Consider the following 55,262-nt stretch of genomic DNA (forward strand, 5'->3'; position numbering starts at 1 on the left):
CAGGGAGCAGGGGGAAAAATAATATTAATTTGAAACAAGAATGCGACAGATTGTAGGGGCAATGCCTTGCCCTCCTATAATATATTGATGTGTCGCAAACATTATTTGAATTGGAAGTTTTTAAGACGGAGACAAAACGCTTCTTAATGTTTCCCGCCCTAAGCGATCGCTTAGTTGTGGCATTTGATAGCATGGTGATTAAAGACTACGCGCTTGGGGGCATGGCAGTGCCAGTGCCCCTACAATTAACGATTATCAAACGCTTGCCAGTCTTTTGTGTCTGAAGCGATCGCTTATTTGTGACATTTGATAGCATGGTGATTAAAGACTACGCCCTTGGGGGCATGGCAGTGCCAGTGCCCCTACAATTAACGATTATCAAATGCTTGCCAGTCTTTTGTGCCTGAAGCGATCGCTTACTTCTTAACCCTTATAAATCATACACTTCACTGCGATGGGCGATCGCTTCCACAAATACCTGCATCAGTTCATCGTCTATCGAATAGATTACCCTGTAATCTCCGATGCGATAACGATAGTACCCTGCATAATCTCCCTTGAGGGCTTTGATATTGGGGTGAGACTGGGGAGTTTGCTCTAGCTGCTGCAAACAGCGAGCAATTTTTTTGGCTAAGGTTTTGTCAGCATTGATATACACCTTTTGCGCATCGGGATTGAGAAGAACTTCATACATCAGAACGCAGGTTTCTCCAGTTTGTGTATTCAGTTTTTGGGGTGGCTTGATTTTGCTTGATTTGCTCTAGCAATCCCGGAATTGCTAAAAGTTCTTGGGTTGCGGCTTCGCTTTCAATATTTGCTAAATAAGACGCAAAATCAGTCAGTACTTGTAATCTTTCTGGCGATAATTGCTTGATGAATTCATTAAGTTGGCTCTGTAGTTCTGTCACAGATACCAAAACTGCTGACTCTCGATCCTCAATTGGGGAGTTATCTGTAGTATTCATTGTCTACGAGAGCAAATTCAAGGTTTAGTGTCTATTCTAAAATAACACCGTCTCAGGGCAAGCTAGTGGACTGACATAACTAAAATAGTGCATTAGATGTAGGTTGGGTTGAGGCTTTGCGAAACCCAACATGAATTTCAGAAACTCAACATAGATGCTGCGGAATTCAAAATTCAAAATTCAAAATTCAAAATTAAGACAGAATAAGGGTTTTGTCGATTTTGAATGGTCTGTTTATTTACGCCGTGCTGTACTAGCTTGATTTACATGGTGACAAAACGCTTCCCAGTTTTTCTCGTCCTAAGCGATCGCCTATTTTACCCTCAGCAAAAACCCTCACTCCATTAATATACACTGCTTGCACAATCTCGTCGGAACCACGTTTGACTATGCGCGGTTCGTTATCTAACAGGGGATCTAAGATTTCTACTTGGGGACTGATGGGTTGATTTAAGGCATGGGGATTGAGTAATAATATATCGGCTTTCGCACCTACTTTTAGCACTCCCGTATTTAGCCGAAACCAAGCTGCTGGTTCGCCGGTAACGCGAGAAATCGCCGCTTCTGGGGTGAGAAATTTGGTTGTCACTGCTTGCTTGAGTAAAGACAAAGCGCCATCATAGTAACCCAGGTTACGCACGTGAGCACCTGCATCAGTAAATCCTGGGAAGATATGGGGATGCTGCATCATGGCTAACCGTGGCTTTAAGCGGTCGTTTGCGCCTGTAGCTACCCAGCGCAAGTCTGTATCGTATTCTTGTAAAGCTTGTATAAATAAATCTATCGGTTCTTGCTTTTGGCGGCGGGCGATTTCGGCAAAATTTAAACCTTGCCAACTGGCATCAGGACAATTAACCACTTCCATTAATTCTAATTGCCGATGAAATGATTTAAGCTGTTTATTCAGCCATTCTTGGCGAAATTGAGCGCAAAAACTTGCCGAACGCCATAATTGTTGTCTTTCCTGGCGAGATTTACAACCGTTGAGCTGTGCGCCTGTAGGGAATTCTTCAAATAAGGGGGTAACAGGGCCATCTGAGTAAATGGTAAAGGGTTCAGTTAAGGTTTGCAAGCGCACGTTACCGTTAAGCAGGCGATTCCAAATAAATAAGATAGGGGCAAATATGCGCCAGAGTTGGCGATTATGCACAGCATCTAAAGCCGAAAGAATTGTCAGCCGCAGTGGTTTACCAAAGCCAGAACCCATGCGCAGAATATCTACAAAAGAATTTAGCTTGTGTAAATTGGGCGTGACTTGAAACACGCGATCGCGTTTTTTACACAAATTTGCTAACATTGCATATTCCCTAAATTTGGCATGTTGGGAAGGAATAGTATAACCTTGCCATTCTCCGCTCATGCGGTGCCAAGGAAACATATCAATAGAAACGCCAACAAAGCCCGCATCTAAAGCATCGGCGGTAATGCGCTGCATGAGTTTGAGTTCAAATTTGCTCGGCTGTACAGTTAAACTGCGTTCCAATCCCATGACGTAAGCGCGTAAAGCACTATGTCCCAATAATGGTGCTACATTGGGGCCTAGTGGTAACTGTTGTAAATGTTGTAAATATTCTCCTGGTGTTTGCCAAGCCAGAGATTTATTCAACCATTTGCTAATTAAGCGATGGGAAAGCGTCTCTACCCTTTGAAAAATATCTGCGAGAACTTGCGGTTCACCAATGGCAATTGACAAACTACAATTACCAATAACTACGCTAGTCACTCCATGACGCACCGATTCACTTAATCCTGGGGCAATTTCCAACTCTAAATCGTAGTGCGTATGAATATCAATAAATCCCGGCGTCACCCACAACCCAGAGGCATCAACTATTTCTTTTGCTGGGGTAGATATGGCGGGAGAGATAGCAAAAATCTTGCCATTTTTAATCCCCACATCCCCCCGCACAGGCGCAGAGCCTAAACCATCAAAAATTAACCCGTTTTGAATTAGTAAATCTAAATTCATTTGTCATTTGTCATTTGTCATTTGTCATTGGGAAAAAGTCAAATAAAATTCTTCATTTTGAATTTTGAATTTTGAATTTTGAATTTTTTTTAACTGGCTCCCATGCTCTGCGTGGGAGCGATGATTGTGAGGCTCCGCCTCAATTTATCAGAAGACGAGGCAGAGCCTCGCAATACGCATTTCCAGCCGGAGGCTGGAAACGAGATAGTAAAATTCTTAATTTTGAATTTTGAATTTTGAATTTTGAATTTTTTGTCCCCTACCCCCTCCCCCCCAAGGCGGCAACAATAAATAATAATCGCTCCGGTTCAATGGGTTTGGCGATGTGCATTTGAAATCCGGCGGCGAGGGCTTGGGCTTGTTCGGCTTCGGCTGCATAGGCGGTGAGGGCGGCGGCGGGAATTTGTCCGCCTGCTTCCGCATCCATTGCTCTGATTTGACGGATTAAATCATAACCGTCTTGTTCTGGTAAGCCAATGTCAGATAGCAACACATCATAACCAGTGGGGTTAGCCATTAAGGTAGATAAAGCAGCATTAGCTGAGGCTACGGCGGTGACTATGACTCCGTACTGCTCTAGGGTAAGGGAAAATAAATCGCGAATATCTGCTTCGTCATCGACGACTAAAACCCGCAAACCTGTTAATGAGGGGAGATTTTCTAAGGATTGTTCTGGCTGGTTGGGAAAAACTAACTGGTTAACTGTTGGCTCGAAATTTGCGCTTAACTGAGTTTGCAAAGGTAGTCTAACTGTAAAAGTTGCCCCTTGTCCTTCTCCGGGGCTTTCGGCTTCTACTGTACCGCCGTGAAGTTCAACTAAATGACGCACGATGGAAAGTCCTAGCCCTAAACCAGGGTTGGTGCGTCTTCTGGTACCGTCAGCTTGGCGGAAGCGCTCGAAAATATAAGGAAGAAATTCAGGTGTAATACCTTGCCCTGTATCGCTGACTTGAATTTGAGCGTGAACATCACTGTAATCTAAAATAATCTCAATTCTGCCCTCGGCTGGAGTAAATTTAATCGCGTTAGATAGTAAATTCCACATTACCTGTTGTAAGCGGGTAGAATCGCCGTTAATTCTTCTGTCTGTGCTATCTAGCCGAGTGACAATTTGAATATTTTTGGCTTCAGCAGAAATCCTGACAACTTCAATGGCGGCGTTAATTACAGGTACTAATTCCATGAATTCTGCATCCAGACGCAGCCTACCAGCGCTGATGCGAGAAATATCTAGCAAATCGCCAATTAACTGCGCCTGAGCGATGGCACTACGCTCAATTGCTGCTAGTCCTTGATTAATTATCTCCGGTGTGATATCTGGCCGTTGTAGCATTTGCGCCCACCCTAGTAAGGAGTTTAGGGGGTTGCGGAGTTCGTGAGACAAAATTGATAAAAATTCATCTTTGGCGCGGTTGGCGGTTTCGGCGGCGGTGCGAGCTGATTGTTCTTGAGTTAATAACTGAATGCGTTCAACTTCGAGTTGCTTTTGTTGGGTAATATCTTCAATAACTAAGAGAATTAATTGCATATTCTCAATTTGCGGCATTCTTCGCGCATTTAGCCGCATAATTTTGTGCCCAATAGACTCAAAGTTATGCTCGACTTCTAAATCTTGAAATGGGGCGTTGCTGGGGATAACATCTTGTAGGAGCGATCGCAATAACGGAATATTCCACTGACCATTACCCAGTTCAAATATTAAGCGCTGTTCGGTTTCTGGTGGTAGTACTTGAAAGGTTTCGTAAAAACTGCGATTGGCTTTGACTACCCGTAAATCTAAATCTAGCACCACAATCGATTCCCGCACGGTATCCACAATCGCCTCGGCGTAATCTCTGGAGGCGCGTAGCTGTTCGGCGCTGCGTTTTAGGGCGTCAATATCAACTAATACTACTACGGCACCGTCAATTTTATGATCGATTGTCCGGTAAGGTCGGATGCGCAAATCGTACCAATGTCCTTCAGTGTCTTGTACTTCCTGGGTTTTGAGGTTGAGGTTACCAATAACTTCTAAAATTTGCTCTTCTAAATCATCAATATTTAAATTGTGATTAATATCACTGATTGGTCGCCCAACATCCGTAGAAATTAGGTTAAAAATTTTCCCCGCCACTGGAGTAAAGCGGCGAATCCGCAAATCGCCACCCAACATGAGGATGGGAATATTAATATTGCTGAGTAAATTTTGTAAATCGTTGGTTACCTGGGTAGATTCGAGATTGCGCCGTTGCAATTCATCGTTGATGGTGTTTAATTCTTCGTTGGTGGCTTGAATTTCTTCTTTAGCGGTTTCTAATTCCTCATTGGTACTTTGCAATTCTTCATTGCTAGAAAGAATTTCTTCGTTAGCAGCTCTGAGGTTTTGATTAGTGGCTTGCTGTTCTTCAATAATTGATTGCAGATACTCTTTCGTGGTGGCTAACTCCTGCTTGAGGGCGTTAGTTTCCTGCTCTGCTGCTGCTTGTTTACCCCGGCGAGATTTTAAAGTGCGATCGCTCTCTGGTATTATATTAATTGTTGAGGCTGGCATATCTGCAAACATCACTAAAAAATAGGGTTCTTCCCCACCGCGAGCTTTAAACGGTACCACATCCACCTTTACCAGTCTCACTTGACCGTTTTCAAAAATTTGGATACCTTCTTTACATACTGGTACCTGTCGCTGTTTTGCTTGATGAACCGCCGTGCGTAGTTCTAACCGCAGTTCTTCTTTTGCCATCTTTAACAAATTAAAGCTAGGTCTGCCGGCTGGCGGTTGCAGATAAGCACTAGTTTGTCCGCGAAATTGGAGTATTTCTAAATCATTGTCAATAATCACACCAACTGGAGCATACTGACTTAAAATGATTTGGTCAGCAGTTCTCTGCATTTCCATCTCATTCCAAGTATTATCGCTCACTGTTAACTGGGGAGTAGTGACCTTGAGGGAATAGTTATTAGCAATTAAATCTATACCCAACCGCGCTGGAGCCATTTTCCGGCTATATATCTTGGACTTTCTCTCCAATAAAGTAAATAAATCCGAAAATTCCCCTACAGTCTCGGAAGTGCCTAACATTAAAAAGCCACTAGACTTGAGACCATAATGAAACACGGGTAGAACTTTCTTCTGCACCGCGCTGCCCAAATAAATTAGCACGTTGCGGCAGGTAATTAAATCTAAGTGAGAAAAAGGCGGATCAGCAATTAAGTTTTGTCTGGCGAAAATACATAACTCCCGCACTGGCTTGCTAATTTGGTAACCACCTTCTACTTGCACAAAAAAGCGCTGTAGGCGTTCGGCAGAAACTTCGGCTACTTGACTGGGTGTATAAATCCCAATCCGCGCAATTTCAATTACTGCCTCACTAATATCTGTAGCAAAAATTTGGATAGTTGTATTAATTACTTGATTTCCCAAAAACTCCAGCAAGCAAATAGCTATCGAGTAAGCTTCTTGACCGGTGGAACATCCCGCTACCCAAATCCGAATCGGTGAATCTGGGGTATGGTTTTGGGTAATAATGGGGAAGACTTTGGTTTTTAAAGCGTCAAAAGATTCGCGATCGCGGAAAAAACTCGTCACTGTAATCAGCATATCTTGATACAGTGCCAAAACCTCTGCCGGATTTTCCACCAAATAGCGGACGTAATCTTCCAATCTTTCCAGCTTATACAAAATCATCCGCCGCAAAATTCGCCGCTTGAGAGTAGTTTGTTTGTAGTGGTTAAAGTCTACCCCCGTAGCCGCCCGCAATAAACTAAAGATAGTTGAGATAGCATCGCTGTTAGTTGGGATTGGCTCAGATACTTCCGTTGTTGCGGCTGGTGGCTGGCGTTGAATATAAGGATGGCGGCTGAGTTTTGCTAGTTCCTCAGCAATTTCTCGCGGAGTCAAAATAAAATCCACATTACCCGAAGCTACAGCCGTGTTTGGCATACCAGTAACTTTTGCCGAGTCTTGACACTGCGCAAAGGTAATACCACCAGCTTCTTTAATAAATTCTAACCCCCTTGCCCCATCGCCATCGCTTCCCGACAGCACTATGCCAATGGCTTTATTTCCCCGCTCTTCTGCTAAAGAAATCAAGAAAGCATCCACCGACATAAACAAACCATAAGTTTTCTCCCTGGGAGTCAGTTGCAACACTCCCTGAGAAACAGTCATTTTCGCATTTGGCGGAATCACATATACGTGATTCGGTTCCACAACCATACCATTCTGTACTTCCCGCACAGGCATATTAGTTGAGCGAGACAAAATTTCACTCAACAAACTTTTTTGATGGGGACTCAAGTGCTGAACTAATACAAACGCCATCCCCGTATCATTTGGTAAATGGCTGAGTAATTCCGTAAAAGCATCTAACCCACCCGCCGAAGCGCCCATTCCCACTATAGGAAATAATGTATTGTCATGATTGTCTTGTTCTTCATTTGTAGATTGACGAGCCGAAGAATTAGATGGAGATTTTTTAGCAGAACGCCTAGAGGTCATGGTGTGGGTAATTAATACTGGGGGATGTTAAATATTCAGCAATTAAAACTACAGATATGCTTTGCACTTTATCAGATATTATGTCCAATTAACTAGCGAACTGAAGCTTTAAGTTTTTAGCAAGATTTGTGCATTAAATCACATAGAAACTTAATTTTGGTCAAGCTTGATGTTATTATTTTATCCTGATTTGCTAGACAAATTTATCTTGACTGTGGTATCGACATCCAGTTAACAAATATTAGTCTTCTTAGGGTGTGTTGTCGCGTAGCGCAACGCACCGATCAAGAATGTTTAAATATTTAAGTTTAATTAGGATAAGCGTTGCCCAGTCAGCGCTTCGGGGCATGGCAGTGCCAGTGCCCCTACAATCATAACTGGCAATCTGTTGTAAATTCTCATTGCAATTTAAAACAAGAATATAACAGTAAGAATATGGCAATGCCCATAGGTGTCAACTTAACGCACAACCCGGTTACCGCAAGGAACTGAAGTTCCTTGCTAATAGCTAAAGTCATCTCAAGATGACTAAAATATGCGGCAAAATCTTCAGTCTACTTCAGTAGACTTGGACTATTAGCCTTGGAATTCATTCCAAGGCGGATGACGCTTGTACAGAGGCTATTTTTACCTTAAGTTGACACCGATGGGCAATGCCATGCCCTCTAGAATAGATTGATATGCTGCAAACATTATTTAAATTGATATTAGTTAATCAATATAAACAAGGTGCGTTGCGCTGCGCGACAACACACCCTACATAAATATTTAAAAATAGGCTTTGTCATATAACTGCTGACTAATTATGAGCAAATGACATCTTTTAAAATCATGTGTTTGCGACTATCAAAACTAATCTTACCTTCTTGCTTTAATTTGCTCATAAAGCGGGTAATTGTCACTCTATTTGCACAACAAGCACTAGCAATATCTTCATGAGTTAAACGCACATTTAACCGCGTTCCTTCTGCCACAGGTTCGCCAATTTCTTGTTTGAGAAATTCTAAAAAGTAAGATAATCTTTCTTCTACTTGGCGCTTACCAGAAATTGCTAGTAAATATTCTGTTTGCTGCAATCGTTCATTAATTTTCGGTAAAAAGTTATGGCTAAGTGGCGGAGAAGCAGCAATTTCTGAGACATGAATCGATTGTAATTCTACTTCTGATAAAGCGATGGCTTGGTAAATTTTTAGAGAAGTCATGCTAGCACCAAATATCATCCCAGAGCCAACTAAACCAATGAGTACTTCTTCGCCTGTTTCACAGAAAGTACTAAGTTTTACCCAACCTCGACTAACTTGTAAAATCTGTAGCGGGTTGAGACTAATATTGTCTCCCTTATCATATTTATATAAGCGCTGATCTCTGATAACGCCGCTAACATTTTTCATTCCTGCTGATTCCCATTTCTGGCGTTCAGTTATATTCCTAATTAACCAGTTGAGAGAAATTACTTTACCCTGTGCATTGCGAATAGCTGAAACTGTTAACGCCGCATTAAAAATATCACCATGACGTTGTTGCAAGTTAATTAATAATTCTGTATTTCTATCAGATTCTTCTAAGCGGTTAATTTCCGTCCGCAATTGCTGACGTTCTTCGATGGGAACAAAATTAATAATTGGCTTACCAACTAAAAATTGTTGAGAAACATTGAGTAATTTAGCAGCCATTGGGTTAGCTTCACAGATGATACCTGAGGCGTTACTGACTAAATAACCATCTGGCGCTGTATCGAATAAATCTTGATAACGTTGGCGTTCGGTTTCTAAAAAATTTTGTGTTTGGATTAGTTCTTCATTTTGCTGATATAGTTCTTCAACCGCCAACTGCAATGTTTTTGAACTGTGATGAAGTTCCGCAAATGCTTGGGGTAGCATTTCCGATGGCATCCAAGGCAGAATAGTAGCAGTTTGATATAAATCTGCTAACCGCTTGTGCAAGACTTCTGTGCGTTGGAAGAACAGCTCTAGGTTCATTGGCTTCTCTCTTGTTGCAGTTGTTAACTAAGTTTGAACGCTAGGAAGAAAAAACATTTAATATCATAACAAAATCAAATTTTTATTAAAAATCTTTTATACTGGATCGTTTGTGCAAATTTATGCACAAACACTAACTAAATCTATAGCTCAATAATTGCTTTAGATTTGCGTGTAAGTTAGGCTCTTCAAAGAATTAATAATAACATAGTGTACCAAAAACACCACATTTATTTAATGAAGTGTCAAAATGTACGTTTGTAGCTAATAACTCATCAGATGTTGGGCATAGGGCATCGGTTATAGGGCTTGGGGGTATGGAGATTGATGTTTGTCAAAGTAGTATTTTCCAGTTAGTTGTTTTTAAAAGTTTCATAAATTCCTACTTCATATTTAAAAGAAATAGGGTAAAGAAGGTTTTGTGATTTCTTTATTTCTACATTAATAGATTACTAACACAGAATATCTAGCCTGAAGACATATATATTTATTAAGTTTTACTGTCATTAATGCTACATTTTACTCTGTAACAAAGCAATTTATTTTATATAGTAATTAAGTTAATTTTATGTTTATTTCTAGTGTAAATTATCTCATCAACCCATTGCTATACTTGGATTTAGACACTTTCAGTATTATTTATGTAGTTGATTTTAACTTAACAATAATCAAAAGTGCTTAAGCAATATTAATACCTATTTAGTGATTTATTTAACAAAAGAATAGCTCAGATGGTTATGGGAGAAAAATTTTTTACACCAGAGCATATAAGCGGATTTAGAATAATTGTAGTAAACCAAACTATATTACAAAACGTAAATAGACTTGCACTCATTAGGGACTTCCAATTTAAAAAATAACCAATGGCTATGTAGGCAGAGGGGCAGGGGGCAGGGAGCAGGGGGAGTAAACAAAAATCTCCTGAAATAAATTGGGTAATTTATCCTCTGGAAGTCCCTTACCAATGACTAATGACTAATGACTAATGACTATATTAAAGCCAAGCCACTCTTGTATGAATATGGGAGATAATCTTTAAAAGATACAGGGGTGAATTTCATTGCGACCACAATCAGAACTCACTGAAAATTCGTCGATGCAAGCGATCCGGCGAGTGCTGGGGAGCTTGAGCAACTACCGGTGGATTTCTGTAGGAGCTTTATTAAGTCTCTTACTTTTGACAGTTGCGAACGCCGTTACCCCCCAATTATTTCGCTGGGGAATCGATGGCGGAATTGTACCGCGCAATTTGCAAATTGTACTTTACAGTGCAGCTTGGATGGTAGTAGCAGCGATCGCACGGGGTTTGTTTAATTTTGGACAAAGCTACTGGGCGGAAGCCGCTTCCCAAGGTGTAGCCTATGATTTACGCAATAAGATTTTTAGCAAAATTCAAAACCTGAGTTTTAGCTATCACGATCGCTCGCAAACTTCCCAGCTATTAACTCGCGTTACCAGTGACATCGAGCAAATCCGCACCTTTATTGGTACTAGCTTAATTCAAGTCATCGGTGCAGTGGTGACATTAGTTAGTATTGCGGTTGTGCTGTTAATTATGAATTGGCAATTGGCATTAATTACTTTAACAGTAGTGCCAATTTCCGGCTGGTTAATGGCAAGATTTATCACCCGCAATCAAAAACTATTTGGACAAGTACAAGAACAATTAGGTAATTTAAATGCTATCTTGCAAGAGAATTTATTAGGAATTAGGGTAGTTAAAGCTTTCGTGCGGGAGTCGGCGGAAAAGTCGCGTTACACCGCACTCAATGATAGCCTGGTCAAAGCGAATATGAAGACCATTGACGCTATTCATAATACTTTCCCCTTTATTTTCTTGCTGAGTAACTTGGTAACTTTGGCTGTGTTTGCCTATGGAGGAGCGCAGGTAATTAATAATAATTTTTCCATTGGCGAACTCGTAGCTTTTAACTCTTATTTAGTATTAATTCTCCAACCAATTTTACTCATTGGTTTTGCCGCTCCAGCGATCGCATCGGCGGCGGCTTCAGCCCAACGAGTTTATGAAGTGGTAGACGCCGCAGTGGAAATTCGCGATCGCGCTGATGCTGTGGAATTTGATACCTGCAGTGGGAGAATCACCTTTGAAAATGTCTCCTTTCGTTATCCCGGAGCCGCTACCCCCGCCTTAAAAAGTGTATCTTTTGAAACCAAGCCCAGAGAATTAATCGCCATCTTAGGCATGACAGGTTCCGGTAAAAGCACCATCATGAACTTGATTCCCCGCTTTTATGACGTTACCGCAGGCTCAATTCGCATCGATGGGCGAGATGTGCGGGATTTTAGCTTAAAAAGTTTGCGATCGCATATTGGCATCGTCTTCCAAGAAACCACCTTATTCTCTGGTACCATCCGCGAGAATATCACCTATGCTAAACCCCACGCCAGCTTGGCAGAAGTGATTTCCGTCGCCAAAACTGCGCAGATTCATGATTTTATCACCAGCCTACCCGATAGCTACGAAACCATAGTCGGGGAAAGGGGTATAGGTTTATCGGGAGGACAAAAACAGCGAATTGCGATCGCTCGTACCTTACTCACCGATTACAGCATTCTCATCTTAGATGACAGTACCTCTGCAGTTGATGCTCAAACAGCCGCCCAAATCCAAGCCGAACTCGATAATTTCATGCGCCAAAAAGCCTGTGTCACCTTTGTCGTAGCCCAACGCATCAGTACAGTCAAAAATGCCGATCGCATATTTTTAATTGATAAAGGACGCTTAGTCGCCCAAGGAACCCATGAACAATTGATGCGCACCAGCCCGCTTTACGGCGTAATTTTGGAATCTCAAGTCAAGCAAAAGGAGAACAAATGAGAGGTATGGGCCCAGTTGTTGCATCTGAGCAACAAGCAACTAATCAAGTCTCCACTTTGCGCCGCTTTGTACAATATTTCCAACCTTACCGCAAAGAAATTCCTCTAGCCTTGACATTTGTCTTAATTGGTGCATCAACACAAGCGATCGGGCCTTTTTTACTCGGTTGGTCTGTTGATAACTTAATTGCCAAAGGTAATTTACAGGATTTACTGCTGTTATTACTCTTACTAGCGCTAATTTATAGTCTGGGTATTTTGGCAATTCGTGGTCAAATTATGCGCGTCGGTTGGATTATGCAGCGCTTGTTGGCACAATTGCGACAAGATATTTTTCTGAAAATTCAAAGTTTACCATTAAGCTTTTTTGACCGCAGCGAAGCCGGCGATTTAATGAGCCGTCTGCTGAATGATGTTAACACGGTAAATCAGGCATTTGGACAGACAATCGCTCAAATGCTAGGTAACATTTTCAGCTTGGTAGGTATTGTGATTGCGATGCTGGCAATTAATCTGCAACTGGGTTTATTAAGCAACCTCGTTGTCCCCGTGATGATTATCACTACCAGCTTGTTTGCGCGCTGGGCTAGAGATAAATTTCGGGTTACCAGAGAAACTATCGGCGAACTTTCCGCCAAGCTAGAAGAAGATATTGGTAGTGTGCGGGAAGCTCAAGCCTTTAATCGCGTACATCTTAACATTGCCGAATTCGATATCCTCAACGCCGCCAACCGCGACGCTAATGTGGAAGCTGTCGCTATTACTGCGGCATTTTTACCATCAATTGATTTTCTCAATACCTTAGCAACTGCTGGGGTTTTGGCTTATGGTGGTTATTTGGCTGTGACTGGCGGCGCAACTGTGGGTGTAGTCACATCATTTTTATTGTATGTGCAGCAATTCTTTCGCCCGATCCAAATCCTTAGCCAATTTTACACCCAAGCACAATCAGCCTTTGCTGGCTTAGAGCGAATTTTCTTTCTGCTAGATGAACCATCTCAACTGAAAGATGCCGCCAATGCGACGGAAATGCCAGAAATTCAAGGTGAGGTAACTTTTGTTGATGTTAAATTTGGCTATAACCCCAACCAAATGGTGCTGAAAGGTGTAAATTTACAAGCTAAACCAGGGCAAATGATTGCCTTAGTCGGCCCCACAGGCTCAGGCAAAACGACGATTATTAACTTAATTCTGCGGTTTTATGATGTCTCGGAAGGCGCAGTAGAAATTGATGGCATTGATGTGCGGAGTGTTACCCAAGCCAGTTTACGCCGACAAATTGGCATAGTGCTGCAAGATAATATTTTATTTAGCGGCACTGTGGCGGAAAATATCGCTTTTGGTTTGCCTCATGCTACCCAAGCGGAAATTGAAGCGGCGGCACAGATGGCGAATGTCCATGAATTTATTACCTCATTACCTCACGGTTACAGCACTCAACTAGGCGAAAGAGGCGCACCTCTCAGCCAAGGACAACGCCAACTGATTAGTATTGCCCGTGCGGTATTGATTAACCCGAAAATTTTGATTTTGGATGAAGCTACTAGTAGTATAGATACACGTACCGAAGCTTTAGTCCAAAATGCGATCGCCCGTTTATTAAAAGGTCGTACTAGTTTCGTAATTGCCCACCGTCTCAGTACTGTTACCCAAGCCGACCAAGTGCTAGTCATCCAGCAAGGACAAATCGTTGAACGGGGAACCCATACCGAACTGATTGCCGAGCAAGGTGTCTATGCCAACCTATACGCCCTGCAATTAGGTGCAGCCACAACATCAGTTTAGTTGGGCATTGGGCATTGGGCATTGGGCATTGGTAATTTCTTCCCTATACCTATCTGGCTGATACTTTACAGCAGTTTTCATATATTTAGACCACAGGCTGATATCTGTATTTCTTTGTTAGTTTGCAACGGCAGTTGCTACCCTTCGGGAACGCTTTCAGCGAACAAGTCGGGAAACCGCAAGGGCGCACTGCCTCGCCTTTGCGCCTACCCTTCGGGTTCCGCCTTTGGCGGTATGCGTGAGATATAAAATTGTGGTTCATGTACCTGAAAATAGCTGTAATACCAATTTGAAAAATGATTGCGACAGATGGAAATCTGAAACGCTTATCCAATAAATGTTTCACAATCCAAAATCTAAAATCTAAAATCCAAAATGGTATAAGGTGAAGCCTTTGCCCCATGCCCAATGCCCAATGCCCAATGCCCAATGCCCCCACTATAAATGCGATCAAGTTTCCAGGCTGGCGCGTGTGGTACGACGGGTTAAAGCATGAGGTGTATCTAGCTCTTGTGCTGGTTGGCTTAAAAGGCGCGATCGCATCTCCTCACTTAGTCCCTGAACATGGGTAAAATCTGCCCCAGCAATGCTTTCTAGTTGCTCAAATTCCACGCCAGTCAAGTCTGCTGCGCGTAAATCAGCACCGGCTAAATTGGCTCCATTTAACCGCGCATTACGTAAACATACTCCCGGTAACCAGGCTTTGCGCAAATCAGCCTGACTTAATCTTGCTCCTTGAAGATTCGCACGAGTTAGATCCGCTCCCCCTAAATAAGCACCCAACATACTTGCACCCTGTAAATCAGCATGACGCAAGTTAGCTGTATTTAATTGGGCACCATTCAAATAGGCATTAGGCCCAATAGCTCCCGAAGATTTGTAATTAAAGCCTTCAGGAAACAAGGTTTGGCTATCATATCTCGCGCCTAGCAGCTTGGTATCGGTCAAATTAGCTCCTCGTAAATCCGCACCACTGAGATCTACTCTGTACATACAAGCTGCCTGTAAATTAGCATCTGTTAAAATTGCATGACTGAGATCTGCTGCTCGTAAATCAGCGCCACTGAGATCTGCTGCACTCAAATCCGCTTTGCTCAGATTGGCGCGAATCAAAATAGCTTGATGTAAATTAGCTCTTTGCAGTTCTAAACCACTGAGGTTGAATTGATATAAATCTGCTTGCGTCAGAGCAATTCCCGCCTTGAGGACAGCCAAAACATCTAGAGGTGTCTTTTGAGTCTCTCTGCCGATCATGAATTGAAATTGTGAGATTATTGTAGGGGTATTGTACCGCGATATATCTACCCGAATTTTAGATTTTAAATTTTGGATTTTGAATTGAAGATTCACAATTTAAAAGGGTCTGATAGCAAACTAATTCATTTTCGCTCCGTCAGAAGCAAGCTACGCGGAACAATTCTCACATCCACAATTAAACCTCGTCCATTTTGAAACCAGGAGTAGTGCGGGCATCTTGCCCGCTACTACCACCAGGGAGCAAGATGCTCCCACTACTTTTAAAACTATGGTTCTCAAAATAGATGTGGTTTATTTATGTCTTTGCTTGGAGTTAATCTAAAATCCAAAATCCAAAATTGTTTGAGGATCAGCTATGCCTTTTGTACAACCAATGACCATGATGGAGTTTTTTCATAAGAGTGAAGGAGTTTGGTTTACTCAGCGTACGGTGCATCACTTTGATGCGGTGGCGGATCAGTCGGGAGAATCAAAGCTGTATGTGGGAGTAATTACAGTCCAAGATCCCAGAGTAAAAGCTATATGTGAAGCGCAAGGAATCGATCCAGCCAAGGCTAAGGGCGGCGCTAGCTTTATGTGGCAAGAACATGACGACGATCGCAAACCCGATCCGGAACGTGCGGCTGTTTTAATTGATGTACCAGATGATGAGACAGGGCGATCGGGAAAATTGCTGCGGAACCAAGGCTATGTGGAAAAAATTCCTGTAGTTAGCCGTTATTGGTTCGGACAAGACGGCATTTTAACCATCGATACCGAATATGAAACCAACCAGGGACAGGAACGTTGCTGGTTTATGACTGATGATTTTCGGGTACGTGTAAGCACGGTGCGAATGTTGAATGGCGTATATTTAATGACTTATTGCTCTGAGCGACGCTATTTAACTGAGACAAATTTAGCGCAAATGGTAGAACACAATTGATCTAGAGCAGCCCTATAAAGTCTATATCAGATAGTTCTTGGGCAGAATATCCTGTAGTTTTTGGGCGATCGCATCCTCTAGGTATTGCGCGATCGCTTCCGGCTAACGTTAAGGATCGTTACTTTGTTTAATATATTCGAGACGGCGAATCTGCGAATCCTCTATTCTCTGGGATTAAGGCAAATTAGTCTCTAACTTTTATGTATAAGTGCTTCCTTGAGCATCTGGAACAATCGCTTTTGCAACGGTTTACATTAGAGAGTCGTCCGATTCCCTCCGGACTAGAGTATCAGGTGAGCGATCGCGGCAGAAATCCCGCCACAATTCAAAGTTGGTGTTATCAATGCCCAGAATTACGCAAAATCCGCTATACATATATCGATGCAGGCGCAAGCGCTCAAATCTTTAATAGTGTGATTTATCCCAGTCATCACTACGATTTGCCCTTACTCGGCATTGACTTTCTGTCTTTCGGACAAGTGAAAAACCTGATTGTGATGGATTTCCAGCCTCTATTTCAAGATGAAGCCTACTTGAGGAAGTACATCTACCCATTGCAGACATTGCGCGATAAGTATCCAGACTTGGCGCAAAATCTGGAAATGAAATTTTATGACGCTAATCAGTACTTCTCAAAATATCTGTTATTTGCCAAAACCGATGCCGAAACAGTCAAAACGAGGGTATTTGCAGCCTTCAAAGACTATCTAAACTTGTATTGGAAGATGCTAGCCCAAGCCAAACCTCTGATCGATCAGTCAGATATTCAACGGATTGTCAAAGCACAAAAAGACTACGACCAATATAGTGCCGATCGCGATCCTGCATCTGGATTATTCAGCAGCTACTTTGGTCATCAATGGTCAGAACGATTTTTACATGAATTTTTATTTGAGGATGCTGTGCCATTAGCAGCTGTAGCAACCAAATAGAGATAGGATTTAAGCACAAAACCTCTCAAACTCTTATTCCTCTGTGGACTCTGCGCCCTCTGCGGTTTATTTTTCAGTTGTTATTGTGTAGGTTTTGAAAGATTTAAATCTACATCACCACAACAAAATCCGGTGATTGTTCATTTTGAATTTGGAGCGAAGCGAAGTTGACTCTCTATCAGCCATTTTTAGATTACGCGATCGCGCTTTTACAGAATCGTTTAAATTTGCAGTCTTATCCTATTCCTGCTGGCTTTGAGTCCAAACAAGCAACAGTAGGTAAAGGCAAACATCAAGAAGAAGTTTTAACAACTAGCTACGCCTATCAAACTAGCAAACTCCGGCAAATTCGAGCCGCCCACGTACAGGGAGGTAACTCACTTCAGGTGTTAAACTTCGTCATTTTTCCTCACCTGAATTATGATTTACCCTTCTTTGGTGCAGATTTAGTCACCTTACCCGGAGGACACTTAATCGCCCTCGATATGCAACCCCTATTTCGCGATGATTTAGGATATCAGGCCAAGTATACCCAACCTATCCTGCCAATTTTCCAGACGCATCAGCAGCATCTCCCTTGGGGCGGGGACTTCCCCGAAGAAGCCCAGCCCTTTTTCTCACCCGCCTTTCTCTGGACGCGCCCCCAGCAAACCGAGGTAGTAGAAACCCATGTATTTGCAGCTTTTAAAGCCTATCTCCAAGCCTACCTAGATTTTGTTGACCAAGCACAACCCGTCACCGACTCCAAATATTTAGCCGAAATTGAACAAGCCCAACTTCGTTATCTCCGCTACCGCGCCGAAAAAGATCCAGCAAGAGGAATGTTCACCCGTTTTTACGGTACTGAGTGGACAGAAGAATATATTCACGGCTTCCTCTTCGATTTGGAAAGAAAACTCGCATTATCAGGAGCTAGGGGCTAAGAAGCAGAGGGGCAGGGAGCAGGGGGACAAGGAAGATAAATGAAAATTGTAGAGACGCGATTAATCGCGTCTCTGCCCAATGCCCATGCCCAATGCCCCATGCCCATTTTCCTATGCTTTAGTCACTGAAATCTGAGAAAATTTAACATGGGCATTTTAAAACTACTTTTAGCAAATAAAACAGATATGTCTGACACTACAGAACTCACAGCAAACGCTCAAACTGACTCCGAAGAATTGACTCTAGCGATCGCAGAATTAGAACAATATCGGGAACGTCTGGTTAACGATACCTTGTCAATGGCACAAAAGGCTAAAGTGATGAAGGCACAAGCCCTTGCTAGCCTGCAACCTCAACTTACCCAGATAGACGCTACTCTAGAGTCGCTACGTCAGCAGCAATCTGCTTTGACATCTGGTAATTAGAGGCTTTCAAAATAACGGTGATAGGGAATTTGTGATGAGTCAATCGCTCAATATTGACACTCCAGGGGTGAACGATTCCATCCTGCGAGTACAAGCTGAAAATGATGCTTTGGTTCAAAGAGTAAATGAGCAGATTTCACTAGAAATCTTCGATGCTACAGATGAAACAGTTCTCAAGCAACTCGTAGAGGGTTTAGGAGATCCGCGAGGATTAGTGCGACTGCGGTTTGCGGAAACTTTGGGTGAAATTGGTGAAGCTGCAACACCATTTCTCATAGAAGCGCTGAAAAATCATTCTAATGTAGTGGTGCGACGGGCTGCTGCTAAAACACTCACCATCATTGCCGATCCTCGTGCTGTACCAGACTTGCTTCAGGCTTTTCTGAATGATGAAGATACGGTAGTCAGAAGTTCAGCCGCAGGGGCGTTAGCTAGGACAGGAGAAGCTTCTGTACCAGCGTTGCTTGACATTTTAGCATCAGATGAACATCCCCAAGATATTAAAGGTCATGCTGCATGGGCTTTGGCGTTTATTGGCTCAGAAGCAGCAGATTATCTATATAAAGCATTAAATGCTGCCTCTTTAGATGTAAGATGTGCCGTGATTGGTGCTTTGGGTCATGTAGCCCAAGAACAGTCAGATGAAAAGTCTTGCAACTTGCTGGTTTCTGCTTTGACAGATCCAGAAGCGCTAATTCGCACAGAAGCCGCCGCCGCCTTGGGACAAGTGAATTATCCTCCCTCTGTACCGCATTTAATTCTGGCACTTCACGATTCTGATTTGGATGTGAGAAAAGCCGCAATTAATTCTCTGGGTAAAATTGGCGATCGCGCAGCTAATGAACCATTACAGGCGCTACTCAATGATGAACAGGAAGTAGTGCGGATTTTAGCGAAATTAGCGATCGCCCAAATTGAACGCCAGTCACAAGAAGATGATTGGTAAAGATTCTGGTCAGCGGCTACTAGCAAACTTTGCAATACCACAAGCAGTTAGGCACAGTATGCTGCACCAGGATTTTAGTTGGCTATACCTCAGGTTTCTAGCTTTCTCTAGAATGGTACATCCTCTCCATTAAAGTAGATTATTGGGCAGATATCAATTTGTATTGAAATCAGTTTGATATACCCATCAGAAAATCAGCCGTCAACGAGATGAATCTGGCGATCGCTCTTATTTATCCACAAACTGTTTACCACATTCCTTACAGAGATAGCACTGCTTCCCCCGTCGATAGCCATTTTTAGACAACTGCGACGATTCACACAATACCTTTGCCAAAATAAGAGGGTAAAAAAATTTTGGCAAAAATGGCTACTTGACCCATACATAAGCGTTCGGCTTACAAGGGAGGTTGTCAGCCCAAACCCTTGATACTGCGACAATACGCCAAAAAAATCCTTGTGGGAAACCTGGAAGGAATTTTTAGGACTTATTGTTTTTGCCAAACATTAGAGAACAGCGAGTTAATAGTGAAAGCATCATCAACTCACCCTCGTAAATTGGCAACGGTATTGAATAATGAAGTGGGTATGGATTGGGTACGTCGTAATTTTGCCAGCTTTCCTAATGTCGTTTCGCCTCAGCTATCCATGCAGCGCCACCTAAATTAGAATTTGAGGATATTAAGGTAAAAATTCACCTTCTCTGAGTTTTGATATACTATTTTTAACAGCCTGAATAATATGATTAATGTCTTCATCTGTATGGGCTGTAGATAAAAATCCTCCATTTCCTCTCAACATAACTCCCTGGTTAAGCAGATGATAATAAAGTAAATCATAAGCTAAGGAAATTTCTGAGTTTATCGCATCTTCTTCGCTATTATCTCCTGAGTAAACCGGGCCAAAAATTGAACCGAAATTTGTCAGTTGAATAGGTAAATCTTCTTGATCAAAGTAATCATTCAGGGTTTTAACAAATTTAGTTGTACGTTGATTTAACTCTGTTTGTAGAGTAGAACCTTTAGTTTTTAAATATTCTAAAACTGCTTTAGCTGCTGCTAAAGCTAGAGGATGTTTGCAGTAAGTTCCAGCAAAAAAAGTAGTGTTTTGGTGAGGCGATGATAAATCTCCATAATTCCACATTCCACCATCGATCGCATCCATAAAATTAGCTTTGCCTGCAATGATGCCGATCGCAATTCCGCCACCTACTATTTTACCATAGGCGGCAATATCTGCTTCAATGCCAAACCAAGCTTGCGCGCCACCTGGATGAATGCGAAAACCTGTCACCATTTCATCGAAAATTAATGCTATTCCCGATTTTTGGGTGATTTTTCTGAGTTGTTGCAGAAAGGCTTGGGGTTGTAGATCTAAATTTTCTCTTTGAACTGGCTCAACTAACACCGCAGCTAATTCTTGCGCGTAATTGGCGATCGCGTCAAGTGATTCTGGTTCACCATATTTTAAAACTAAAATATCTGCAACAAAATTCGCTGGTATTCCTGATGCAATTGGTACAGTTTGTAAATTCTTATCTATAATTTTTCCTTTCCCTAGCGTACCATCAAAATGTCCGTGATAAGAGTGAGAAAATATAACAATTTTATTACGTCTTGTAACTGTTCTTGCCATCCTAATTGCTGTCATGATGGCTTCTGTACCTGTATTACTAAAAGCGACTCGCTCCATTTTTGTGAGTTCGCAAATCAGTTGAGCAACTTCACCAATAATTTCTGATTGGGAACCTAATTGTATACCTTTTTCTAGTTGTGCGGCTAATGCTTCTTTAATAAAATCTGGATTATGTCCGAACAGATTCACGCCATATCCCATGACTAAATCTATATATTCATTTCCATCCACATCCCATATTTTGCAGCCAGAAGAATTTTTAGTAACAATAGGGTAATAAATTTCTTTGAGCGGAAATTGGAAATCCACAAAGGTTTTATTATCGGCTAAAAATGGGCGATTAGCTTGGGCTAGTTGTTTTGATGTTTTGGTTTTCTGGTTATAGCGGATAATAAAATTCTCTAAATATTCTCGCTGACTTGTGGTTAAATTTACAGTGGATAATATTTCACTGAGTTTTTGGGTATCTGTTGGAGAGCTTTCTTGGGCGATAAACATATATTTTAGTTGATAAACGATCGCTTTTATTTGGTGCAGACAAAATAGGCTACAATAGCATCTTCTGTTTTTGCGAGAATATCTTCTTTGTTGTAGCATTCTATTTGGGAGAATCCTACATTTTTGAGCGCAGATATTATTTGTGTTTGAAAATAGCCTTTAACTAACCAAGTAATATCATGACGTTGCCAATTTTGGTTAATTAATTCAAATATAGTAATATCGATTGTACCAATTTTTTCTTCTGAGTTATAGCTCCGCCTTAATGCCCAAGCATACTCATCTTGAATATCTCCAAGCATGGAGTTATTCCAATCAGATTGATAACGCCGATCTAGGCTTAAGTCGAACATGAATAAGCCATCGGGGAGGAGTGCTGTATATACGTTTTTAAATACTTTGGTTAATTCTTCGATGTTGATAATATGATTAAGTCCATAATCTGTGGAAACTACTCCATGAAAATTGGATGATAATTGAAAATCACGCACATCATTAAGGATAAACTGAGCATTGGGGGCGTTATTTTTGGCATATTCTATAAGTTTTTCAGAGCCATCAAGTCCAGTGACTTGATATCCTTTTTGGACTAGTTTCTGTGCTAAATGTCCTGCTCCACAGCACAGATCAAGAATTTGGGATGATTGGGGGAGATGGTTGAGTAGTAATTTTTCTATGTCAGGAAGTAGTGATTCACTAACTTCTGGGCCCCAAATTTCATTGATGATGCGTGCAAAGGAATTGTAAGCGGAATAATGAGTTGATGTAAGCATAAGTTTTGGGTTTTAAACGCAAAGGAACGCGGAGGTTAGCGCAAAGTTTCGCAGAGTTTTATTGTTAGCTATGGTTTGGGGGATTTTTTAAGAAACTATTATGAATTAGGTAGGAAAGGTAGGTATTTAACAGGTGTTGATTTAGTGGTGGACAAGTAATTGTCGTTTCTGCTAATCCAGTTAGGGTATTTTGCATGTCAATTTGCTGGATTGGGGAATCTTCTGTATTGGTGTTTTGAGATTCTTTATGAGTAAGTGTTGCAACTAGGGGAGATAAGGGATTATTAGGTGATCGCTCAATTTCTTTTAATAGTTTGAAACGCCATTCTGGGTAGTCAATTGCTTGAAGTGGATAGCCAAAAGAGATGATTGAATTTACTACTTCTTCCCAAGCTAAAGGTTGAGGGTTGATGATGTGAAAAACTTTGCCTAATGAGGTTGGTTGTTGTGATAAATAAATTATGGCTTGACTGGCGTAATCTACAGGGGTTAAGTTAACCATTGTGTCATCATTGGGGACGCTACCGAGTTGGATACAACCCCGAATCATTCTGAAGGTATGATCGTCGATATTGCAAACACCTGTTTGACTATTTCCGGAAATTCTTCCAGGTCGATATATAGATATGGGAATTCCGCGATCGCCTGCAATTTGTACTAAGTTTTCTGCTACCCATTTACTCTGTGTATAGCCACTACTGACATTTTTACCGTGATTGATGGGGGTATCTTCTCGAATTAGTTTTAAATTGGAATCAGCCGCATTAACAACGCCAATGGTAGAAATAAAATGTACTGGCTTGACTTTAATTTGTGCGGCTAATCTTAATATTTCTTGAGTTCCTAATACATTGGCGGCTTTGAGTTGAGAATAAGGATAAGTGAAATTAACAAATGCACCATTATGATAAATGACATCAATTTTGGCGGCGATTTCTGCAAATTTATCGGCTGTCAGTCCTAACAGTGGTTGAGATAAATCTCCTATTAAGGGAATAATGCGTTGATGGCAGCTTTCATCCCATAATAAATAAGATTTTAAATGATTTTGTAGTCGTTGTGTAGCAATTTCATTTGTTTGCGCTCGAATTAAACAATAGATATCGGCTGTGGTTTTCTGTAGGAGTTCGTAAAGTAAAAAAGCTCCCAAGAAACCTGTTGCACCTGTTAATAAAATCGCTGTAGGTGGGGTGGATTGGGGTATATATTTAGTCGCAGGAATAATTGCTGCATCTAAAACAACTTCAGAATCAAGATTAATATCTAAAGTAGCTATTTGTGTGTTGTTTATTTGCGCAGCTAAATCAGCAACAGTAGGTGCATCAAATAAAACTTTTAATGGTAATTCTACGCTAAATATTTTGCGGAGCTTTGCCAATAGTTGAGTGATGAGTAAGGAATGTCCGCCCAATTCAAAGAAATTATCGTGAATTCCTACTTGTTCTAATCCTAAAATTTCTGCCCAAATTTCCGCTAATTGTCTTTCTAAATCTGTACGTGGTGCCACATAAAGCTGTTCTAGTTCGGGACGAGTTTGTTCAGGATTTGGTAGTGCTTGATAGTCAATTTTACCGTTAGCTGTTAATGGTAATGCTTTGAGTAATATGAAACTAGAGGGTATGGCGTATTCGGGTAATTTATCTACACAAAAGTTGCGCAGAACAGTGGCGATCGCTTGATAATTTTGATGGATAAGGCGGAACTGGGGCGTAGTAACTATATATGCTACTAAACGTTTGTTGCTATTTGTGTCTTCTGTAGTTGTCACCACTACTTCTTGCACGCCTGAATGTTGTTTGATGGTGGTTTCTATTTCCTCTAATTCAATGCGGAAACCTCTGATTTTGACTTGGCGATCGCTTCGTCCGAGAAATTCTAAATTTCCATCATTTAAATAGCGTACTTTGTCACCTGTTTTATATAAAATTGCTTGAGAATCAGATGCAAAAGGATTTTGAATAAATCTGGCGGTTGTGAGTTCTGGTTGATTTAAATAACCTCTAGCTAATCCCGCACCACCGATATACAACTCACCCGGAACGCCTATAGGTACAAGTTGCAATTGTTCGTCTAAAACATAAACTAGAGTATTAGCTAAAGGTTTTCCTAAAGGAACAGTAGATGATAGTTGTTGTGTTTGTTGAGGAATTGAGTAAGTTAATGCTCCTACGGTTGTTTCTGTAGGGCCATAATGATTAAAAATCTGACATTCAGGTGATAATTTTTGAATCTGATTTATTAATTGCCAATTGCTAGCTTCACCACCTAAAATTAAACTTTTTCGAGGTATAATTAACGCAGTTTGAGCTACAGCCAAAAGCGCAGTTAGATGAGAGGGAACTATTTTCAGATAGTCTATCGGATGCTGCTGAAAATAATCCGCAAGTGCTTGAGCATCTGCTGCTGTTTCTTGGGGAATAATATGCAGACATCCACCTGTACATAATGAGGGAAAGATGACGGTATTACCTAAATCTGCTGCGAAGGTGGAAACTGTAGCAAAGCTAGCATTTTTCGCTAAGTTTAATCTGTCGATGATTGCATAAATATAGTTAACAAGTTGACGATGTTCGACTAAAACAGCTTTGGGGTTACCTGTAGAACCAGAAGTATAGATAGCATATACTAAATTTTCTGGCTTGGCTGTTGTTGTTAAATTGTCTGGATTGCTTTGGTTAATTAGTTCCCAGTCTGTATCCAGACAAATTATTTGTGTATTGTCTGCGGGAATTTTACTAATTAGCGATCGCTGTGTTAAAAGTACAGATACACCAGCATCTTGTAAGCGATAAGCTAAAGCTGCTGTTGGTAGTGCAGGATCTAGGGGTAGGTAAGCACCTCCAGCTTTGAGGATACCCAGGATTGCAACTATATTATCAAGCGATGCCTTCGGCAACGTCTTCGACGAACGCTCTATATATAAACCTACCAATACCTCTGGCTTGACTCCTAACCCTCTTAAGTAAGATGCTAGGCGATTGGCGCGTAAATTTAACTCTGCATAAGTTAATTGTTGTTCTCCAAAGACAACCGCAATCTGATGAGGAGTTTGATTGACTTGTTCCTCAAATAGCTGATGAAAGCATTTATCTTGAGGATAGTTAGTCTGAGTATTATTAAATTCTACTAATAATTGATGACGTTCTTCACTATCAATAATTTCCAACTGTCCTACAGACACATTTGGGTTAGTAATCACACTTGTAACTAAAGTGTGAAATTGTCTAGCTAAACGTTGAATAGTTTCGGCTGTAAATAGATGAGAGTTGTAAGCAAACTCTGTAATTAGAGAATCTTGCTGTTGAATGCAATTGAGTTTAAGTTTAAATCTTTCCCAGCAAACAAATTTTTGGTAAATAGAGAACTCTACACCATCAGCATTGTATGTTTCTGGTGTTCCTTCCAATTCAAAACAAATCGGTAGACTTAGCCATTCCTGCTGACTACTTCTAATATCTGCTTCTAAAAAATATTCCTGATACTGTTCCCCTTGGCGATGTTGTTCGCTAATATATGCTAAAACTTCTGCAAATTTAAATTCTGGAGTAAGCGGACAACTTAAAGGTAAAAATTTAGCTAATAATCCTAGAGTTTCATGTAGCTCTTCGTACTTTCTGCCATTATATAAATTATGTATAAGAATTTCTGATTGTTTGCTTAAACGCCAAATTAATATATACCAACAAGTCAAGAAAAAATTATGATAATTTGTATTATTTAATATTACAAAATCAGCTATATTTCTGGTTAAATCTGTGGGTAAAGCAAGAGAGTAAATATCAGGCTGGAAATCTAGCTGATGATTATGACTTAATTCAAAATAAAGTTTTGCATATTCTATATTTTTAAATTCTTTTTCTTGCCAATAGTTTTTACCAATTTTGGCATCTTCTTCTGTTAAAAGCTCATTTTGCCATTCTGAAAATTGCAAATATTGTACAGGCTCATCTGTAAAATCTTTACCCTGTAAGCAAAGAGAATAACTAAGGCTAATTTCTTTCACCAGATTTTGCATTGTCCAACCATCCGCATATAAAGATGGCAAACTGATAATTAAAATATATCGATCATCAGCTAGAGATAATAACGAAAACCGCACCAAATCTGCTGTTTCTGATTGAGAAACTAAGCATCTTTCTTCTTCAATTAATTCTGCAATTTTAAGTTGTTGTTCCTGCTGCTTAAAATTCCGCAAGTTAATACAGCACCACGATACATTGCTTGATGCATTAATTACCTGAAGAGGAAACTTAATCCCTGGTCGGCGGTGAAAACTTGTCCGTAAAATTTCATGACGATTAACAACTTTGTGCGTAGCTGCTTGCAAAACTTCTATATCAACTATTCCTGTCAACAAAATAGCAACTTGAGACACATAAATCTGGCTATCTTGTTGTAATAACCACAGACGCTTTTGTTGGGGAGAAAGTTGAAAACCTTCTAATATTTCACTTTTCATAATTCACTCCTAATTAAACATAAATTACGCAAAAATTAGCAAAAACCTTGATTTATTTAACCGCCAAGAACGCCAAGAATTAGTGGATGTGGGTTGGGTTGAGGAATGTAGATGCGGAGAGGTGAGCCAGTCCGGTGGACGGGTTCCCCGGCATAAAGGAACTGGCGAACCCGAAGGGCTTACCGTAGGGTAAACCAACAATTACAGAACTTTGGATTGTTGGGTTTTACGACTTTTTACCCAACCTACGCATCTAATTTTGAATTTTGAATTTTGAATTTTGAATTGTTAATATTTCCCCCATCGCTACCACAATTTTGCGTGGCCCCACATAAGGAAAGCGACCATGAGCAGTTAACATATTGTCCAACATCAATACATCTCCTTGCTGCCAAGGAAAGCTAATGGTAGCTTGTTGATAAACTTGATTAATTTCTGCCATCACTTCAGCTTCAATTGCAGAACCATCACCGTAATAGACATTACGTGGCAGATTTTCTTCACCAAACATTGATAATAAAGATTCTCTAACCGTGGGTTCTAAACATGAGATGTGATGTAACTGAATTTGATTAAAAAATACTTTTTCTTTGGTGTGGGGATGATTGACTATTGCTGGTCTAATTTGGCGAGTGCGTAAATTATTATTTGCTAGCCATTCAAACTCAATTCCAGCTTGATGACAATAATTTTCTACTACTGTTTTATCGCTGGTGTGAAAAAAGTCTTGCCAACTTACATCTAATCCTTCTATATAATTCCGAACATACATTAATTGCTTTTTCTCTAAAGTTTCTCTAATTTGAGAATCAAGCAGTTGATAAAGTTGGCGACAGTCTACAATTGGTGTTTCTCCTCCTTGTTGTGCTGGTTGCAAACAGAAAAACCAGATTTTCAACGGCCAGCAGTGCATATGAGAACTTTCGTTATGAAAGAGAATTGCTTGATCTGCTGGATAAGGTGTAGAACCATAAACTTTACTACCAAATTCTTCCCGTGGTAAGTCGCCGTATTCACCAAATAATTCTGGACAAATAGCTTGCGCTAATTGTTCAAATCTCGCTACAGAATCAATCTGACAATCACGGAAAAGAATTGCGCCGTGATGTTGTAGCTTACTGCTGAGAAATTCTCGATTATTTCTAGCCCAATCAATAATATCAAATTCGCTAATATTTGGCTTAATTACCAAAGGAATTATTTGTTCTGGTTGGAGATAATCGATTTTAACTAACTCTCCTGCTGGTAATTTAACAGATTTTGGTTTAATGCCCATAAACTTTTTAAATTTACTGGCTTCTTGGTTGATTTCTCCCATATTTTTTTGTTGCTTTTCAGCTTTTGTAAGCATATCTAAAGTATTGATTCGAGCATCTGGATTAGTGACAATACTATGCAGAAGTTCTTGAAAATGTTCGGACATACGCAAGATTGTCGCCGTATCAAAAAGGTCTGCGTTATAACACCAACTAGCTTCAATTTCCTGCTCTATTTCTGACACAAACAAAGCCAAATCAAATTTAGCTTTTTGATTGTTAGCTTCTAAGGGAAGTAATGTTAAACCTGGAAGTTCTAAGTTAGCTGTAGGCACGTTATCCATCACCAATAACACCTGAAATAATGGTGTATGGCTTAAACTTCGTTCTGGTTGTAGTTCCTCTACCAACTTTTCAAAAGGTAAGTCTTGGTGATTGTATGCTCCTAAAGTTACCTCTCTGACTCGCTGCAAAAGTTCTCGAAAACTAGGGTAACCACCAAGGTTAGTGCGTAACACTAGCAGGTTGACAAAAAAACCAATTAGTCCTTCTGTTTCGGCTCGGTTACGGTTGGCGACATCAGTACCGATAACAATGTCATCTTGTCCGGTATAGCGGTATAGCATTGTTTGTAAACCAGCCACCATTGTCATAAATAGGGTGACATCGGCTTCACGGCTGAGTTTTTCCAGTGCTATAGACAGTTCTGTTGATAGTTTGAAGGTGTGGATACCACTACGGTTGGTGTTTGCTTTAGTTTGGGAGTAGGGTAAGTTTAGTACTGGTAAAGAACCAGCAAGTTGCTGCTTCCAGTAGCTAAGTTGAGTTTGTAGCATTTCTCCTTGCAACCACTCTCTTTGCCAAACTGCAAAGTCTGCATACTGAATAGATAATTCTGCTAAGGGAGAAGCTTCTCCATCCAAGTATGCTTGATAAATAACTGTTAATTCTCTAATCAATATCCCCATCGACCAAGCATCAGAGATAATATGATGCATTGCGAACAGTACTATATGTTCTGTAGGGTTCAATTTTAGGAGAGACAGCCGCAATAAAGGCGCTTGAGTTAAATCAAAAGGCTGTTGCGCCGCTTGGGTAATTAGCTGTTGTACTGCTGCTGCTTGGGCTGGTGCTGAAAGTGTTTGTAGGTCGATTACTGGTAAAGTTAATTGTAATTCAGGGATAATAACCTGCACTGGTTGTCCATCTACAGCAATAAACTGGGTGCGTAAAATTTCGTGTCGTCTGATAATTTCGTTAATGCTTTGTTCAAGTGCTGTAATATTTAGCGAACCTTGAAGGCGAAAACCATTGAAGATATTGTAAGCAGAATTACCAGGCTGCAATTGATCGATAAACCACAGTCTATTTTGTGCAAAAGATAAGGGTAATTTTACTTGCCGCGAACAAGGGAGAATGGGGTAATTTTGCCAATTTTGTCCCTGCATCACCATTGTTTGAATTACGGCAGCTAATTTAGCAATAGTAGGAGATTCAAACAAACAGCGCAATGGTAATTCTAAATGCAAAATCTGACGAATTCGGGAAATTAGTTGAGTAGCTAGTAAGGAATGTCCACCTAATTCAAAGAAGTGATCGTGAATGCCTAATTTCTCAATTCCTAATACCTGTTTCCAAATTCCAACTAACATCTGTTGCACAGGTGTAGAAGCAGGAACAAAATTTGATTGTTGGATTAACTGTGTCGCGTCGGGTAGTGGTAAAGCTTGACGATCTACTTTACCATTTGGTGTTAATGGTAGTGCCTCTAAGATGACAAAAGCATTTGGTAGCATATAGTTAGGCAGCTTTGACTCTAAAAAGCGACGCAGTTCACTACTAGTCAGTTGATTGGGAGCATCGAGAGCGATATATGCTACTAGTGTTTTATTACCTGGTTCATCTTCTCTCAGCAGAACTACACTAGCCAAGATACCAGGGTGTTGATTAATAACTGCTTCAATTTCTCTGAGTTCAATGCGGAAGCCCCGAAGCTTGATTTGATAATCCAGTCTGCCTAAAAATTCAATATTACCATCTGCTAAATATTTGGCTTTGTCGCCTGTTTTATATAATCGTTTTTCTCCGTTCCAAAGGATAAATTTCTCTGTTGTTAAATCTGGGCGATGTAAATAACCTTGAGCTAATCCTACTCCACCGATGTAAATTTCTCCGGAAATACCAATAGGAACTAGTTGGAGGTGTGAGTCTAATATATAAATTTCTGTGTTAGCTAATGGACGACCAATGGGAACTAATTTATTATCAGATAACTTGATTTCTGTCGATTCAAAATATGTACTATCAATAGTCGCTTCTGTAACTCCATAAGAATTAATCAAGCGTGTTTGTTCGCCACAAAAACGTTGAAATTCTTGGTAGTCTTTAACATATAAAGTATCTGAACCAACTACTAGTAAGCGCATGAAGTGAAGATTTTGCTCAGTTCTTTCTAGATATTGAACTAAGTTCTTCAACACAACAGGAACAAACTCGGCACTATCAACTTTTTCTGCGAGCATGAGTTGATATAATTTTTCGGCTTCTAACAGCCATTCACGGGGACACAAGACTAACTTAGCACCACTACAAAGAGCGCGAATTAAATCCCCAGAAAAGACATCAAAGGCAAAACTTGCCATTTGCAAATGACTAGTTAGACAATCAAGCTGATAGGCTTTTGCCCAAGCATAAAATTTATTTACCAAACTGCAATGCGCGATCGCTACTCCTTTAGACTTACCTGTAGAGCCTGATGTATAAATTACATAGGCTAAATCATCTGGGGTGCTATGAGTCACCGGATTTACCTGACTCTGTTGCGAGATTATCTGCCAGTCTGTATCTAAACAAACTAGAGAGCAATTTTTAATTGGTAAGCTTGACAATAGCTTTTGTTGAGTTAGCAACACCGTAACTTGTGAATCATGCAACATGAAGCTCAAGCGTTCTTGAGGATAAGCAGGATCTAAAGGTAGATATGCACCACCGGCTTTGAGAACTCCTAATAATGCCACAATCATCTCAATAGAGCGCTCGATACAAATACCAACTAGTACATTTTGATGTACTCCTAAGGAATGTAAGTAATGTGCTAGTTGATTAGCTTTGGTATTGAGTTCCCTATAGGTTAATTGCTGATTTTTATAGACAACTGCTACTGCATCCGGAGTGCATTCTACCTGCTGCTGAAATAGTTCTTGGATACATTTATCGCTGGGATAGTCAACTGCTGTCTGGTTCCACTCTCGTAGTAATTGATGTTGCTCAAATGGTGTTAATAGTGGCAAATTCGCCAAACTTTGCTCAGGTTGGGCAACTATTGCAGCTAACAATACCTGAAAATGTCCCAACATCCGCTCAATTGTACTGGCATTAAACAAGTCAGTGCTGTACTCTATTGTTCCAGCTAAACCCTGTTCTGTCTCTGCCATTGTGACAGCCAAATCAAAAATTGCTGTCTGTCTCTGTTCTGACAGCAAACTGAAAGTCAATTCTGGCAATTTTAACTCTTGTACAGGCTCATTGTGGAAGTCAAACATCACATCAAATAGAGGGTTGCGATTGAGATGACGCTCTGGTTGGAGTTCTTCTACTAGCTGCTCAAAAGGTAAATCTTGGTGCGCGTAAGCTCCTAATGTGACTTCCCGAACTTGCTGAAGTAACTGACGAAAACTAGGATTACCAGCTAAGTTAGTCCGCAATACTAAGGTATTGACAAAAAAGCCGATTAATGGTTCTATTTCAGCCCGATGACGATTAGCGATCGCAGTTCCCACAACAATGTCATCTTGCTGACTGTAGCGATGTAGTAAAATTTTAAAGGCTGTCAGCAAAGTCATAAATAAGGTGACTCCTTCTTGCTGTGAGAGCGCCTTCAGAGCTTTGGTGAGAGACTCTGACAGTAAGAAGAATTTGGTATTACCTTGATAGCTAAGAATTGCTGGACGAGGATAATCGTGGGGTAAATCTAGTAATGGTGGCGTAGTACCTAAGTGATTTCGCCAGTAAGATATCTGGGTATTTATTACCTCTGTTGTTAAGTACTGTCGCTGCCAAACTGCAAAGTCTGCATATTGAATCGGCAGTTCTGGTAGAGGTGCGGGCTGGTTATTAGCTAAAGCTGTGTATATTTTTGCAACTTCTTCCACTAAAATTCCTACTGACCAACCATCAGAAACAATATGGTGAGTTGTAAATAATACTACATGTTCTATGGCACTCAGCTTGAGTATGGTAACTCGCAGTAATGGCCCTTGCTCTAAGTTAAAAGGTTGCTGTGCTTCTTGTGCGGCTAGTTTTTGTACTTCCTGTTCTTGGAGGTTTGGAGTTAGGTTTTGTAAATCGACTAGCGGTAATGTCAAATCAACAGCTGAATTGATGACTTGGACTGGTTTATCGTTGACGATGGTAAAAGTTGTACGTAATGTTTCGTGTCGCCTAATGATTTCCTTGAGGCTCTGTTTTAATATGGCAATGTTGAGTTGACCAGTTAGACGTAAAGCTGTGGGTTGATTATAAAAAGGATTGTTTGGTTCTAGCTGGGAGAGAAACCAAAGTCTTTGTTGGGCAAATGATAAAGGAAAATGGTTAGAATCCCGGCTTTGGCGTGGGATTTGGGAAGGTGCAATTATTGCTTGTTTTTGGTTGAGCCGTTGCAGCAGCAACTCGCGTTTTTCAGGAGATAATTGGGCAATACGTTGGTTTAAGTCGCTCATAAATCTGCTTTTTCCTCTAACTCTGCTAAAATCTCAGCTAGCATTGCCGCATCTGTTTGTTGTGCTAAATTTTGGGCTACCATTACCGCTAAATCTGCGACAGTCGGAGCATCAAAAAACTGACGCAAAGATAACTCTACTTGCAAAGTTTGACGGATGCGGGAAATGATTTGTGTAGCTAGTAAAGAATGTCCTCCCAATTCAAAGAAACCGTCATAAATTCCCACTCGTTCAACGCCGAGAATTTCTCGCCAAATTTGCGCGATCGCATTTTCTGTTTGATTGCGAGGAGCCACAAAGGTAGCTGTTAATTCTGATGCAATTTGCTCTGGTGCTGGTAGTTTTTCGCGATCTATTTTGCCGTTAGTTGTTAATGGTAAACTCTTCAACTTCACAAAGGCTGAAGGAACCATGTATTCTGGTAGTTTTTCTCGCAAAAAAGCACGTAAATCTGATGATTGGGGAATTGAGGATTTTGGCTCAAAGACAATATAAGCTACTAAACGCTTGTCACCCGGTACATCTTCACGACTGCAAACAATCGCCTGTTGTACTGCTGGATGTTGTTGTAAAGTAAATAAGATTTCTTCTAGTTCAATGCGAAAACCGCGAATTTTTACCTGATCGTCAACTCGTCCTAAAAATTCTAGATTTCCATCTGGTAAATAGCGAGCTAAATCCCCTGTTTTATATAAACGATGAGATGGTGAATTATTAAATGGATGGGGAATAAATTTTTCCCTTGTCAGTTCGCTGAAATTTAAGTAACCCCTTGCTAAACTATCCCCACCAATATAAATTTCTCCCGGTACGCCAATTGGTACTGGTTGCAGATAAGAGTCTAGCAGGTAAATTTGTGTATTAGCGATCGCTTTCCCAATTGGTACAGTCGCACAGTCAACCCGAATTTGCTCGATAGGATAAGTCAATACCCCAACGGTGGTTTCTGTAGGGCCATAATGGTTAAAAATCTGACAATCCGGGGCTAATTGCTCAATTTGCGCAATTAACTGCCAACTACAAGTTTCTCCACCTAAAATTAAGCGTTTTCGAGGTAATATTTTTCGAGATTGATCTGTGAGTAAAGCTGCAAGATGAGCCGGAACTATCTTCAGACAGTCAATGTTGTGGCGATGAAAATACTCTCCTAGTGCTTCGGGGTTAGTAGCGCGTTCTTGGGAAATTATATGCAGACATCCACCGCCACACAAAGCCGGAAAAATCATGGTATTCCCCAAGTCAGCTGCAAAGGTAGCAACATGAGCAAAGCTACGACAGTCAGAAAAATCGATTTTTGCGCCAATTCCTTGAAGATAGTTGCACAGTTGACGATGCTCAACCGCCACACCTTTTGGCTTACCTGTAGAGCCAGAGGTAAACAAAACATAAACTAAATTCTCTGGCTTAACGTCAGTTTGAGGATTTTCGTCACTTTGTTGAGCGATGATTGCGGAATCTGCATCTAAACATAATACCTTTGGTGGATGCTCTTGAAGTTGTTTAAGTAACTGCTGTTGAGTTATTAATACTTGTACTTGCGCATCTGCTAACATCTGCGCTAAACGCTGATGTGGATAGTTTGGATCTAAAGGTATATATGCACCGCCAGCTTTCAATATTCCCAGCAATCCAATTATCATGTCTAGGGAACGTTCAACATAAAGCCCTACCAAAGTTTCCGCCCCTACCCCCAGAGTACGGAGATAATGGGCTAGTTGATTGGCGCGGGTATTTAACTGTGTATAGGTTAATTGCTGCTGCTCAAACACAACAGCGATTTCATCGGGCGTGCGTTTGACTTGTTCCTCAAAAAGCTGATGAATACATCTATCTAGAGACTGATTTACCCTCGTATGATTAAATTCTACAAGTAGTTGTTGTAACTCGCGATCGCTAAGAATATTTAACCGACTGATAGGGGTTTCGGGATGTGCGATCGCATCTTGTAATAATATCTCAAACTGTTCCGATAATGTTTTGATATCCTCAAACTTATATAATCGCTCATCAAAATGAAACTCACTAATTAAAGCGTTCCCTTGCTGACAACAAGTTAACTTAATTTTAAACTTATCAATACAAGAGTAATACTTAACCCAAGAAAACGATAGGTCTGCGCTAGAATCATTTTCAGTTAATTCTGCAAACTCAAAAGCAACTGGACAAAAATCAGCCGATTTTAAACTATCTTCCCATGTAAAATATTCTTGCCATTCCCTAGCATTATCTACCGCATTATGTATATGTTGTAATATTTCGCTAAATTTTATTTCCCCTGGGACATGACAGGCAATCGGTAAATATTTTGATAATAATCCTAATGCTTGGTCTAATTCCGCATATTTTCTACCATCCCCAACAATTCCTACACATAAATCTGATTTTCTAGTAACTTTACCCAGCAATATCAACCAACAAGCCAGTAAAACATCAGCAATATTTACCTGATATTTTAAAGATATTAACTCTATTTTTTCAACTAGATAATTATCAATATTTAAAGATATACATTGCGGTTTAAAGCCACCCTGAGCAATTTGTTTATTTTCAAACCAAAAACTAAAATCATCAATCGCGGTAATATCTTGCTTGCGCCAATATTCTTTACCTAAATCTGACTCATCCGACTCCAAAAGTTGATTTTGCCATTCTGCAATATCAGCATATTGTAGCGGCTCCTCATCCAGATTTTGACCATACAAGCAAGCCCTATAAGCAACAATAATCTGATTTAACAAATATTTAAGAGTACAATCATCTGCAATCAAAGCAGATAAACTTAAAACTAAAATATGTTTATTTGCAGATAACCTGATAACAACCACTTGCAGAGGTGGTTTATTTTCCCCATCAAAAGGTAAACTTTTTAGCTCATTAAATATTTTATTTAGGCGATTTTCTTGCTCTATTTCCGACAAATTACCAAGATATAATTCAGTAATCCCAACTTCATAATTATCTGCGATCGCCTGTAATGGTATTTCCATTTCTGGTAGACGATAAAAAGTAGTACGCAAAATTTCGTACCCCTCAACAACATTTTGCCAAGCAGATTTTAAAACATCAATATTGAGATTACCAGCAATCGAAACCGCACCTTGAACCCTAAATACTGATAGATCCTCACTCTTTGCTAACAACCAAATCCGCTTTTGCTGCGGAGATAATCTAAATCCCTCAACTGGTTCCACTCGCATATTAACAACACCCCTTTTATCACAATCAATAATCAAAAACTCTGCGCACCTCCGCGCTTCCCTCCGCGCCACTTTGCGTTTAAAACTCTTCCTTTCCCACTCACCCCAACCTAACCATTAGAAACCTTATACTCCTCCGCCATCCCAACCACAACCTTACGTGAACCTTGAAACGGCATCCTCCCATGAGCAGATAACATATTATCTAATAACAACACATCTCCCTCTTGCCAAGGAAAAATAATTGCTTCTTGCCAATAAATTTCTCTAATCTCGTCTAATATAGAATCTTCAATAACAGAACCATCACCATAATAAGCATTACGGGGTAAATCTTCTGCTGAAAAATCACTCAACAACTGAGCGCGAACAATAGAATCTAAACTAGAGATATGAAATAAATGAGCTTGATTAAACCAAACTATTTCTGATGTTTGGGGATGCTGGGCAACAGCTTGACAAACTTGACGAGTTCTTAAGCTAAAACCAGAAGTTTCAGTATCTCTCCACTCTAATTCAATTCCAGCTTGATGACAATATGTTTCTACATCCAGCTTATTGTTAGTATTAAAAACATCTTGCCATGATAAATCTAATCCTACACCATAATTTCGCACATACATTACCCCTTTTTTTAAAAAATTTTCCTTAATTTTGGCATTGATCCGCGAAAAAACTTTGCGACTATCAACAATAGGCGTTTCTCCGCCTTGCTCCGCTTTCTTAATGCAAAAAAAGGCAATTTTTAAAGGCCAAGTACGAGAGTAAGACATTTCATTATGTAGAGGAATGAAATGATTAGCCGGATATTCTGTAGAAGTATAGATATTACCGCTAACATGATTACGTGGTGTAGAACGGTAAGAATATTCCAGCAACTTCCCAGAAAGAGCTTGAATAAATTGCTGAAACTCAGCCACATCTTTGACATTAAAACCTCGAAATAAAATACCCCCATGCTCTAATATTTTGTTTTCAATCCAAGAGTGATTATTTTGAGTCCAAATAGCCAGATTTAAGTTATCAAAATTTGGTTGAACAACTAGAGGAAGCGAGCTTTCTGGCTGTAAATATGATGTCTGAATTAATTCTGCTGAAGATATATTTACAGACTTACGAGAAATAGAACTTAATTGTTTGATATTTGGTTTCGTCATTTCATAATGTTCCCTAATATTAATGATTTATCGTACACTGAATAAAGATATCTTAAATTTTGAATTTTGAATTTTGAATTTTGAATTTTGAATTATTAAATATTCCGAACTGCTCTGCGTTTAGCTATTGTTAATTTTTGCCGCTCAGTTGCTTGCAAATTATTTTTTTTCATTTGCTGCTGTTCCCGATCGATTTTATTTAAAAGTTCGACAATTTCCTGTAATTTTATCTCTGGTTTAGCAACAACATGCTGTATAATGACTTCAAACTGCTCAATCAATCGAGAAATACTCACCTTATCAAATAGGTGCGTTTTATACTCAAAAGAACCCTGAATACCTGCTGAAGTTTCCCACATAGATAAAAGCAAATCATGTCGTACTGTTCGAGTTTCAATATCGAATGGAGTTAAGATTAAATCTGGTAGTTGCAACTGTGGCATAGGATTATTGTCCAGAACAAACCATGCTTGGTACAGTGGATGATTATTTAAACTTCTTTGTGGTTGTAGTTCTTCTACTAGCTTTTCAAAAGGTAAGTCTTGGTGAGCATATGCTTCTAATGTTACTTGACGCGATCGCGCTAATAATTCTCGGAAACTAGGATTTCCCGATAAGTCAATCCGTAGCACTAAAGTATTCACAAAAAATCCAATCAGTTTCTCAATTTCCACTCGATTGCGGTTAGCAATGGGTGAACCCACTCTAATATCTAAAGTACCTGTAAAGCAGTAAAGCAAAACTTCAAAAGCCGCCAACAATGTCATGAATAAAGTCACACCCTCCTGACGACTAAGCACATATATAGCTTTGCTTAATTCTTGACTCAATGTAAATGATTCCTCAGCACCTTGAGTAGTTTCATTTGTCAAATTTACAGACTGTCTGGGGAATTTTAACTGCGGATGAATATTACCTAGTTTTTGTTTCCAATAATTTAGCTGGGTTTGTAATCTCTCTCCTTGCAACCATTGACGTTGCCAAACAGCAAAATCTGCATACTGTATAGGTAATTCTGCAAATGGTGACGGTTTACCCTGACAAAAAGCTGAATACAGTGCTACGAATTCCTCAACTAATATCCCCATAGACCAAGCATCTGAAACAATATGGTGAATTGTTAGCAGTATGATGTATTCTTCTGGGTGCAACTGTACCAAATTCACCCTCAATAAAGGAGATTTAGTTAAATCAAAACGTTGTTGCGCCGCTTGTATAGTCAAGTGACGTATTTGTTTTTCTTGTTCCCATAAAGAGCATTCATCCAAACTAATAATTGAAATAGCAAAATCTAAGCTAGGAGCAATAATTTGTATTGGTTGACCATCTACCGTTTGAAAGCTTGTTCGTAAAGCTTCATGGCGATTGATAATTTCCTGGAAACTTTGTTGTAATGCGGCTAAATTTAATTTTCCTTGCAGTCTAACAGCCGCAGATATATTATACGATGAACTATCTGGTTCTAACTGAGCTAAAAACCACAGTCTTTGCTGCGCAAATGATAGCGGTAAATTTTCTGCGCGTGGTATTGAAGAAATAAGCTGTTGATCGAAATCTAAAACTGAATTGTTATTAGATATCAAATTCAGGATATCTTGTTTGCGTCTAGCTAATTCTTCTCTAATCGCTGGTGTAAGTACATTTTTGGGAGCGCTACAACGTAAGCGATTATCTTCAACCCAAAGCTTAATATCTAAACTGCAAAGTTCAGCTAAAAATTCTGTAATAGTTTTCATAATTCTATCTCTTCTCGGTCATTATCTAACTTATTTGGAGACACAAATTGTAATTGCTTAATTGTCAACATATTTTCAATAGTTGGAACAATTTGAGCAACTGTTGGTGCTTCAAATAAACTACGTAAAGGTAACTCAATCTTAAAAGCTTCCCGTAACCTAGAAATAGCCTGGGTTGCTAGTAAAGAATGTCCACCCAAATCAAAAAAATCATCGTGAATACCGATATGTTCTTGCTTTAATACCTGACCCCAAATATCAGCAACTATCTCTTCTGTAGGAGTACGAGGTGCAACAAAGCCAAATTCTGATTCATTTTGAAAACTTGGTATAGGTAATGCTTGGCGATCTACTTTTCCACTAGGCGCTAAAGGTAATGCTTCTAGCAAGACAATGAAAGAAGGTATCATGTGTCCTGGTAGTTTTTCTTGCAGAAAATTGCGTAACTCTGAAATAAGTTTGCTACTGTTTATATCATCTCGATCCAACTCAGATTGAGGTACAACATAAGCCACCAAACGCTTGTCGTCAGGGTTTTCTTCTCTAACTACAACTACAACATTTTTAACTGCTTGGTGTTGACCCAACAATGACTCAATCTCTCCTAATTCTACGCGGAAACCACGTATTTTGACCTGATGGTCAATACGTCCGAGAAATTCTATATTTCCATCAGGAAGCCATCTTCCTAAATCTCCAGTTTTATAAATTAAATCTGGGCGATTTCCTGGTAACTTCTGAGCAAAATCTGTAAACGGATTGGGAACAAAACTTAACTGAGTTTTTTCTTCATTTTTCCAGTAACCAGCACCTACACCAATTCCCGATACACAAATTTCTCCAGGAGCGCCAATAGGTAATAATTTCATTTGCTCATCGAGAATATAGAGATTGAGGTTAGCTAGTGGTTTTCCAATGGGAATTGTTCGTTGATTTTCTGGTAAAGGTTTATCAACAATAAATTGAGTGATATCATCAGCAGCTTCGCTAGGGCCATAAGCATTCACAATCTTGATATTAGGGTATATTTCCAGCCACTGATTTACCCATTTAATCGCTACAGATTCACCCGATAGCATCATCCATTGCAAATTGGGTAGTTCCCTTTCTGCGTTTGGTAATTGCGAAATATATTCCAGCAATCCGCCAAATAAAGCTGGTACTAATTCCACTACGGTAATTTTTTCTGCTTTCAGTATTTTAAATAATTGTTCAGGAATAGCAACGGTTTCAATATCTACAATGACAGTCTTTCCACCGATTAAAAGTGGTGCTAAAAATTGCCATACAGAAATATCCGTTGATGAAGGTGCGCTTTGTAAAAAGCAAAATTCTGCGGTTAATTTTAGCTCATCAAACTGGGCATAAATATGATTAATAGCACCATCATGTCTCACCATTGTTCCTTTTGGTAATCCTGTAGAACCGGAAGTATAAATCGTGTAAGCTATGTCACTTCCTTTGTTGACTGGCTCTATATTTTCTGGGGAAATATTACTAAAATCAAGTTGTTGGTAGATGATTAATTCCTGGTTATGAGTCCAATTTATATTGTCGGTAATGACTTCATTGAAAGCGGCGGGAAACTCCATCCCCTTGTGGGTGGAGAGGGACAGCCGCCCCGCCGCTTTGGGCATTGCGCATGGGGCATTGGTGATTTCTTCCCCATGCCCAAAAACTCCCTCCCCTTGTGGGTGGAGTTTTTTATCTAAACAAATAATAGACTTTAATTGAGAACATTTATCTATTAAGTCATTCAAAATATTTAATAAATTAGCATCAGTCAAGAGAAACTTAACTTCGCTATTGGTTAACATATATTCAATTCGATTTGCAGGATAACTACTATCAATAGGTACGTACACTCCACCTGCTTTGTATATAGCCAGAATAGCAATCAAAAAATTTATGTCTCGGTCTTTAAATATACCTACTAAGTCGCCTTTACTAATTCCTAGTTGACGTAATGTAATAGCCAACTGATTAGCAGCTTCATTTAGTTCTTGATAAGTTAATTTTTTTTGTTGATGAACTACAGCTATATTATGCGGGGTTTTATATACCTGCTGTTCAAATAACTGATCGATTGTTTGCTCAACTGGATATGATTGATGATTATTATTGAAATGTTTCAATAGCTGATATCTATCACATTCTGAGAATAAAGTAATATCTGAGATATTTTCATTGATATTATTGAGCGCGTTTGTCAAAAAAATACTGTAGTATCTGCTAAATAGGTTGATATTCTCATCTCGAAAAAGATGGTCGCTATACTCTATATTGAGAGTAATGGATTCTTCATTAATCAAAAAAGAAAACACCAGATCGCAATCGCCATCAGTGATAATATTCTTATCGTGAATATTTTCTAATAAAACTACTACATTAAACAATGGACAACGATTAGACACTGATGAGATGTTTAATAACGAAATTAACTCTTCTAAATCGCAGTTTTGATTGTTGTAAGCACCGATAATTTCATCTTTAACTTGTAAAAGATAATCTTTGAAGGATATGTGAGATTTTACCTGAGTCCGCAAAGGAATAAATTTGGCTTTCACATCATTTGTAGCAATTTCTGCATATCTAGGTATTCCCGCGATCGCATCATTTTTGCGACTATATTTATATAACAAGATATTCAATGCAGATAACAGTATCCAGTAAGTTGAAAATTCAGAACCTCGACTGAGTTTGATGATTTTTTGAGATACATCATGGGATAGTTCCAAGCCCAGAGACTTGTTTCTCATACAAGGAAATACAGGTCTGACATAATCCAGCATGAGATTAGTTTCTGGAAGTTCTCCTGATAACTTATTTAGCCAATAAATTTTTTGCGCTAATAAGTCGTTTTTATGTTCTTGTCCATCCATATTTATATCCTCCTAAAAAATACTGGTTGATTAATAAAGTCAATAAGCTTAATTACTTAATTTTGTAGACAGTCCTTAAAAGCTTGCTTGAGGATTAAACAACCTTTTTGTAAAGTAAACATATCAATTACCAAAGGAGGTAAAATTTTAATTACCGTATCATTTCTACCTGCCGTTTCAACTATTAATCCTAGTTCAAAACAACGTGATGTTATGCTTTTAGCAAAATTTTTACCGCCGAAATTTTGAACATCAATACCCCAAATCATGCCAATTCCCCGGATGATTATGTTTTCGCTAATTGCTGCTATTTCTTGATTCAAAAATTCTTTTAAAAAAAGCTCTTTTTCTTTAACATCTAATTCCAAAGAACTACTTTCTCTATACTCTAAAGCCGCCGTAGCTCCAATAAATGCTAATTGATTACCACGAAAAGTACCGTTATGTTCGCCTGGTTCCCATATATCTAATTCTGGTTTAATTAATAGTAGTGACATTGGTAATCCATAGCCACTAATAGATTTAGATAGTATGACCATATCGGGAACTATACCTGCTCTTTCAAAAGAAAAGAAAGCGCCTGTTCTACCACAACCAACTTGAATATCATCACAGATTAATAAAATATCATGCTCGTCACACAACTTTCGCAATCTTTGCATCCATTCAATGGGAGCAACAATCACTCCCCCTTCAGCTTGCACTGTTTCAAAGATAATTGCGGCTGGTTTTTCTATACCCGAATTGACATCATTTAAAACTGAGTCTATATATTTTATAGTGTCAAAACTCTCCATAAATCCGTAGGGGTAAGGCATAAAGGTGACATTATTTAAGGTGCCAATTGTACCTGCCTTAATTCCCTTATTAGCAGTAATTGCTAAACTACCTAAAGTCATGCCATGATAAGCTCCCATAAAAGAGAATATACCTGGATTCTTTTTGACTTTTCTCGCTAATTTTAAAGCTGCTTCTACCGCATTAGTTCCAGTCGGGCCGCAGAACTGAATGCGATAATCTAGCTGTTTTGCAGTTAATACTGTCTCATTAAATTTTGCTAAAAATTTCTCTTTTGCAGAAGTATACATATCTAAACCATGTGATATTCCATCTGCGTTTAAATAAGATATAATTTGATTTTTGATATAGTCATGATTGTGTCCGTAGTTTAAAGCACCCGCACCTGCAAAAAAATCTATATATTCTTGACCTGATTCATCATAAACAATGGAACCCTTAGCCCGATGAAATATTGTCGGGAAATTGCGACAATAACTTCTGACGTTTGATTCACATTTTTCAAAAATATTCATGGTTTTGGCTACTGTGATGACAATAATTGAATTGACTTAAACAAAATCGAAATTTAATGACATTTGGTTTTTGAGTATGACTAATTCAGGATGGAGTGTTTGCTCTGTTAAAGACAATAATTCCTGAATAGTTAAATTCAGATTATCCGCCATATTTTCGAGTAATATTTTCAGATGCTCCAGGATATTTACAATAGTTGCTGCCGCAAAAAGCTGGAAGTCGTAATTAATGCCAATTGTCAGTTCTGAACCAGGATATCCAACTATCGTTAAAGGATAATTAGTTTTGTAAAAAGAATTATGTTCAGAAATATTTAAACTTCCCCATTCTTCCAAAAATCTGCCTGTTTTTTGGTTTTCAAATACAACAAAGCTAGCAAATAATGGCAGATTTCCTCTTACTTGACTACACTTTTGCACATCTACCAAGGGGTAGTATTCATATTCCCGAATTTCTACTAATTGAGTTTGTAATTCTTGCAGCCAAGGTAATAAATCATCATCCATATTTACCTTGATGTTTACTGGTAAGGTATTCACCATTTCTCCTACCATTAACTCTGCTCCTGGTAAATCTACTGGGCGACCGGAAAAAGTACAGCCATAGATAACATTATTTTTGCCACTATAGTGACATAGAAGTATCGCCCAAGCTCCTTGAACAAGGGTATTTATAGTTAAGTGATGTTGTCTTGCTAATGTTTCTAAATTTTTTGTAGTTGCTGCCGATAAGCTAATTTGTATATCCTCGTAGCGTTCTTCTAAATTAGATAATTTCTGGGAATAAAGATTAGCTAAAGAAGTAGGCTCTGTGACTTCTCTAAGTTGCTGTCGCCAAAATTCTGCTGCTTGAGATAAATCCTGTTGTTGTAACCAATTAATATAGTCTCCAAAGCAACTACCAGAAATTAAAGGCGCATCTTGATTTTGGGAATATGCTTCATAAATTTCAATAACATCCTTTAATAAAAAGGGAATAGACCAGCCATCAAGAATAATCAAATGCCAAACGCAGACAAAGTAGTAAACTTTATCTTCTACTTGAAACAAAGCTAGGCGGATTAGAGGCGCTTGGGAAAAATCAAAACCCCGCAGGCGATCGCTCTTGAGAAAAAACTTTAATTTTGCTTGCTGTGCATCTGGCGCAATTTCCCGCCAATCTTGGTATTCTATAGGGACTTCGACTTGGTCATGTACAACTTGTAATGGTTTTTCTAATTCTTCCCAATAGAAACTAGTGCGTAATACTGTATGTAGGGCTGATAATTGTTGCCAAGCACGTTCAAAAGCAGAACGATTGAGATTGCCTTTAAAAGTGTAGATGTCCTGCATGTGGTAAAGTCCCAGTTCAGGGGCGTGCAGAGCATGAAACAAAATACCATGCTGTATGGGAGATAGTGGGTATATATCTTGAATGTCTTCTCTCATATTTTTTGATTTTTACTTGTTCGTTTGACTTTTGCTAAAAATCGGTCAAGTTCTGTTTGATTCAAGTTGGCTTTGGAGAAGTGAGCAGATGTATCCTTGTTCGTAACTTTTTGTTCTGCTTGAATTACATTTTGGGTAACAGCTACACTGGCCAAATTTGCCACTGTTTGATGTTGAAATAATTGTTTAACAGTTAGTTTTATCCCAGCTTGATTAGCTTTAGTGATGACGACAATCGCCACAATAGAATCCCCACCTAATTCAAAAAAGTTATCGAAAATTCCTACTCGATCCACACCCAAAACTTCTGTAAAAATTTCAGTCAGTTTAGTTTCTACAAAATTACGAGGTTTTACTAGTTCCTGATTTACTCCAAGTTTTGCTATATCCGGTGCAGGTAGGGCTTTGCGGTCAACTTTACCATTAGGAGTAAGTGGTAATGCTTCTAATGTGACAAAAGCTGCTGGTATCATGTAGTTTGGCAACTTTGTCTCTAAGAAATTGCGTAGTTCAGAAATATTTGGTGTTAGCTCTTTTGTGGGGACAATATAAGCTACTAGACGTTGAGAAGCTGAATCTTCTCGTACCGTAACAACAGTTTCTCGCACTCCTGAATATTGGCTAATAACTGCCTCAATTTCTCCTAATTCAATGCGGAAACCACGAATTTTTACTTGGTTATCAATTCGACCAAGATATTCGATTTCTCTATTGGGTAAATACCGCGCTAAGTCGCCAGTTTTATATAAACGTGCTGATGCGCGATCGCTAAAAGGATGAGGGATAAATTTTTCTACTGTTAAATCTGGACGGTTGAAATAACCTCTAGCTAGTCCTGCTCCACCAATACATAATTCCCCTGGTACACCGTCAGGAACTAACTGATTATATTGGTCAAGGATGTAAAGTTGTGTGTTAGCAATTGGGGAACTAATGGTTACTGTTTTGTTAACAGTTTTTATTTGGCTAGCGGCTGACCAAATGGTGGTTTCTGTCGGGCCATACATATTCCATAAAGAACTACATCTTTGTAATAATTGACTCGCTAAAGGTGCAGATAAAGCTTCTCCACCACAGAGAATTTTTAATTGAAGATTTTCATCCCAACCTGCGGCTAAAAGTAACTGCCATGTCGCTGGTGTAGCTTGCATGACTGTTGCTTTTGATGCTTTGATTTTTGCTAACAATTGGATGCCATCAGCGATAATTTCTTGACTAGCTACTATTAAACAAGCACCAACTATGAGAGGTAGAAAAATTTCTAAGGCGGCAATATCAAAAGAATATGTTGTAACTGCTAGTAATTTATCTTGAGATGTTAATCCTGGGGCTTGTTTCATGGAGTACAAAAAGTTACTCAGAGCCATGTGAGGAATTTGTACACCTTTTGGTTTGCCTGTAGAACCAGAAGTATAAATAATATAAGCTAAGTTCTCAGTTGTGAGTTCAGAAGATAAACTATTTTGGCTTTGTTGGGCTATGAGATGCCAATCACTATCTAGACAAACTATTTGCCCTTGATGCTGTGGTAATAATTCTAGTAATGAGGCTTGAGTTAGTAATACTGAAGCTTGGGTATCTTCTAATATATATTCTAACCTTTGTTGGGGATAATTAGGGTCAAGGGGTATATAAGCACCACCAGCTTTGAGAATTGCTAATAACCCAATTACCATTTCTAAAGAACGCTCGATACATATCCCAACTAATACTTCTGGCTTGACTCCTAGAGAACGTAAATAATGAGCGAGTTGATTTGCTTTGGCGTTGAGTTCTTGATAGGTTAATTGTTGATTTTCATAGACAACTGCAACGGCGTCTGGTGTTTTTTCTACTTGTTGTGCAAATAGTTCATGGATAAATTCATCAACAGGATAGGTAATTTCTGTGTTGTGTGACGGTTGTAATAGTTGATGCTTTTCAGATGCTGTTAACAATGGTAACTGAGATAAACGCTGTTGTGGATTGGCGATAATTCCTTCTAGTAAGGTTTGGAAATGCCCTGCCATCCGCTTGATTGTGCTTGCTTGAAATAAATCGCTATTGTATTCAAAATTAGCAACTAAACCCTCGATAGTTTCTGTCATATCTAGGGTTAAATCAAATTTGGCAGTACCACTGTCAACAGGTAAATAATTTAAAGTTAAGCCAGGTAATTCTAAAGCTGACATCGATGCATTTTGCAGCACAAACATCACTTGAAATAGGGGTGTATGGCTTAAATTGCGTTGAGGTTGTAGTTCTTCTACTAACAACTCAAAAGGTAAATCTTGATGAGCGTAAGCACCTAAAGCAACTTCTCGCACCCGTTTTAGTAATTCAATAAAACTGGGATTTCCAGCTAAGTTAGTTCGCAGTACAAGGGTATTAATAAATAGTCCAATCAGCCCTTCTAGCTCGATGCGATCGCGGTTAGCAATTGGCGAACCGATCGCCAAATCTTCGCTACCTGTGTAACGGTATAATAGGGTTTGGAAAGCTGCTAGCAAGGTCATAAACAAGGTAGTTCCCTGTTGCTGACTCAACTGATTTAAGCCTACAGATAGCTGCTGGGGTAACTTAAAACTGTATGTAGCACCTTGAAAGCTTTGAATGGGGGGACGAGGAAAATCTGTTGGTAACTCTAATAATTCTGGTACACCCTTTAACTGCTGTCGCCAGTAAGATATCTGCGATTCTAGTCTTTCTCCTTGTAACCATTGTCGCTGCCAATCTGCAAAATCGACATATTGAATGGGTAATTCAGCTAATGGTGCGGGTTGTGCTTGACAAAAAGCTTGATACAAAGTGACAAATTCACGCAGTAAAATATCTGTTGACCAAGCATCAGAGGCGATATGATGCATTGTCAAAAGTAATATATGTTCTTGTTCGCTCAGGCGCAATAATTTGACTCGCAGTAAGCAACCATTATTTAAATCAAATGGTATTTGTGCTTCTTCTGTCGTTTGTTTTTTAACTTCTAATTCTTGTTGATTGGCAGGTAAATTACTAATATCTAATATGGGCAATTGTACTACATCTGGTGGTAAGATAACCGCCACAGGTTGCCCTTCTATAGTTTGAAAATTAGTGCGTAAGGCTTCGTGACGGCGTAAAATTTCTTGAAAAGTTTGTTGTAAGGCTTTGATATTCAGGTTTCCCTGTAAACGCACAGCACTGGGCATATTATAAGCAGAACTGTGCATTTCTAACTGAGCCAAAAACCAGAATCGCTGTTGCGCAAAGGATAAGGGTAAATGAGGCGATCGCGCAATTCGTGTAATCTTTATTTCTTCAACCTGCGAGTTAGTTTTAGTGGCTTTTTCAATATCTTTAGCTAACCCGGCTATTGTGGGTTTTTCAAATATTCGCCGTAAAGGAAGTTCTATTTGAAAAGTTTGTCTTATTTGGGAAATCAAACGAGTTGCAAGTAAAGAATGTCCTCCTAAATTAAAGAAATTATGGTGAATGCCTATATTGTCAATTCCTAATATTTCTGTCCAGATATTGACAAGCTGCTTTTCAATTGCTGTCGAAGGTGCAATAAAATCTGATGGGGATGATAATTGTGTGATTTTTGGTGCTGGTAATGCCCGCCGATCTAACTTACCATTAGGTGTGATTGGTAATGCTTCTAATGCCACAAAAGCAGCAGGTATCATATATTCAGGGAGTTTTTGCTCAAGAAATTCCCGTAAGTCTATGGCTAATTGCTCCTGAGAATGTTGTACAAAATATGCAACCAAGCGGCGATCGCCGGGAATATCTTCTCTAGCAATAACCACAGCTTCACCCACATTTGGATGTTGCTTAATAACTGCTTCAATTTCTCCTAATTCAATGCGGAAACCACGAATTTTGACTTGATTATCTATACGTCCAAGAAATTCAATATTACCATCACTTAACCATCTACCTAAATCACCAGTTTTATAAATAAAATCTGTATTAGTTCCTGGTAAAGGTTTTGCAGTAGAAATAAAGGGATTAGGAATAAAGCTTAAATTAGTCTTGTGTTCGTTCTTCCAATAGCCTAAACCAACGCCAAATCCAGAAACACAAATTTCCCCAGGTACACCAATTGGAACTAATTGCATTTGTGAATCGAGAATATACAGATTGAGATTTGCTAAAGGTTTACCAATGGGAACTGTCAGAGAATTTTCTGGTAAAGGCTGGTCAATAATCATTTGGGTAATATCATCAGCAGCTTCGGTAGGGCCGTAAGCATTAACAACTTTGATGTCTGGGTAAAGTTGCAACCATCGATTTACGAGTGGAACTGATGCAGATTCTCCTGTTACCATCATCCATTGAAGATTTGGTAATAATCTTTGCTCTGGGGATAAATTAGCAACATAATCTAGTAAAGCGGTGAGAACGACCGGGACTAATTCAACAATAGTAATATTGTGTTTTTGAATAACTTGAAATAATTCGCTAGGGCTACAAACTGTGTCTGTATCAACTATGATAGTTTTGCCACCAATCAAAATAGGTGCTAAAAATTGCCATACAGAAATGTCTGAAGAAGCAGGCGCACTTTGGATAAAAGTTAATGATTCTGTTAATTTTAGAGCGTCAAATTGAGCATAAATATGATTAATTGCGCCACCATGCCTAATAATTGCTCCTTTGGGAGACCCAGTTGAGCCGGATGTATAAATCATATAAGCTGGAGCAACACCAGTATGATTTGTTGTTAAGTTTTCTGTTGCTAGGTGAGCAAAATTCAACTGGTTATATATTTTGATACTTTTGGTTTGTGCAAGTAATTTTTGGTCAGCTTTACTGTCTAAAAATATTAAATGCTTTAATTGCGGACAATCTATAAATAAATGAGTATCTTGCCAGCTAGAATCTGTTAACAAAAATCTAACTTCACTGTTAGATACCATGTATCTAATTCTCGATTCTGGGTAAGTGCTATCAATGGGAACATAGACTCCACCTGCTTTGAAAATAGCCAGTATAGCGATGAGAAAGTTAATATCCCGTTGTTTGACAATAGCGATGAATTCTCCCTGTTGAACTCCTAAATTTTGGAGAAATCTGGCTAGTTGGTTGGCTTTAATATTTAGCTCTTGATAGGTTAATTGACTGTCTGCAAATACTACTGCTATTTTTTCTGGTGTTTTTATTACCTGTTTTTCAAATAATTCATGAATGCATTTATCAACAGGATAGGCAACTTCTGTATTATTCCACTGTTGTAATAACTGCTGCTGTTCAGATGCTGTTAGCAGGGGTAATGAGGCAATTTTCTGCTGTGGAGTAGCAATAATTCCTGCTAGCAAAGTCTGAAAATGTTCGGTTATACGGTTAATAGTATCTGCATTAAATAAATCACTACTATATTCAAATTTACCTATAATTTCTTCTTGCTGTTCTACCATATCTAGGCTTAAATCAAACTGAGCCGTTGCACTTTCTGTACCTGATATAGTTAAAGTTAGTTCTCCTATTTCCAAAGCTGGCATAGGGCTATTATTAAGGGAAAACCAAACTTGAAAAAGCGGGTTATGGCTAAGATTGCGTTCTGGTTGAATTTCTTCTACTAACTGTTCAAAAGGTAAATCTTGGTGGGTATAAGCATCTAATGTTGTCTGTTTAACTCTTGCTAATAAATCGAGAAAACTCGGATTACCACTGACATCAGTTCGCAACACTAAAGTATTGACAAAAAAACCGATTAACTTTTCAATTTGGGGAAGATTACGATTAGCGATCGCAGTCCCAATAATAATATCCTCTTGTTGACTGTAGCGATAAAGTAGAATTTTAAAAGCAGTCAGCAATGTCATAAATAAAGTAGCGCCTGCTTGCTGACTCAGTGCTTTGATTGCGGTGGTTAAAGATTTAGGAATAGTGAAAGTATGGGTTTTCCCTTTATAAGATTGTACCGCCGGGCGAGGATAATCTTGTGGGAGTTGTAAGACTGGTAAAGAGCCGCCTAATTGTTGTTTCCAGTAATTTTTTTGAGATGTTAGTGCTTCTCCTTGTAAGTATTCTTTTTGCCAAATAGCAAAGTCTCCATACTGAATTGGTAGTTCAGCTAAGGATGAAGTTTTATCTTCACAAAAAGCTGGATATAGCGCTAATAATTCATGTATTAATACACCTATTGACCAACCATCAGAAACAATATGATGCATGGTAAATAATAATATATGCTCTGTTGGATTTAGCTGTATTAACTTGGCTCTTAATAACAAATCATCGTTGAGATCAAATGGTTGATTTGCTTCTTGTGATGCTAGTTTTTGGATTTCTGCTGATTGTTGATTTATCGCTAGTTCGCTAATATCAATTAATGTAATAAATAATGTTTTTGAAGAATGAATAAATGCTACAGGTTTATCTTCAATAGTTTGAAAATTACAGCGCAAAACTTCATGGCGGTTGATAATTTCTTGCAAACTATCTTGCAAAGCCTGATAGTTTAGTTTTCCTTGGAGACGAACTACAGCAGATATATTATAAAATGGGTTGTCTGGCTCTAATTGTGCCAAAAACCATAGCCGTTGTTGAGAGAAAGATAAAGGAACAGGATTATGTTGAGAACGACGGGGAATAAATTTTTCTGGTTTATCTAGTTTAAGTTCACCTCGCAAGCGTTTTTCTAAAAGTGCTTGTTTTGCTGGTGATAGTTGAGAACGTCTCAGAGAAATTTCATTTTTTTTGTTATTCATAGTCATGCATAATTTTTGAAATATATATACCCATTCCCATCTCTCAGAAATTAATTCGCCTGAAATTTAATATATGCAGGTACAGGCTGAATCCGGGTTAAATCATTTTCCAGTAATATCACAGCATCATTACTAGCAACTTCTTTAAAGCCAGCAAATTTATAAGATATATACATCATGCGATTGCGATTATTAGATACAAATTCTGCTAGGAGGCGGACATTATTGTTTTTAGCTAAACTCATGACATAATTCAACATCACTGTTCCCACACCTCTTGACATCACGCGACAAGACATGAGTAAAAGCTTGATTTTCCAAATATCCGCTTGACATTCAATTAATACTAAACCGATTTTTCCGTAGCTTCCATATTTATCTTCTAAAGTTGCAATTAACAATTTATGGTTTTTGGAATTACGAAAATTATTGAGTTCATCATAGGAATATGTATAACCAGTTGTATTTAATTGGTTAGTGCGTAAGGTTAATTCTTCTGCGCGTTGTAAATCTTCTTCTTGTGCCAAGGATATAGTAAAATTCATGTTGAGCGTAGCCAAGAATTCTTCGGCTGTGCCGATAAAATCTTTCTCAGCATTTTGACGTTCAATATCACTAATATACATTAATCTTCTCATGGCAGAATCTTCCGTCAAAAACCGGGGATTCATCACAGCCATATCGAGAATATTAGCAATTTTATCAGCATTAATACAAATAATTTCTGGTACAGAAAACTTGACTTCTTCGAGTTCAAATAATTGATCATCAACAAAGGCGATCGCATCGAGTCCAATATTCAATGATTTGGCAATTTCTTTGATAGAAGCCGCCTTAGAATTCCAGTTAATTTGGGGATATAAAAAATAATCTTTCAGTCCAAAATCTGCCAATTTAGCTATAGCTGTTGCATAATCATTCTTACTAGCAACAGATTGTAAAATTCCCCGCTTGTCTAAAGTTTGAATAATATTTACTATATCTCTTCGTAAAGCAACTTTTTCATCTTCTAATAAAACCCCGTGCCATAAAGTATTATCTAAATCCCAAACAACACATTTAATAACTTTTTTATCTTCTTGTTGACTATTCAAATTTGTTTCTTGAGTACTAATCATTGTGAACCTTCTCTATTCTTTTCCTATCTCATCATTAATGCAAAATATAGCCTTTACTCACCCTCTAAAATACTTAATGCATTACGTATAAAACTGAACAAACCTCCGCGAAACTTTGCGATTAACTCTGCGCCCCTCTGCGTTAAAAAATATTAATTCTGTACCTCACTCAAGCAAAAAATTATTACCCTAAACCCTCCTTATTAATTTACCTTCCCAATCACTAGAAACGCTGGAAATAAAATAATCTTGATATCCTGATTCAGCAATGGTAATTTCTTGAATTTGAGTGCTACCTTCAATAATTTCCATAACTTTGGCATCCCGTAAATACCGTTCCACAGGATACTCACTACTACAACCATTTCCGCCATGAATTTGCACAGCATCATTAGCTATTTTAGTTGCTGCGGTAGATGCAAAATACTTAGCAATAGAAGTTTCTATAATCGAGTTAGGATGGTTAATATCTTTGAGATAACCGGCTTGATAACATAACAATCTTGCAGCTTTGATGTTAGCTATCATCTGAGTTATCTTTTGGCGAATTAATTGATGTTCTTTGAGGTAGACATCAAATTGTTTGCGATCGCTAGTATATTGAATGCAAGCTTCTAAACAAGCTTGAGCAATACCTACACAACCACAGGCTACACTATATCTACCATAATCAAGGGCAGAAGCAGCAATGTAAGCAAAGCCAAAACCTAATTTACCGACTAAATTTTCTGCTGCTACCTCACAGTTATTCAACTGCAATTCTGCTAGCATTGATGCTCTAGTACCTAAAATACCAGACATCGGTTTTATCAAAAGACCTGGATTATTTTTTTTGACTAAAAAAGCAGTTGGTTTACCGTCACATTTAGCAAATACCAAAAATACATCTGCTATTTGTCCATAGGTAATCCATTTTTTTCTTCCATTTAAAATATAAGCATTACCTGTAAATGTTGCTGTTGTTTCTACACTTTTAGCATCGCTACCTACATTCGGTTCGCTTAATGCAAAAGCACCTATAATTTCTCCCAATGCTAGTTTAGGGAGCCAATAATCTTTTTGAGATTTACTTCCCCATTTGCATAAAGCCTGAGAAACCATATTATGAACTGTTAGCAAACTCCGTATAGAAGAACATCCCCGGCCAATTTCTTCGTTGAGAATACCGTAACTAATCATGTCCATTCCTTCACCGCCATATTCTTGTGGTAATACAGCGCCAAGAAAACCACGTTGAGCAATTTTTTTGATTAGTTCAGGGGGAGTAAATTCTTTTCTATCCCATTCACCAGCTTCAGGAAATATTTCCTCATTTACCAAAGCTCTAATTTCAGCTTGATAACTTTTTTGTTGCGGAGTTAGTTCTAGTTTCATAAGACTATTTTTGCTGTTTTTCGCTCAACTAAATTAGCGAGAGAATTAATAGTACGAAAATTATCAAATTCCAAGTCTTCGTTTTCTATATTAATTTGAAATTCTTGCTCTATAAATAAAACAAGCTGCATCGCAAACATGGAATTAACAAAGCCTAGCGTAAAAATATCTTCGTCAACTTGCAAGTCATGATTACCAAAAAATCTTGAAAGAAATGCTTTAATTTGAGTTTGTATTTTATTCATTTTGCTGATTGCTTCCTATTTACTATTGATATACATAAAAGCCTTTACCATTTTTTCTTCCATATAGTCCAGCATCTACCATTTTTTTGAGTAAAGGACATGGTCTATATTTACTATCGTTAAAGTTTTCATACAAAACTTCAATAGAAAATAAAATTGTGTCTAAGCCTATTAAATCTGCTGTTTCTAAAGGCCCCATTTTATGACCAAAACAGCCTTTAAAGATTTTATCTATATCTGCTGCTGTTGCAACTTGGTCTTGTAATAAGAAAACAGCTTCGTTAATAGTTAACATTAATACGCGATTAGAAACAAAACCGGGTGAATCATTAACAATTACCCATTCTTTACCCATCTGAGCTAGCATTTTTTGGGCTATCTCAATTGTGGTTTCTGAAGTATGGTAGCCGCGAATCATCTCTACCATTGGCTTCATGGGTACGGGGTTCATGAAGTGAATACCAAGCACTTTATCGGCACGTTTCGTAGCCGAAGCAATGCGGGTAATGGGAATTGCGGAGGTATTAGCAGCAAATACACAATCTGCTGGGCAGATGGCATCTATTAAGGAATATACTTGTTTTTTATTATCCCATTTTTCGGTGACATTTTCTATAACAAAGTCAGCATTTTCTAAAAGTTTATAGTCGGTTGAAAATTCTATTCTGTTAATAACTTCTTCTAGATTAATTGTTTTGTCTGTTTTTTGAAATAAAGACTGGAAGCGAATATTGTTTTTAATTTCTTGTTGGGCTTTATCGAGAATTTCTGCTTTAATATCTACCAAAATTACATCATGGCCTGTTTGCGCAAGATTTTGGGCGACTCCTATACCCATGACACCTGCACCAACCACACCGACAGTTTGAATTTTCATAATTGTTATCCTGAATAGATTGACATTTTTGTAATTTATTAAATTTAGATAATGCGGTGCGTTACACTTCGTGATAACGCACCCTACATATACTAAAAATTGTTAGGTTGACAGTTGCATATCAGATGTTTCTTCTAATTTTTCTAATTCTTCGATGAGAATTTCTTCAATTACTAAGGCGAATTCAGCAATAGTTGGAGCTTCAAACAAAAGACGTACTGGGAAGTCAATTTGAAAAATTGTGCGCAGTTGCGAAATTAAGACTGTTCCTGTTAATGAGTCGCCACCTAATGCAAAGAAGCTGTCATGAATTCCTATTTGTTCAATACCGAGAAACTGTTGATAAACTTCAACTAGTTTTTGCTCTAGTTCGTTAGTAGGTGGAGCATAAGCATTTTGGTTCTTTAGGACTTGTTATGCTAAACAATGAAATAAAAAGGCAAAAAGCAGTAAAAAATTCATCCAAACAATGAACAAAAACCTTGTTCTACTTGACACAGA

General features: G+C 38.9%; 29 protein-coding genes and 1 pseudogene. 7 read left to right on the plus strand and 23 right to left on the minus strand.

Annotated features, from left to right (window positions below):
- Positions 1–430 precede the first annotated feature (430 nt).
- From H6G08_RS29350 to H6G08_RS29370, 5 genes are all read right to left on the minus strand, one after another.
- Positions 431–694 (minus strand): type II toxin-antitoxin system RelE family toxin, encoded by a 264-nt coding sequence (locus tag H6G08_RS29350; RefSeq protein WP_190549535.1) that lies wholly within the window; start codon positions 692–694, stop codon positions 431–433.
- Entirely contained in the window at positions 687–965 is a 279-nt protein-coding gene (locus H6G08_RS29355) for a hypothetical protein (RefSeq protein ID WP_190549537.1), read from the minus strand. Before H6G08_RS29355 ends, H6G08_RS29350 begins: the two co-directional genes overlap by 8 nt.
- A 253-nt stretch (positions 966–1,218) precedes the next feature.
- Positions 1,219–2,934: an N-acyl-D-amino-acid deacylase family protein gene (locus H6G08_RS29360; protein ID WP_190549539.1), complete on the minus strand. Its 1,716-nt coding sequence runs from the start codon at positions 2,932–2,934 to the stop codon at positions 1,219–1,221.
- A 259-nt stretch (positions 2,935–3,193) separates the two neighbouring features.
- Positions 3,194–7,411: a chemotaxis protein CheB gene (locus tag H6G08_RS29365; RefSeq protein ID WP_190549541.1), complete on the minus strand. Its 4,218-nt coding sequence runs from the start codon at positions 7,409–7,411 to the stop codon at positions 3,194–3,196.
- A gap of 803 nt (positions 7,412–8,214) precedes the next feature.
- On the minus strand, positions 8,215–9,390 hold the full coding sequence (locus H6G08_RS29370) for a PAS domain S-box protein (RefSeq protein WP_190549543.1): 1,176 nt from the start codon (positions 9,388–9,390) through the stop codon (positions 8,215–8,217).
- Positions 9,391–10,486: 1,096 nt separating this feature from the next.
- Between H6G08_RS29370 and H6G08_RS29375 the strand changes: the two genes are divergently transcribed.
- Positions 10,487–12,229, plus strand: a complete 1,743-nt coding sequence (locus H6G08_RS29375) for an ABC transporter ATP-binding protein (RefSeq protein ID WP_190549592.1) — start codon at positions 10,487–10,489, stop codon at positions 12,227–12,229.
- Complete coding sequence (locus H6G08_RS29380) at positions 12,226–14,013, plus strand: ABC transporter ATP-binding protein (protein ID WP_190549545.1); 1,788 nt, start codon at positions 12,226–12,228, stop codon at positions 14,011–14,013. The genes H6G08_RS29375 and H6G08_RS29380 overlap by 4 nt, the downstream gene beginning before the upstream one ends.
- A gap of 450 nt (positions 14,014–14,463) precedes the next feature.
- Here H6G08_RS29380 and H6G08_RS29385 read toward each other — a convergent pair whose 3' ends face one another.
- On the minus strand, positions 14,464–15,267 hold the full coding sequence (locus H6G08_RS29385) for a pentapeptide repeat-containing protein (protein ID WP_190549547.1): 804 nt from the start codon (positions 15,265–15,267) through the stop codon (positions 14,464–14,466).
- Positions 15,268–15,625: 358 nt separating this feature from the next.
- On the opposite strand from H6G08_RS29385, the gene H6G08_RS29390 reads away from it, so the two are divergent.
- The 5 genes from H6G08_RS29390 to H6G08_RS29410 all read left to right on the plus strand — a co-directional run bounded on the left by H6G08_RS29390 (position 15,626) and on the right by H6G08_RS29410 (position 19,422).
- Entirely contained in the window at positions 15,626–16,195 is a 570-nt protein-coding gene (locus H6G08_RS29390) for a phycobiliprotein lyase (protein ID WP_190549549.1), read from the plus strand.
- A gap of 200 nt (positions 16,196–16,395) precedes the next feature.
- Positions 16,396–17,127 (plus strand): 15,16-dihydrobiliverdin:ferredoxin oxidoreductase, encoded by a 732-nt coding sequence (locus H6G08_RS29395; protein ID WP_190549551.1) that lies wholly within the window; start codon positions 16,396–16,398, stop codon positions 17,125–17,127.
- A 167-nt stretch (positions 17,128–17,294) separates the two neighbouring features.
- Positions 17,295–18,050 carry a phycoerythrobilin:ferredoxin oxidoreductase gene (locus tag H6G08_RS29400; protein ID WP_190549553.1) on the plus strand — a complete coding sequence of 252 codons (756 nt, stop codon included), beginning with the start codon at positions 17,295–17,297 and terminating at the stop codon, positions 18,048–18,050.
- 147 nt (positions 18,051–18,197) lie between these two features.
- Positions 18,198–18,476, plus strand: coding sequence for a DUF8630 family protein (locus tag H6G08_RS29405; RefSeq protein ID WP_096646460.1), 279 nt, complete (start codon positions 18,198–18,200; stop codon positions 18,474–18,476).
- 34 nt (positions 18,477–18,510) lie between these two features.
- Complete coding sequence (locus tag H6G08_RS29410) at positions 18,511–19,422, plus strand: HEAT repeat domain-containing protein (protein ID WP_190549555.1); 912 nt, start codon at positions 18,511–18,513, stop codon at positions 19,420–19,422.
- A 228-nt stretch (positions 19,423–19,650) separates the two neighbouring features.
- On the opposite strand, the gene H6G08_RS38825 is transcribed toward H6G08_RS29410, so the two are convergent.
- The 17 genes and pseudogenes from H6G08_RS38825 to H6G08_RS38375 all read right to left on the minus strand — a co-directional run.
- Positions 19,651–19,785 (minus strand): IS1/IS1595 family N-terminal zinc-binding domain-containing protein, encoded by a 135-nt coding sequence (locus H6G08_RS38825; protein WP_422614293.1) that lies wholly within the window; start codon positions 19,783–19,785, stop codon positions 19,651–19,653.
- Between the two features lie 317 nt (positions 19,786–20,102).
- Positions 20,103–21,554, minus strand: a complete 1,452-nt coding sequence (locus H6G08_RS29415; protein WP_190549557.1) for an aminotransferase class III-fold pyridoxal phosphate-dependent enzyme — start codon at positions 21,552–21,554, stop codon at positions 20,103–20,105.
- Between the two features lie 26 nt (positions 21,555–21,580).
- The gene (locus H6G08_RS29420) at positions 21,581–22,327 is read right to left on the minus strand and encodes a class I SAM-dependent methyltransferase (RefSeq protein ID WP_190549559.1); all 747 of its coding nucleotides are present in this window, start codon (positions 22,325–22,327) and stop codon (positions 21,581–21,583) included.
- A gap of 64 nt (positions 22,328–22,391) precedes the next feature.
- Entirely contained in the window at positions 22,392–26,786 is a 4,395-nt protein-coding gene (locus H6G08_RS29425) for a non-ribosomal peptide synthetase family protein (protein WP_190549561.1), read from the minus strand.
- Between the two features lie 253 nt (positions 26,787–27,039).
- Positions 27,040–32,760, minus strand: a complete 5,721-nt coding sequence (locus tag H6G08_RS29430) for a non-ribosomal peptide synthetase (protein ID WP_190549563.1) — start codon at positions 32,758–32,760, stop codon at positions 27,040–27,042.
- Positions 32,757–35,957 (minus strand): non-ribosomal peptide synthetase, encoded by a 3,201-nt coding sequence (locus H6G08_RS29435; protein WP_190549565.1) that lies wholly within the window; start codon positions 35,955–35,957, stop codon positions 32,757–32,759. The genes H6G08_RS29430 and H6G08_RS29435 overlap by 4 nt, the downstream gene beginning before the upstream one ends.
- Positions 35,958–36,067: 110 nt before the next feature.
- Complete coding sequence (locus H6G08_RS29440; RefSeq protein WP_190549574.1) at positions 36,068–37,114, minus strand: TauD/TfdA family dioxygenase; 1,047 nt, start codon at positions 37,112–37,114, stop codon at positions 36,068–36,070.
- Positions 37,115–37,209: 95 nt separating this feature from the next.
- Positions 37,210–38,850, minus strand: coding sequence for a condensation domain-containing protein (locus H6G08_RS29445; protein WP_190549576.1), 1,641 nt, complete (start codon positions 38,848–38,850; stop codon positions 37,210–37,212).
- Positions 38,847–41,732: a non-ribosomal peptide synthetase gene (locus H6G08_RS37780; protein ID WP_242046320.1), complete on the minus strand. Its 2,886-nt coding sequence runs from the start codon at positions 41,730–41,732 to the stop codon at positions 38,847–38,849. The genes H6G08_RS29445 and H6G08_RS37780 overlap by 4 nt, the downstream gene beginning before the upstream one ends.
- A 56-nt stretch (positions 41,733–41,788) precedes the next feature.
- Positions 41,789–43,045, minus strand: coding sequence for a diaminobutyrate--2-oxoglutarate transaminase (ectB, locus tag H6G08_RS29460; RefSeq protein ID WP_190549578.1), 1,257 nt, complete (start codon positions 43,043–43,045; stop codon positions 41,789–41,791).
- A 36-nt stretch (positions 43,046–43,081) separates the two neighbouring features.
- Positions 43,082–44,473 carry a condensation domain-containing protein gene (locus H6G08_RS29465; RefSeq protein ID WP_190549580.1) on the minus strand — a complete coding sequence of 464 codons (1,392 nt, stop codon included), beginning with the start codon at positions 44,471–44,473 and terminating at the stop codon, positions 43,082–43,084.
- Positions 44,470–51,147 carry a non-ribosomal peptide synthetase gene (locus tag H6G08_RS29470; RefSeq protein WP_190549582.1) on the minus strand — a complete coding sequence of 2,226 codons (6,678 nt, stop codon included), beginning with the start codon at positions 51,145–51,147 and terminating at the stop codon, positions 44,470–44,472. The genes H6G08_RS29465 and H6G08_RS29470 overlap by 4 nt, the downstream gene beginning before the upstream one ends.
- A gap of 50 nt (positions 51,148–51,197) precedes the next feature.
- The gene (locus H6G08_RS29475; RefSeq protein WP_190549584.1) at positions 51,198–52,265 is read right to left on the minus strand and encodes an HAD-IIIC family phosphatase; all 1,068 of its coding nucleotides are present in this window, start codon (positions 52,263–52,265) and stop codon (positions 51,198–51,200) included.
- 189 nt (positions 52,266–52,454) lie between these two features.
- Positions 52,455–53,639, minus strand: coding sequence for an acyl-CoA dehydrogenase family protein (locus H6G08_RS29480; RefSeq protein ID WP_190549586.1), 1,185 nt, complete (start codon positions 53,637–53,639; stop codon positions 52,455–52,457).
- Positions 53,636–53,884 (minus strand): acyl carrier protein, encoded by a 249-nt coding sequence (locus tag H6G08_RS29485; RefSeq protein ID WP_190549589.1) that lies wholly within the window; start codon positions 53,882–53,884, stop codon positions 53,636–53,638. Before H6G08_RS29485 ends, H6G08_RS29480 begins: the two co-directional genes overlap by 4 nt.
- A gap of 22 nt (positions 53,885–53,906) precedes the next feature.
- Positions 53,907–54,761, minus strand: a complete 855-nt coding sequence (locus H6G08_RS29490; RefSeq protein WP_190549590.1) for a 3-hydroxyacyl-CoA dehydrogenase family protein — start codon at positions 54,759–54,761, stop codon at positions 53,907–53,909.
- Positions 54,762–54,863: 102 nt separating this feature from the next.
- Positions 54,864–55,112: pseudogene (locus H6G08_RS38375) on the minus strand (phosphopantetheine-binding protein); the annotation flags it as partial.
- Positions 55,113–55,262: the final 150 nt, after the last annotated feature.

It is taken from the genome of Calothrix anomala FACHB-343, from assembly GCF_014696435.1.
In the GTDB taxonomy this organism is placed as follows: domain Bacteria; phylum Cyanobacteriota; class Cyanobacteriia; order Cyanobacteriales; family Nostocaceae; genus Aulosira; species Aulosira anomala_A.

What these genes read in the sequence shown, in the direction of transcription:
- H6G08_RS29350 (WP_190549535.1), bottom strand. Translation starts at nt 694, where the DNA reads ATGTATGAAGTTCTTCTCAATCCCGATGCGCAAAAGGTGTATATCAAT.
- H6G08_RS29385 (WP_190549547.1), bottom strand. Translation starts at nt 15,267, where the DNA reads ATGATCGGCAGAGAGACTCAAAAGACACCTCTAGATGTTTTGGCTGTC.
- H6G08_RS29485 (WP_190549589.1), bottom strand. Translation starts at nt 53,884, where the DNA reads ATGAATAAAATACAAACTCAAATTAAAGCATTTCTTTCAAGATTTTTT.
- H6G08_RS37780 (WP_242046320.1), bottom strand. Translation starts at nt 41,732, where the DNA reads ATGGATGGACAAGAACATAAAAACGACTTATTAGCGCAAAAAATTTAT.
- H6G08_RS29445 (WP_190549576.1), bottom strand. Translation starts at nt 38,850, where the DNA reads ATGAAAACTATTACAGAATTTTTAGCTGAACTTTGCAGTTTAGATATT.
- H6G08_RS29405 (WP_096646460.1), top strand. Translation starts at nt 18,198, where the DNA reads ATGGGCATTTTAAAACTACTTTTAGCAAATAAAACAGATATGTCTGAC.
- H6G08_RS29475 (WP_190549584.1), bottom strand. Translation starts at nt 52,265, where the DNA reads ATGATTAGTACTCAAGAAACAAATTTGAATAGTCAACAAGAAGATAAA.
- H6G08_RS29375 (WP_190549592.1), top strand. Translation starts at nt 10,487, where the DNA reads ATGCAAGCGATCCGGCGAGTGCTGGGGAGCTTGAGCAACTACCGGTGG.
- H6G08_RS29365 (WP_190549541.1), bottom strand. Translation starts at nt 7,411, where the DNA reads ATGACCTCTAGGCGTTCTGCTAAAAAATCTCCATCTAATTCTTCGGCT.
- H6G08_RS29395 (WP_190549551.1), top strand. Translation starts at nt 16,396, where the DNA reads ATGTATAAGTGCTTCCTTGAGCATCTGGAACAATCGCTTTTGCAACGG.
- H6G08_RS29370 (WP_190549543.1), bottom strand. Translation starts at nt 9,390, where the DNA reads ATGAACCTAGAGCTGTTCTTCCAACGCACAGAAGTCTTGCACAAGCGG.
- H6G08_RS29415 (WP_190549557.1), bottom strand. Translation starts at nt 21,554, where the DNA reads ATGTTTATCGCCCAAGAAAGCTCTCCAACAGATACCCAAAAACTCAGT.
- H6G08_RS29390 (WP_190549549.1), top strand. Translation starts at nt 15,626, where the DNA reads ATGCCTTTTGTACAACCAATGACCATGATGGAGTTTTTTCATAAGAGT.
- H6G08_RS29435 (WP_190549565.1), bottom strand. Translation starts at nt 35,957, where the DNA reads ATGCGAGTGGAACCAGTTGAGGGATTTAGATTATCTCCGCAGCAAAAG.
- H6G08_RS29420 (WP_190549559.1), bottom strand. Translation starts at nt 22,327, where the DNA reads ATGCTTACATCAACTCATTATTCCGCTTACAATTCCTTTGCACGCATC.
- H6G08_RS29440 (WP_190549574.1), bottom strand. Translation starts at nt 37,114, where the DNA reads ATGACGAAACCAAATATCAAACAATTAAGTTCTATTTCTCGTAAGTCT.
- H6G08_RS29480 (WP_190549586.1), bottom strand. Translation starts at nt 53,639, where the DNA reads ATGAAACTAGAACTAACTCCGCAACAAAAAAGTTATCAAGCTGAAATT.
- ectB (WP_190549578.1), bottom strand. Translation starts at nt 43,045, where the DNA reads ATGAATATTTTTGAAAAATGTGAATCAAACGTCAGAAGTTATTGTCGC.
- H6G08_RS29430 (WP_190549563.1), bottom strand. Translation starts at nt 32,760, where the DNA reads ATGAGCGACTTAAACCAACGTATTGCCCAATTATCTCCTGAAAAACGC.
- H6G08_RS29380 (WP_190549545.1), top strand. Translation starts at nt 12,226, where the DNA reads ATGAGAGGTATGGGCCCAGTTGTTGCATCTGAGCAACAAGCAACTAAT.
- H6G08_RS29410 (WP_190549555.1), top strand. Translation starts at nt 18,511, where the DNA reads ATGAGTCAATCGCTCAATATTGACACTCCAGGGGTGAACGATTCCATC.
- H6G08_RS29360 (WP_190549539.1), bottom strand. Translation starts at nt 2,934, where the DNA reads ATGAATTTAGATTTACTAATTCAAAACGGGTTAATTTTTGATGGTTTA.
- H6G08_RS29465 (WP_190549580.1), bottom strand. Translation starts at nt 44,473, where the DNA reads ATGAGAGAAGACATTCAAGATATATACCCACTATCTCCCATACAGCAT.
- H6G08_RS29470 (WP_190549582.1), bottom strand. Translation starts at nt 51,147, where the DNA reads ATGAATAACAAAAAAAATGAAATTTCTCTGAGACGTTCTCAACTATCA.
- H6G08_RS29355 (WP_190549537.1), bottom strand. Translation starts at nt 965, where the DNA reads ATGAATACTACAGATAACTCCCCAATTGAGGATCGAGAGTCAGCAGTT.
- H6G08_RS29490 (WP_190549590.1), bottom strand. Translation starts at nt 54,761, where the DNA reads ATGAAAATTCAAACTGTCGGTGTGGTTGGTGCAGGTGTCATGGGTATA.
- H6G08_RS29425 (WP_190549561.1), bottom strand. Translation starts at nt 26,786, where the DNA reads ATGAAAAGTGAAATATTAGAAGGTTTTCAACTTTCTCCCCAACAAAAG.